We start from the raw sequence: 57116 nt of genomic DNA on the forward strand, positions 1-57116 counted from the left end.
TTAGAGAAAAACATTCATCCTGAAGAGTATTCAGGTGAGAAGTTAATTTCTAAAGGCTTTTTCGATGAAATCACCGTTCGTGATTTTCCCTTGCGTGGAAAACCTAGTTTTTTGAAAATAAGGCGGCGCAAGTGGCAAAACCTCAATAGCAAAAAGATTGTTTTCCGGGATTGGAATCTGGTTGCCGATGGTACCAAGATGACTAGCGAATTTGCATTTTTTTTTGAAAAGCTATTTGGATTCAAGCCCAATAAGCTGTAAAACGCTAGGTCATTTCTTTGGTGTTGACGGCAAACGTCTTGAGGAACAGTATGCTAGCCATCTGAGTGGATTTACCATTTGGGATCAGCTGGAGCATGCTGAGGACTGGCTTCTATTTCCTGAAAATATGGGCGAATATCTTTCCATAGATGAAACCAGCCTGTCCCAGGGAGAGTTTATATACCGTTCTAACCAATAAGGCTGCAAAAGGTAAAAAGGGCGCCCTTGTTGCCATTATTAAAGGAACCGAAAGCGAATCGGTAATCAAAATCCTATCTCAGATCAAGGTAGGCTTGCGCAGAAAAGTGAAAGAAGTTACTCTTGATCTTGCTCCAACAATGTCTCGTATAGTTAAACAGTGTTTTCCTCAGGCCAAACTGGTTTCTGATCGCTTTCACGTACAACAACTGGCTACAGAAGGCGTCCAGGAAATAAGGATAAGACACAGATGGGAGGCCATAGAACAGGAAAACAAGGAAATGGAACTTGCCAAAACTGCAAAAAAACGTTGGATACCGGAATTGCTGGAAAATGGTGATACAGTAAAACAATTGCTCGCAAGAAGTAGATACTTACTGTTCAAGCGAGAGGTTGGATATTATGGTGATATTGACCCCAGTAATGCACTATACTGCCCCCCCCCCCTCGGGGATTTGGCCTATCATAGCTGACGGCATGACAATTTTACCTTTTTTTTCTTAGACTTTCTCCTTTTAATTCAATTCTGTAAGAAGTGTGCACCATGCGGTCCAAAAATGCGTCTGCCAGAGTTGAATCTCCAAATATATCCCACCATTTTTCTACTGGTAGCTGGCTGGCAATTATGGTTGCTTTTTTTGCATGCCGATCTTCAATAATTTCCAGCATATCCATTCGTTGTTGTTGTTCAAAATGGGTTAACCCGAAGTCATCCAGAATTAGAAGATCTGCCTTTGATATTTTTTCAAATAACTTATGGACGCTTCCATCAATCCGGCTCATCTTTGTTTTTAAAAGCAACTTCTGTACATTGAAGTAAGCGACTCTATACCCTTGTGCACATGCCTGATGCCCCAGCGCGGAAACCAGGAACGATTTTCCGGTTCCTGTAGAACCGCATACCAGTATTGCCTCTCCCTTGGGGATGTAATCACCTGTGGTAAAGATTCCCACAGTAGCCTTGTCCAGTCCCCGCTTGGAATCCATGTTGAGTTCCTCGATTGATGCCTTATAACGGAAGTTTGCATTTAGCTGGAGCCGTTCAAAACGCTTTCCATCCCGATCATCAGCTTCCGCTTGGAGCAATACCTGCATGCCTTCGCTCAGAGTGAGCTCGTGTAGTTTTCTTGTTTCATTAAGGGCTGTCCAACTACGGGTCATACCATGCAGCCGTAGCTGCCTGAGTTGTGTTTCGATATTCATTTTCTAGAATTTAATTGTTGTTTGTGAATAATATTCCATACCACGGATATTGTGGTGATCTGGGAGTGACTGTTCCTGTTTCGGTTCATCCTGATTATCAGCCATGTTATTTTTTAGGATGCGTTCAACAAAGCGATATGAAAGGTTGCGAACATTCATTGCAAGCTCACAGGCTGCTCCAAATTTGTCGGATTCCACACCTTTCTGCAACCTGAGAAGCCCGTCACATGTGCGGTAGAGCTGTTCCGGATGTGTGTTTTGCTCGAATATCATCTGGAAAAGAAGATGAAGTTCTGCAGATTTCTCCTTTGCTCTGGCAATATAATATTTAGGACTCCTCTCCAGATAATGCTGGTGATGTGAGCTCAGATGATCTTTTTGCGTGGAGTAACCAGCTGGATTCAAATTCCGCACATGAACTGCAATCTGTTTGTTCCTGGCATATATCTTCACCATGCTCCTGGTATAGATTACCTGAACTTTTTGCCCTACATATGCAAAGGGAACGCTGTAATAGTGCTTGTCTTTGCCCAGGTAGATGTGGTTATTATGCGCCACTTTGGGTTCTGAATAATACTTCACCTCAAAGCATTCGACCGGCAGTGGAAGGAGCAGGTGTTTCTCCGCTGCAAGAAAACGCTCTTCCCTGCAGTAGGGTTTCTGCTGCATCCTTGTCTGGTTATGTGCCTTAACTTTTTCCCGAATGGCCTGGTTGAGTGATTCGATATCAAAGAACTGACGGTTCCGAAGTCTAGCGTAAACACGGTTGTATACCAGCTTGACCTGATTCTCTACCAATGCCTTATCTTTTGGCTTCCTCGATCTTGTCGGGATCACCGTAATCCCATAGTGATTGGCAAAATCATCCAGTGCACGGTTGATCTCCGGCTCAAATCTGTTGGCTTTTACAACTGCAGACTTCAGATTATCCGGTACCAATACCGCAGGCGCACCACCGAGTTCCCTAAGACAACATTCGAGCGCATGGAGAAAATCATCTACCCGCTGGCTCCGGACGGCCATTACAAAGCAGTAATCAGAGAATGGAAGTGATGCGACAAATATCTGACAGGGAACAACCTCCCCAGTCTCTCGATCAATATAATGCATTTGCTTACCAGCAAAATCAACGAATAGCTTATCTCCGGCAAGGTGTTCCAGTCGCATCCCGGGACGCCTGGCTACCAGTTGCTGCCTGAGATGGAAACAAAACTGGGGATAGCTGTACGCAGGCTTGCAGCCAGCCTGGTATTCTTCATAAAGAAGTAGACGGGTCATCCCAACCGATTCCAGTTCCTTCGCGTAATAGGTCAGGTTCGCACGAAGATATTCAAACCGTGGATCTTTATAGGCTGGACTTCCAACATGAAATTTGCCCATCATTAACGGATCATCCATTTCCAGAAGTTCCGAAATTGGAATCGCGCCAGCCTCTAACTTGGAAATATATACCTTAACTGTATTCTTGCTGACCCCAAGATTCCGGGCAATGCTTTTTATGGAATCACCTTGTTTGTGAAGCCGTAATAACTGTTTGATCTGACTCGTTTCTTTCGATTTTCCGGCCATCTTATGCTACTTTAGGTAAAGGATTATTACCTAAGTAAGCCAAATCAAATTAAAGAAGGGGGGTCAACATGCTCCATTAGAAACTGCATTAAACGCAGACCAAGAGGGGTCAATATGCTCCATTACAAAATCTTTAATACCCAAGGGTGGGGTCAGCATCCGGTTCTTCCCCACTTTTGGTGGTCAAGAGCGAGCTAATACGAGTCTTTTTTCAAGAAGCCCCAGAGAACATCTCCCATACATTTGCCGTTTTAATGTTTTAAGTTTGTTTACGTTTCCTTCTACTGGCCCATTGCTCCAGGCTAGGTCGAAAGAATTTTTTATGGATTTCAGATCCTGCTTTAGTCCATTTGCAAAGCCGCATAGTTCATTAATTGAAGATATTATCACTTTTGAAATCCATGAGTCTAAACCCTCACTGCTTCGATCCTTTAGCATCATTTGACGAAATTCTCTTATAAAGCCAAGGGATTGTTTTAATATAGCCGAGGAATCACAAAGATCATTTAAAATATGAGCTTCATTTTTTGAAAGCTTTTTTGCTTCTTTAAAAAACAGCTTGGAGGTGATAGATGGCCGCCAGGAACTCAGATCAGTTGGTAATACTTTTTTATCTCCTTTTTTTTTACCAATTGCCATTTCATACCTCGCCAGACCATCGGACAAGGTAGAATATGCACCTCTGTAACCAAGTGCTATTAACTCCTGATGTAATGCCTTAAGCTGGATTTCAGGTACTTCTGCCTTTCTTTTCTTTATGTATTCAAGATGGTTTTCAAGTCCAGTTGGCGAACTACACTTCTTTTTTGGTAACTCCTCAAGATACTTATACTTTCTTACCGTTATACGGCTCATCCTGAATCTTCTTGATATCTCCTTTATAGAAACGCCTTGCTCAAGCAGTAGTCTCACTTCTTTAAATTTCTTTTGTTGAGCGGTTGGGACGGAACTTTTTAGGGATCGCGGTTCGGTAGTCTTAGTTTCACGGTTAGCTTCCCTGACTTTTTTTAGCGCTAAATGTTCCCGATCCAGAATCTTTCGCATCGCCTCACCTAAATTTTTCAATAGATGCCACCGATCTGTAACCTGAATAGCGTCAGGGGCCCCTTTTGTAGATGCACTCTGGTAATTGCTATATCTATCCCTAGAGATAATTTTCACTTGCGTTCTCTTTTTTAGCCATTCGCTAACCGTATTTTCCTCACGATCACCGAGTAATCCGATTGGGCGATTCGTCGTTAGGTCCACAAGGATACTTCCATAACGCTCCCTCTTCTTTATAGCCCAATCGTCGATACCCAAGGCAATCACTCCATTATTGCAGGGAAGTTCTTTTTTCTCTATTATCCTTAATAAAGTGGTATCAGATGTTGGAATCGAAAGCTGACTACAAATACGTTCTGCGGATTTTCCACCAGATTCTATGGCTATATTTAATAATTTGTTATGCAGCCTGTCGGTTCTTCTTTGATAAGGCTTGAAATGGTCACCATATCGCTCTGTAAATACTTTCAACGGGCATTCTAATGTACTACAATAAAATTTTCGTGCTCGCAAGACGATTTGTGAACACTTTCCAAACGCAGGAAGGTCTGCAAACTTTCTAGTATAATAACTATGAACTTTCGATGAGGCTTCCTCGCAATTTGGACAAAATGACTTTCTATTCTTGCTTGAAATATAGATAATAAAGCTATCTGCTAGGCTATCTACTGAAACAACCTTAAATTGACTGGCATTGTTGAAGATTACTTTGCTGGCATTCATTAAGTTAATAACGACGGAAAGCCGGATATTTTATGTAATTACCACCAAAAGTGGGGAAGAACCAGCATCCGCCGTAATGTCAGTAAAAGCTTTAAATGGTTTTACCCTAAACCGAAATTGGAAAACATAACTGGGGGGTCAACATGCTCCAGAATATCCAGAGGTCAACTGGACACCTTCACAATTGCATCGAGCAGAACTATTATTTGGCCTGTATCCTGATCTGGAGCGGGCTTATAAACTGAGTCAAGGTTTGTCCAACATTTTCAGCACCTCTAAAGACAGAATCATCGCTTTTAAAAAGCTGGCTATTTGGTATAACGATGTCGAAGCCGCTGGATTCAAATCGTTTAACACGATTTCCAAAACAATCCAGAACAACTACGAAAGGATATTAAACTACTTTACAAATAGAAGTACAAATGCATCTGCTGAATCTTTCAACGCTAAAATAAAAGCATTCAGATCACAGTTCAGGAGGTGTGAGGAATGTGAAATTCTTTCTATTCAGATTATCTAAAATTTATGCCTAAGATTAATCCCCAACTTTTTTGCTTGGTCCGGAGTTGAGAAGTTTATTCTAATAACTCTGAAGATAGTTTAAAAGTTTTAGAAATTAGTACGGCCTGTTTATTGTAACTACGAAACATATCAATCCCGTGCTTTCTTTCAGTCTTAAAATAAGTTCAATTCACACCAGATAATTATTTCTTGTATTATTGATAACCTTTTGGATATTCGTCTGGTTTGCAAAAGTCTACGCAGCCTAAGAATATTTTGAAGATTCAAATCAGTCAGCAAAGTTGGCTATACAGACTTTAATTATTTATAATGGTCTGTTTACCTACGACCCTGCGTAGATTTGACCAGTAGAATAACTAACCTCATTTGCCGGAAGTTGAACCGTAAATCAAGGCAAGTTCCGCTGGTTGTCCCGTATGTCCAATTGGTGTTTCTTTACCAAATTCTTTAAGCTTTTCAGGTGTCGAGCGACCACACATCTGCAGTTGCCACACTTTCCATCATTTGAGAAGCGGCTGCAGCGGCCATTACCAAACTAAGGCCACTAAGCGCCTTTGGTTTACACCATTCTTTTTTTCCAAGGTATATCTCTATACCTACCTTAACTTTTTCTGTTTTTAGAATTTTAAAACAGTTCTACGAAGGCATAAAACAAAAAGCAGACCCAATCTATGGCCTGCTTTTTTGTATGATGTTTTTAATTAAACCCCTCTTCCGCTAATCAGGCGCCAAACAACAGCGATTACTGCAATCACCAATAGGGTGTGGATGATGTTACCAGTATAAAAGCCTCCAAAAAAACTGATTAACCAGATGACAACTAAAACAACTGCGATTAAATAAAGTAAATTTCCCATATATGATTTTTTTAAGGCTTAACAGCTTTTTATTCAAAATGTTTTTAATAATTGTGATTGCGCAAGTTTTAATGACTGGGTCTAATGCTGACTTTTATCCTGGTTTTTACCGTTATTATTCTTATCTATTTCTTGATCAAGCTTGGTGTTTTTTCCATCTGCAAAAGGAACTTCGTCCTGAGTATACCCTTTTTTATTTTGCTCATTAGTTTTGGCTTTCTCCGCATTTAAATTTTTATTTTCTTCCATGATCTTTTTTTTATATTCAACATTCCTAACGTATAATTGTTCGAAAATAGAGAGCCTTGGTAAGCAAGGCGTCGATATAATATTCGCAAATTATATCGATTAAAGTCTAGAGAAAGCATTCTATCCAATTTAAATATCCTAGATTTTATTAAGATCTCATCCTCTGATTTTTCATAATGCTTAATATGCATCTTTTTGAAAACTAACTATTCGTTTATGTTGTTTTAAATCTATAAGTCGCAAATATCTTAATCAATGGATCTCCAGCACTAGGAAGATCCGGTACCTGCGATTAAGCCTATTCTTTAACATTCATGAACATGCAAAAGACACCTTCAAAACAGCATAAAACTCCAGGTATAGAGGCTAAAATGAATCCAAGACCTGAGGTAATTAAATCAACTTATCGAGGCTCGGCCAATCTTGCAGGTAAAGTAGCGCTAATTACGGGCGGCGACAGTGGTATCGGGCGTTCGGTTGCTGTTCATTTTGCTCGGGAAGGTGCAGATGTTGCCATCGTATATCTTAACGAAGATGTCGATGCTAAATAAACTAAAGTCATGGTGGAGGCAGAAGGGAGGAAATGTCTGATGTTAAAAGGTGATGTTAAGAAGGTAGAATTTTGTAAAAAAGCAGTTAACCAGGTTATAAAAGCATTTGGAGGGATTAATATATTGGTCAATAATGCAGGGATGCAGGTTCCTCAAAAGGATCCAAAAAACATTGATCCAAAGCAGCTTGAGGAAACTTTTACAACAAATATATTCGCTAATTTCTATTTCGCACATGAGGTGTTAAAGCACTTCAATGCTGACGATTGTATTATCAATACAACCTCGGTCACTGCTTACCGCTCTTCTCCTAATCTTATCGATTACTCATCCACAAAGGGAGCCATAACGTCTTTTACACGGTCTCTTGCCACGAATCTCGCAAAAACAGGAATAAGGGTGAATGCTGTGGCACCAGGGCCGGTTTGGACCCCACTTATCGTTTCAACTTTTGATGAAAAAAAAATAAAATCATTTGGGTCTGAGACGGCTCTGGAGCGGGCAGGGCAACCTTCGGAATTGGGCCCTGCCTATGTGTTTTTAGCCAGCGAAGATGCCTCATTCATCACTGGGCAGGTTATCCACGTTAACGGAGGTGAGGTTGTAAATGGTTAGTAAATGCCTACGATATGAAAAAAATTAATCCTGTTCCACCCCAAATAACCGGAAGCTTCATTGATGTGGTCGAAGTGGTTACACTTAAATCTAAAGAGCAGGCTCGGATCTTTTTTGAGTTGGTATCGCAAAGGCTCTTATCCGTTAATGAATGGGGAAGGTACGCGGGTATCTCAGAATTCAAACTGCTGGATAAAAAGGGTAATAAAATCGATAGGCAAGCGGCTAAGGGAGATTACATCAGAATCGATGTACCTGGCCCCGGGACTAAATCAGGAAGGGGTTATGACTGGGTTAAAGTAGAATCAATTGTATTTCAGCACAGCGGTGATGAACAGCTGATTTCCCTTCAGGTTAGGCCCACGCATTTCCCATTAGGCGAAAGTGCGGTAACTGCTCATTTTTTAAGGCATGAGGCAACCTCAACCTTCATCGTAAGATGCTTAGGTAAACAGGTTTTTGCAGAAGAACATGGTCGAAATGAATTGCCAAATACAGTTGAAGGATCGATTGTAGATAGGGGACGCAATTTCCTTGTTGGCATTGCTGCAAAATTAGGCATGTCCTACCCGCAGTGGAAACGATTGGTTAAGGGATTACTGGCTGTTGATTAATAATTGTAAGCTATATACCATGATTTTTTGTTTATCTTTTTTGTGTCCTGCAACAATGGAAATATCATTCTGAAAGAAAACCTATGCTGATTTAAATGAACTTTTTTAGATAAATATTCTGTATCATGACTGAACAAAGCGTGCCTAAGGGCGAGTTTTATATTGGTACCAGTGGATTAGTCCTACCTGTAGGTAATAAAACCTATTATCCAGAGGCCTTCAAAGATAAAAGTAGATTATCTTTCTATGGCTCCCTCTTTTCCTCTATAGAAATAAATAGTTCATTCTATAAAATTCCACTTTCCCTTACGGTTAGAAAGTGGAAAGAGCAGGTACCCAGTGATTTCCGTTTTAGCTTTAAGCTGTTCAGGGACATTACACACGCAAAGCATCTAATTTACGACCCAAAACTCATTACCACTTTTATGAACGCCATCTCTCAAGTAGAAGAGAAAGCAGGTAGCTTGCTGGTTCAATTTCCCCCAAGCCTTAAAGTTCATGACATGGTTAACCTGGAGCGGTTATTAATTGACATACAATCCGAGCCTACCTCGAAAAAATGGACTGTTGCCCTGGAATTTAGAAACGCAGATTGGTATAAAGATGAGGTGTTCGAGCTGGCTAACAAGTATAAATCTTGTATGGTAATTCACGATAAGGGTAGCTTTGGCACTGAATATCATGATAATGGCACCAACGCTATCTACCTAAGGATGCATGGACCTGGAGGAAATTATTGGGAAAGCTATGATGAAGGATTACTATATGAATATGCAAGCTATGTCATTGAGTGGATGAATAAAGGTAAAACAGTGTTTGTATACTTCAATAACACGATGGGTAGTGCTATATTAAATTTGAATACCTTACGCAATGCGGTTTTGAACGGCTTAGTTTAATAATTAGGGCTATCTATCTTAAATATTGGGCGTGAAGAAGAATCGGCAACTTTAAATTAAGTAACATTGATTTCACCTAACAGTGGGAGCGGTTTGAAGAGTATATTTTTCTCTCTATTAGGATCTTTGTTTTTACGGTAATGGGGAATTATCTTTTGAGAAACCTCAAAATCTCTCATTATAATTAGCTTGCGGTTACATCAAGTTGTCGCCTGTCGAATATACTATCATCTTTATGGTTTTTGCAGTACGTCTAATTTACTTGAGCTTTTTGTAAAATGTCGTAATATTTTTTAGAAAATCCACTAATGGCAGAATCCTGAGATTTTAGTCCGCTTTGCAATACTGCATTTGCTTTAATTATATCCTTTTTTAGTAAATCCGAATACGCCTTGTCAAACTCAGCACCTTTAAGTGTACTCAAATTTTCTACCAATTTATTTACTTCAACACCATCCATCCGCAAACCAACGGGATTGCTCATTCCTGTATTACCAGCTTCACCACCACCGTTTTTTAATCTCGAAGTATCTCGAAGATTATCTGGTGCAGAATCCACACGTCCGTCAGGGCGCTGGGAACCATCTGGTAAAGTTGTAGGTAAATTAATTGATTTAGCTTTCGCAATAGTTCTTAGCTCTTCGCTAGCTTTACTTAAGGCTAAAGTAAGCTTTGTTGCCATAGACTTTGTTCTACCGCCTCCTTGCTTTGTTGCTATTTTAGCAACACGTAAATGTTCCATACATAATACAGAAGCCTGTCGTAAAAATAACTCATCATTATTCTGTACAATGATTGATATATTCTTTGGTCTTTCCGTATTTAGATTATTTGTATTTGAAGCGCATAACAAGTAGGACCCAATTGCCATTATGCTTATTTTAACAGAATTTCTCATAGCGAATTATTTGATTGTTCACACTGAATAACATCACCATAATGAGAAGGTTTTGAATTATAAATAATAAATAGCATATATAGGCTTGGTATTTTGCTTTTATGGTGACTGGAATTTCTTAATTTACGCTTACCGTTTATTGCTGGTTAGGGTTATGTGAAAACTATATAGATTAATAATTGTAGTTTAAATCAAACCAATTTCTTAATGGATCAATATATATTAATTTTAACGATGATCGGACTTGCATCCTTTAGTATATCCTGGATGCCCCGTATTGCAGCTTTTACAGGAATTTCATATTCTATATTTTATGTCTTTATTGGCTGGTTGGTTTACACGATCTTTCCCGGTGCATTGCCAGATCCTTCTCCTCAGCATCACTCTGAGGTGAGCCTGCACTTAACCGAATTGGTGATTATTATTTCTTTAATGGGTGCCGGAATAAAGATAGACCGTCCATTTTCCTTAAAAAAATGGTGCTCGCCGTTAAAATTAGTGTCAATTACCATGCTGTTGTGCATCGTAGCCTCTGTAATTATGGGCTATTATTTTTTAGGATTGGGCCTAGCATCGGCATTGCTTCTGGGTGGTGCCTTAGCTCCAACAGATCCCGTTTTAGCTTCAGATGTACAGGTTGGGCCACCTAATGAGACTATAAAATCAGAAACGCGGTTCGCATTGACGGGTGAAGCTGGTTTGAATGATGGCATGGCATTTCCCTTTATCTGGCTATCCATTGCAGTAAGTCAAATCTCTACAGGGAGTAATTTCTCATTTATCAACTGGTTAAGCTATGATTTGATTTACAAGATTTCTTTAGGAGTTTTGATTGGGTACTTCTCTGGTAGATTTGCCGGATACCTTGTGTTCAAGCTTCCCCGAAAGCATAAGTTCCTCTACACAAGGGATGGTCTTTTGGCGATATCCTTGACGCTTATAGTTTACGGTGCTGCTGAAATGTTGCATGGATACGGATTTATAGCAGTATTCGTTTGCGGTATTGCAGTCAGACATTATGAAAAGGGTAGTTCCTATCATTCAGAACTCCACTCTTTTACTGATCAAGTGGAAAGGATGTTAATTTGCATTTTGCTTGTTCTTTTTGGTGGTGCTTTGGCAAATGGTATTCTCAATTCTTTAAATTGGCAAATAGTGTTTTTTGTCCTCATTTTTGTATTTCTAATCCGGCCGATATCCGGGCTAATAACATTTAGTACTTCTTTGTTATCTTTCAGGGAAAAGCTTGGAATAAGCTTTTTTGGAATTAAGGGTGTCGGCTCTGTATTTTATTTGCTTTTTGCTTTCAGGAAGGCTCAGTTTGAATATCAGCAAGAATTATGGACTACAATATCATTTGCTATTTTGATTTCTATTGTACTTCATGGGCTAACAGCAACAACGGTAATGAAAAAATTAACCTCATAGAAAATTGACTAATAGTAGTTTTTTCAAAATATTGAATGCCTTGCATTTCTTAATCTACATTAAGAAATGAGGGGTATGTAACAACTAACTTTGATATATTAATGTAATACATAAAAAGATGTTAAATGTTATTAAACACAGACTGGATGTATGGCAGATTGAACCCTTGTATAGGGAACACATGGCCGATATAGAAAAAAGTATCTATAGCTCTACCATACAAAGGAGCTTATTTAAAATCCTTCGAATCAGGGTTTCACAGATCAATAAATGTGTATTTTGCATAGATTACCATAGCGAAGAGACATTGAAACACAGTGAAACTGCTCACCGTATGTATTTACTATCTGCCTGGCAAGAGAGTCCCCTTTTTACAGATATTGAAAAAAGCACTCTGCAACTGGCTGAAGAAACGACCCAAATATCTGCACACGGGTACTGGATGAAACCTACGAGAATTTAAAAAAGTGCTTTAGCGAAGCAGAGATCGCTGATCTGATCATTTTCATTAGTCACATTAATTTCCTCAACAGAGTTGGCATTACGACAAAAACTGTCGCCATCTAAAGTCCGTAATAATATTTTGATTTTAATAATTTCATGATGAATATATAAGGCAAATCTATTGCGGGAATCAGGGTTCCCGATAGTCAAATGACTAAACAAGCTACCGAACTACTAATCGAATATGGCACCGAATTACTCTATAATCACTCTATGCGGACCTTTCTCTTCGGTTTGCTGAATGCCGAACAAAAAAAAGTAAAGTATGACCCTGAGCTGTATTATGTTTGCTCAGCATTTCACGATTTAGGGCTAAGGCCACATTATAGTAGCCCGGATAAACGCTTTGAGGTTGATGGGGCAAATGCTGCCAGAGATTTCTTGAAAAGCCACGGACTCCCAGAGAAGTCCTTGCAGTTGGCATGGGATGCAATAGCTTTACATACCTCTCCGGGGATAGCAGAATACAAAGAGCCGGAGGTGGCCATGCTGAATTATGCAACAGCACTTGATGTTGTAGGGCGAGGTTATGATGACCTACCACCTGCAGATAGAACTGACATTTTAAAAGTATTCCCAAGAATGAACTTAAAAAACCAGATGATTCAGACCTTTTTCGATGGATTTGGTTATAAGCCGCGTACCACCATAGGAAATATGAATTCGGATATCTGCGTCTGCATGATACCACATTTCCAAAAGTGGAACCTGTGTGATGAAATCAAGGATTCTCCATGGGAAGAATAAAGAATTGTTCTTCTGAAAATTTCCAAAATTTATTATTTCTTAAATTCACGGGATATTTATTTATAGAAGAATTCAAAGATGCAAGAAATTATCACTACAAATTTTTGAGGTAAGGGTTACGCTCAGTGGGAATAGGGTAAGACTTTAAAAGATCGCATCAAATATCATTTTGAACAGCCTGGTGAACTTTTGGCTCAGGGAGCAGTGAAGAACTACTATTCAACAGAAAGATTTCTTAAAGAGTTTTTAAAGGAGAAAAAAATTCAAAGTCATTCAACTAGCTAAAGTAGATTTTAAATTTCTAACTGATTTTAGCATCTATTTAAAGCCAAAAAGGCCGGATAAGGGACAAAGGGCCTGCACCAACAATACAGTGATGAAACATATTGAAAGATTACAAAAACTGACAAGTCTTGTGCTCAAATTTGGTTGGATAAATCAAGGATCCCTTTGCATTCTATAGACACCATGAGGTAAAAAAGATCGGATTGCTCTTAGTGATGAACAAATGCGACAATTAAGATGTGCGGAATTAAAGATAGGCAGTGAGGTTGTCGTTTATTTACTTACTCTAGTGACGAAAGACTCTACTTTTTTTAGCATGCCAGACCGGTACGCCAATAAATTTAGTCGAGTTTCCTTTTTTTATTATCACAAATTTATATTTCCGATGTTCTTTAGTAAGGCTGATACTAGTGCAATCAGCCTTTTTGATTTTGATTAATTGTGCTCTTCAGCCAGATCTTCTAAAGTTGGGTAATCGGTATACCCTCTAAAATCTCCTGTATATAGCAATTCGACGTTCGGAAGCGCCAGTTCGGCATCTTTTTGAAAACGCTCTACCAAATCTGGATTTGCCACGAAGGGCATGCCGTAAGCTACAAGATCAGCATTTTGTGAATTTAACAGTTGTTCCCCATTGTGATGATCAAATCCTCCTCCGGCCATAAGTACGCCGTTGTAAAGCGGGCGGAAATATGTTGCTATATCTTTATAAGGTGCTGCATATGTACCCTCCACTGGCCCAGTAGGTCCCCAAACATGAAGGTAAGCAAGATTTAGTTTATTAAGCTCTTCAGCTAAATATCGGTAAGTCGGTTCAGTATCAGCGTTAGGTCTTAGCTTTCCAGAAATGGTAGCTGGACTAATTTTTAACCCTACCTTTCCCGGCCCCCAAACACTCACCGCCCCCGCCAATACCTCTAAAACAAATCTGCACCTGTTTTTTGCTGAACCTCCATATGCATCACTGCGCTGATTTGTCTCTGAACTTAAAAACTCTGGAATTAGATAGATATAGCCACCATGTATTTCGACCCCATCAAAACCGGCAAGCTTTGCATTTAGGCTAGCTTTTCGATAATCCTCAATAGTATTCCTGATATCCTCTAATGTCATTTCACGCGGAACAGGCGTATCCTTAAAGCTATCAATGGTAAACGTTTTCTCCTCAGGATTGATTGCTGATGGACCAATTGGCTGTTTACCATTAATGTGATCTGGATGAGACACTGCCCCTACGTGTGCAATCTGAAGAAATATTTTTCCTCCTTGCTGATGTACTGCATCAACTACTGGTTTCCACGCCTCAACTTGCTCGTCATTGTAAATTCCTGGTACATTGATGTATCCGATAGCATCCTCACTGATCCAACAGCCTTCGGTAATGATTAAACCAGCTGTCGCACGTTGTTTATAATAAGTAGCCATAACTTCATTTGCCAAAAGTCTGGAATTGGTGGCGCGACCCCTTGTCATTGGCGCCATGACTATTCGATTTTTTAACGTCAGGCTCCCCAAGGTGAATTCTGAAAATAGTTTATTATTCATTGTATTTCTTTATATTTTATTCTGGATTTTAACATCAAGAGATGTTAAAATTTATTTTATTCAACAAATGTTTCTATTAACTGGATATGTGAATCCTCAAGGATAGTCAACTTTAAGTCCGCTGGTTTGAATAGGAATATCGTATCCTGAGCCTCAAGAATGTTTTCTTCTACCTCAATCTTTCCATCAATCACATATACCATCACACCATTTCCAGACTGGTACAGATCGTAGCCCATTACTGTATATGCGTCGAACCTTCCTTTAGATAACCATGCTTCCTGCAATAATTTTAATGAATCTTTTTGCTCATCAGGTGAAATCTGGAGATCCCATTCATTTCTTTTATTCGAAGGCTTATTGGATTTAGTCTGCGTATTGGGAACCGTATTTTTTATTGCTGGTTGGAACCAAATCTGAAGGTTTCTAGCATGGCTTTCCTTTGAAGGGTTGCCCGAAGAATGTCTTATTCCGCTTCCACTGCTGATTACTTGAACATCATCTTGTTTAAGTTCTAGATCTGTATTCTTATCATCTTTTTGAAATTCACTACCCTCTAATACAATTGCGATCACCTCAAGATTTTGATGCGGATGCAGGCCAAGAAATCCCTCGGGACTTACAATATCATCGTTAAAGACAATCAAAGACCCAAAGTTTTCAGGTCGCCCAGTCCCAGGTCTACCGTTGCTAAATACTGATTGGATTTTGAAAGATTCGTTTCCAAAAACTCCTCGTTCGTTAGCTTTTACAATTAACGCTTTTTTTGTGCTCATGATTTATAAATTAAACTTTCTAGTTATACTAAGAGCGCTCAACTATAAACCAAATGGGATGGGAAACTGTTATTGAACTCTTATTTATAGTGTAAATTTATACCTATTTGATGAGCTGAAAATTGACAAATGATAAAAAAACAATTGACTTATATCAAGCAATAACTCGGTATTTAATAGATATAGACTAAGATTAATAATCATTTTAATGGAATTACTTTTACCCAGAAACAAGGTTTTCTGCCAAGTTTCTATAGTTATTTTTGAGAGTTGATAACCCTTATTAATATCCCTACTGAATTTATCGTTATTATTTTAGCAAGGTGCTAATCCCAAGCTCAAGAAGTAAAAGCCTCTTTTCGATTCCAAGTATTGCGAAAGCTTCTTTTAAAACCTCCCCACCTTCTGTATAATGAGACCATCCCTCGTAATGCAAAGGAATAATTTTAGATTTTTCAAATGCGATAGCCGTATCAATGGCGTCGTTTGAACCCATGGTAACGTTAAAAGGCCCTCTTGGCCTTGCTGCACCGGCGAAAATAAAAATATAATCAGGAGAAGCTTTCTCTGCAACTTCTTGAATGCCATGATAGAAGACAGTATCACCTGTAAGGTAGATGAAAGGAGCGTTATCGCCGTGTATGCCGATCAGAAATCCTATAACCTCGCCGGTTATCTTTTCACTTCCCGCAGGACCATGTCTGGCTGGGGTTGCGGTAATTTCGATTTCTTTGCCGCTTGGAGTCTTTATAACATACTTCTCCCATGGAGCCAGGCCTGCAGTTTTTCCGCCTAATCTTTTGGTGCCTGATTTTGTAGTCAGTGTGAGGACAGCCGATTCAAGAAATTTTTTGCCCAAATCGTCCAAATTATCATGATGCTGGTCATGGCTGAGTAGTACAACATCTATTTTTCCGGGATCTTCAATCGCTGGTCCCGTCAGTTTCGTTTCGGCAACTTTCTCACTTATTTTAAACGAGGTTCCTTTAGGATCCAGTGTTGGATCACTCATGAAACGTAGGCCCTCAATTTCAAGGATCACCGTTGGTCCACCCAGATAAATAGCATTGAATGAGTTTTTCATGATTTTTTGTGGGATTTAATTTTATTTAAAAAAAATCTGTTTAAAGATAAACCTGAGTAGAGATGATGTAACTTCCCTTGGAGCCGTTCTGACGGTCAGTGATTATAATAGGCCTGGTTTGATACTTAAAGGAAACTTTCGCATGATGGCCGTCCAAGAACAAATTACAACCAGCACTATAATATGTCAATGGAGCATTATTAAAACGCTCAAATTTTTGTAAACTAAATTCACCGAATACCTGAACTCTCATCTCACCAGGAGCCTGCGTTCTTTTTGGAAGCAGTATTCCAGCCTGAGAAAAGAAAATGTTACCTGTACCAATCAATGGTGCCAGATTACCAAAACCAGCCTGAGAAACTTCGCCAGTATAGTTAGCAGCTCTGCTTACATTTTCATTTATGATTGAGCCATTCCTTAAATATTTCGGACCAAAATTGTAATTGTAATAGGCCGTGTAAGAAGTGACTGCCCAGTTTTTTGATTTTGGACCGAATGGAATATCTGCGAAGATATCTGCTGAAAATAATCTGATATTGTGGTTAATCAGTGGTGCGCCTGCAATACCGCTTTGCTGCGTCGTTGTACCATTGTGCTGAAAATAATACCCAGCCCCGATGTTAAACACCTTTTTAGTGCCAACATATGTCCCAGTAGTATAGGGGAGCATATTGTTTTCCTTTTCGAGAAACTGCCAGCTAAAATAGCCTGTTGTAGACAGGTTTCCATCAGCATTATTATCTACTGCATATTGGTATTCACTGGAGCCATTAGGGAAATCAGCACTTGGATTTCTTACTGAAAAAGGTTTGTTAACTGCCCAGCGGTAACTCATTCTATCCAGATTTCCTTTTAAGTAAATGCCGAGCTGTCGTCCGAATTGATCCGAAGCGTCTACTAATGGCCAGTTATAAATAGGGACATCAACAGCAAGATAGTTAGCCGAACTGGCCGTACTCATTCTGCTAATACCCATCCAGTAATGTAATCCGGTTCCAATGTAGAGTGAAAAATTTTTCTGACTCCCAGTTTTGTAATCTTTATCTGGCAAAATAGTATACTCATTCCAAAGCTCGTGTAGATAAATCATCGGCTTTTTTCCCAATGTTCCACTGAAGTTATCTCCTCCATTTCCAGAATTACCGCCCCCTGCAGAACCTCCGCTCGAAAAGGATTGGTTATCAATACCGATGTCTGCCAAAATCAGATAGCGGGGACTTAATTGGCTATAGGTAAGCAAGCGGAACTGCCTTAAACTAAAATCAGTCCAGTTCTTTTTTTCGAACCCGCCGATCGAGGTACCAGGGTTTGCATTTGTATATCGAGCCCAGAAATTCCCCCAGGTCAGAATGCGGATATATTTTTTTCCCGCACTATCAAATTTTAAGGTCATACCATCCTTATATTCTGAAGAACCTCCCTGAGCAAGCAGTTCTATAGGAGCTGTTAAGATAAAAATAAACAGGAACATTTTTTTTGTATCTATCATGATGCATATGATTTAAACTTTTTTGATCAGCCTCTGAACACATGAGGTTTTATAAGCCTTTTTTGCCCTGTCTCCCTGATGATTAGGCTAGCGATTAACGCTGCACCCATTACCAAAAGCATGAAATTTCCGGCTTGCGTAAAATGGGTTTCGTGGTCGGTAACGGTTTCCAAAGTTTTACCGTATAATTTTCCAAATGTAGGCCCAAGGATAGCGGTAATGCCAAAGGTTAAAAAATTGATTCCTCCGGTTGCGCTTCCTTTAACGTGGTCGGGATTGGCTTCCTTTATAATCGAATAAGGCAGCATTGCAGCACCGGATGCGATTCCAAAAATTAACATAGAAATTACTGCAGGCATTAATGTGGGTACATAGATAAGCTGCGAAAAACTCATCATCATAATTAATATCCCAACGGAAATAACTGGCTTTCTTTTGCCTTTCAGATCGGAGATCCAACCCAGAAGCGGACATCCGACTACCCAACCCAACGGAACCATAGAGCAGACCAGTACGGCGGAGGAATAAGTGTAGTGGCGATCTTGTTGGAAAAAAGCCACCCCCCAGGTCATTGCGAAAATGGTTGTGGGCGCAAATAAAAGGCCTGAGATCAATCCACTCAGATAACTCTGAGTGTTGCTAAAAACAATTTTATAGGGAATAAATATATTTTTGAGTTCTCCTCGGTTTTCGGTATTTATCTGCTCTTTCGGTATTACAAAAAACATCATTAAACCAACTATTGCACATATAATACCCATCGCTAGCCAGAAAATACCAATACTTAGTCCTCCGTGAACGAGCTTGCCAACTGCAAACTGGCCAACAGATCCTCCAAGCATGCCCATGCACTGGGTAAATCCTATCGCTGTAGCAAGATATTTTGACGAAAATCCATGCGCCGCCAGATAAACGCAACCCGTAAATGCAAAAGCGGATCCTGCACCCTGGAGGAGTCGACCCAAATCCCCTAGAAATAAGCTGTGAGAGGCAAAAATCAAGCATCCAGCGGATAGTGTCAGCGTGCCTAAAGAAATTGGGTACCTCCCTCCAAATCTGTCCAGGCAGATTCCTGCAATTAAACTCGTTACCGAATAAGTATAATAATAAGTACCAAGCACGGTACTGACCATAAGGGTGCTGATCTTAAAATTATCTGAAAGTTGCGGAATCATGACCGCGGGAGATGACCTTGCCACATATTCTAAAAAGTAGAATACAAGCCCTAAGACCCAAGCAATAATAAACCCCCTTTTGGCTCCCTCCAGCATTGTGGATGATGTGTTGTTTTTCATCTTCTTTTGATAATATTTCTATTAATCTAAAATTTCTTTTAAATGTCTGTAATTGCTGCTTACAGTATCCAGTACCTCTTCAAATTTCCCTCCGAGCATCAGTTTGGTCATGGAAAGCGCCATACCTTCCATCATTTTGAGATCGATCTTGGGTGGCATTGCTAGCGCATTAGGATCAGTAAAAACGTTGATAAGCACTGGGCCCCTACATAAAAATGCTTCCCTAAGCAGAGACTCCAGGTCTTCGGGATCATGTATGCTCACTCCTTTTATACCCATTGCCTCCGCAACCATTGCAAAGTCTGGATTTGACATATCGGTTTGTGTGTCCATTAACCCCTGGACCTCCATTTCCAGTTTCACCATACCCAGCGAACGGTTATTAAAAACCACGATCATAATGGGCAGATCATATTGTTTAATGGTCGCCAGATCACCAAGCAACATTGATAAGCCCCCATCACCACAGAAGGCGATAACCTGACTATCAGGATAGCTCAGTGCTGCTCCAATTGCCTGAGGCATAGCATTTGCCATTGATCCATGAATGAAAGACCCGAGCATCTTCCTGTTTCCTTTGGCATGAACATACCTTGCTCCCCATACACAGCACATCCCGGTATCAACAGTGAAAATGGCATTTTCGTTAGCCAGTCGGTCCAGTTCGAAAGCAACCGCCTCTGGATGGATTTGATCATATTTTCCTTTGTCTGTTACGTATGAATTAAGGTGTTCTTTTACTTTTGTATAGATATGTAATTGCGCATCTAAAAATGAACTGTCTGTTTTCTTTTTGAGCAATGAAATCAAGGCAATTACAGTACTCTTAACATCCCCATAAATCCCCAAGTCCAGTTTGACTCTCCGTCCCAGATGCTCGGGTTTCACATCCACCTGAATCACGATTTTATCCTTTGGTAAAAAATTGGTATACGGAAAGTCTGTACCAAGCAAAAGAATTAAATCACTCTCATGCATACTGTGATAGGCGGAGGGTAATCCCAATAACCCGGTCATACCCACCTCGTATGGATTCTCTTTCTGAATGGCCATTTTACCTCTGAAAGAATAACCGACCGGCGCTTTTAGTTTCGCCGCAAGATTTATCACTTCTTCGTTCGCATCTGATGCGCCTATACCGCAAAAAATACAAATCTTGGGATATCTGTTTATCAATGCCGCCATTGAATGCAGTTCTTTTTGCATCGGAAGGATAGATGCTTGTGGGAAATAAAAGCCACGTTCAACAGGATTTTCTATTGCCTGCTGCGCCGCAACATCGCCAGGTAGCCCGATTACTGCGACCCCTCTGGCGTGCATTGCATGCTGAATTGCCGCCTGTGCCATTCTTGGCAACTGTGTCGGGGTCATTACAATCTGGTTGTACACGCTGCAGTCATCAAATAATTTGGTTGTATTGGTTTCTTGAAAGAAGCCCGTCCCGAATTCTGAAGTGGCACAGGTTGCCGTAATTGCTATTACAGGCAAACCTGACCGCTGCGCCTCATAAAGTCCGTTCAGTAAGTGCACATGACCTGGACCACTGCTCCCAGCGCAACAGCCAATTCCATTGAGCTCCGCCTCAGCTGAGGCGGCGAATGCTCCAGCTTCCTCATGTCGGACATGTATCCATGTTATAGCCGCATTTTTTCTAACGGCGTCATTAAGTTCATTTAAACTATCTCCAGTCACGGCATATATTCTTTTAACGCCAGCTTTGACTAACATCTCCACCAATTGTTCTGCTACCTTTTTTGACATTTTTTCTATGGTTTATGTGAATTATAAAAGTTTTGTTTCTATGTTCTATCAGCATGATTACGCCTACAGGTAAATTTTTACTAACTATTTTGTGGGCGGAACGAAATCACAAAAATTGTTTCCTTAATTATTAAGTTTAACAATGACCAGATAATGGTGCACAATCTTACTAAACTCAATTTAGCTGCCAATACATTTAGCCTTGATAATCTGTATGTTAGCATAATTGGGTGCTTTGCTTAGCTTTGTTATCTCGTGATCTGGCCACGTGCTAACGAAATCCCACGAAAGTCTTTTGGAATAGCTGCGAGCTTATAGGATGGTAATCCAGCAATTTCTGCATCTGTTCAAGAGAAGGGACATTAATTTTATTGTTATATCAATTCCCGCTGTGCCTTGGCGTTATTTCGTTCAACTGAAATTCTCAGCTTGTTTCTAACCAGTTGTTGTTAAGTTTATTAGGTGCTGGCATTGAAATTTCATTGATTAATAATTGGAAAACCATTTTTCAAGCTATAAAAAGTTTAAAAATATAACTATGAACAGGTTAAAAAATAAAGTGACTGTCATTACAGGAGGTAATAGCGGCATTGGCTATGGCATTGCGGAATCATTTAAGAACGAAGGGGCGGTTGGTACTGTTACTGGACGAAATCTCGACACTCTAAATCAGGCTACCCAACTTCTGGGCGGAAATTTTTTAGGTATTAAGGGAGATGTCACCAGTATAGCTGATTTAGCAAACATCTTCAGGAAAACCAATGAAAAGTATGGTAAAATTGACGCCCTGGTTGTCAATGCGGGAGGCGCTGTAGATGGTCATGCAATGGGTACTATAGATACTGTTACGGAAGAAAATTACGACGCCTGGATGAATCTTAATTTAAAGAGCGTTTACTTCACCGTTCAGAAAGCATTGCCCTACATGAATGACGGGGCTTCGATTATTCTCATCGGCTCAACTGCCGCCCACCTGGCCTCTCCGGGCATGGCGATTTATGGAGCAGCGAAAGCGGCTGTTATTTATCTAGCCAAAGGGTTGTCTCTGGATTTGTTGTCGAGAAAAATCCGCGTAAACGTGGTTTCGCCTGGTTCGATTGATACACCTGTTTTTGGGAAACTTGTGCCTGCAGAGGAGATAGAGCAGGTAAAAAAGTATTGGGCAGATATTACCCCAGTAGGAAGGCAAGGGTCGCCTGCTGATATTGGGAGTGCTGTCGTGTTTCTGGCATCTGAAGATTCAGCTTTCATTGTTGGTACCGAAATTTTATCTGATGGTGGTTTTACCAGTATGAGTCTGATGAAATGAGTGGGTAAAGATTCTGTTAATTAAAAAAAGCCACCTTCGAATAAAATTTCAGAGGTGGCTGATAAATTAATATAAGGTGATCACTTTTGGTTCTACGTATTCCTCAATACCGTATTTCCATGAGGTTCTGCCGATACCAGATTGTTAAATTCTCCAAATGGTGATCTAGTTTCTTTATTGACAACTGTGTTAACTGCTTTGTTGTATCTAATAATATGCTTTTAAGTTCTCACTATTGGAATTAGCGTACTGGGAGACTTTCCAAATTCTTTTTTAAATGCAAAGGAAAAATGAGAAAAATCTTCAAAACCTACTTCAAGATATACAACACTTGGTTTCTGGTGCTGTTGGGAAATCTGAAAATAGGCCTCTTCAAGGCGTTTCTTCTTAAGCCATTGCCCAGGCTGTACGCCGAAGGTTTTTTGAAAATCTCTTTTAAAGGAAGATAGGCTTCTACCGGTTAGGTAGGCAAACCTTTTCAAACTTACATTGAACCGAAAATTGCGGTTCATGTAAGTTTCGAGCTCAACCTTGTGTGGCATTCCGAAGTTGAAGAATATATTCGCCAGATCAGGTTCCGACTTCAGTAGGATGAGCAGTAGTTCTTCCCTTTTGATAGTTGCAAATGTTTCATCCAATTTCTGATCGCCAGAGTAGTAAGGCGCTAAGGATTGGATGTAATTCTTAATCAGCTTATTTTGTTCAATCGAAAGATAGGCATCCTGTTTGTTTGGAGCTTGAACTCGGTAGGCGTGCCGCTGAAAAAACTCTTGCAAAAATGGCTCATCAAAAGTGATGATAATTTTTTCAAAAGATCCATTGTCCTTTAACTTTGTATATCGTACCAAATGATTTTTTCTGGCCAGATAGCAATCTCCAGGGTTTATTTCGTAATTTTTGTGACCATCATAAGCTTTCATAGATCCCTTAAGTAGGTATAAAAAGTAATGCTCCTGAATTAATGATTCTGGAGATATTTCTGGGCCTAAATGGCAGGATTGTATATTGCTATCTTTCACTTAATGAATATAATGGTAAACAAAATTAGAAAAATAACCTATTTTAGACTATCTATACTTGCCAAGAGTGTTTCTTCCTTGCCTCGTGGATGCCAATTTAGTATTTCTTCAGCTTTTTTATACGATATTTCTACATAAAAATCTTTCGAAATGGGTTTTAAATCTGCAATTTTACTTGCCATTTCCGGACGTTCTTTTTTTGATAAGTTCAGCAATATCATAGATGGCAAATGAACCACTTGTTGTAGCCAAAAAGCGTTGTCCGTTTGCATCAGGATGTAACATTGCCTTAATATGAATGTCTGCAACATCTCTAACATCGACTGCTCCGAAAGTAAACAAAGGTGTTTCTTTAACTACACCTTCGATAATGGAGTTAAGCAAGTCTTGAACGACTGGATAAATACCTCCAATAACGGGACCGGTGATTCCCACTGGATTAATTACGGTAAGTTCTAAATCGCCACCTTCACTTTTCATAAAATCCCAAGCTGCTTTTTCAGCAATCACTTTTGATTTGATATATGGTTCGATAGGCGCATTTTCATCTGTCCAATCTTCTTCGGTGAAAATATGGTTTTTCGGGTCAATACTATAACCAACTGCCGCAAATGAAGATGTGAGCACAACACGTCTTACCCCTGCTTTTTTTGCCGCTTTCAAGACTCTCAAAGCACCATCACGAGCAGGAATAATGAGGTCATTCTCGTCTTTGGGCTGTATCGCAGGAACCGGGGAAGCAATATGTAAAACATAATCACAATCCTTAACAGCTTCGTCCCAACCTGTATCGCTTGTTAAATTAGCTTCAAAAAAAGTAAGGTCTTCAAAGTTTGTAATACCGCTTTCTCTTAAAGTGTTCAGAATTTCATCTTTTCGACTAAAAGAACGCAATGTGGTATTCACCTTATAGCCCTGTTGCAATAATTGTAAAACAGTATGAATCCCCACAAATCCGGTTCCACCTGTTACTAATACTAATGTTGATTTTTTCATTTTTGAATGTGTATTTATGTGAATAATAATTCTTTTGTTTGTGATACAAAATTAGGTCTTTAAACCTCTGTGTATTTTGTTGTGGAGTTCAAATTTAATTTGTTGTGAGGTTCAAAATATCTGTAAAACAAAGAACAATGCAACTAAGTGAAGGATCAATACAAAATACTTAAACTGTCTTTATCGAAGTTTTTTAGGTCATCTTCCTTTCTATCTCTTATTTTTTGTATCCATCTATAATCCTGCAAAAGCGCTTTTACTTCTGAAAATTCTGCATAATAATTATTTTGGTTGAATGTTAAAAATTCTGAATCTCACATTTTTATTATCACCGTAATTTTTATAGTCAATATTAATTCCTGAAATTAATAGCTTGTTAATTAGTGGTTTGTACTAATTCTATGATTTTTACACAATCAATATATCGCTAAATGACTCTTTGGTATTGAAATATCATTATCTGGGTGCCAAAATTTAAAGGATCTTTAAAATTCAAGATTACTGCCAATGGATAATTAAAGAAAACTCTTTTAGCGTTGGTTGGCATGATGAATTTCAATGCGATGAACTGAGACTCCTGAATTCCTTAATGCATTTTGTGCCATTCCGTATGTGTCGAAAGAAAATGTAGAGGAAATTTTATAAGAACGATTCGGTTCGGTAAGCTAAGATTCACACTTTTTAAGGATTATCTTCATTGGCTGTCTGATTGAATAAAGAATGGTAAGTTTTATCACAATGGGAGAAATTTTTTGGCTGTACTAGTCCGTAATTTTTTAAATTGACTGACGAATGGGGGCGTGCATTCAGTGCTTGAATGGTTCATGGTGACTACATTTTTTTTATAAATTATTGCTATTTCAATAATTCATTCCGGAAATGCGATATCAAGCTGTTAATCTCTAAGGGGTAAAATACAAGTAGTTGATAATCAAATGCTATTTGAGTGGAATGGTTTTTCTACGTGTTTTGTAAAATCAGTAGAGTAAACGTCTTCGATACTAAATGATAAAAAATTAGTGACATGTAAAACTAGGCTAGGCCAGCTTACTTTATAAAACTAATTCAACCAATACTAAAAGATTCTAACCTTGAAAAAAACTCTAATTCTCGCCCTCATTTTCAGCTGCCTGGTGATTAAATCTTATAGCCAGAATATTACCAATAACCTGACCACAAAACAGGCTGACGGTCTACGCGACAGCATTGGCGGACAAATGGCCGATCCAAAGAAATTTGATGGCTATCTCAGACTGGCGATGTATAATATACTAAAGCCTGGATCGGAGAAGTCCGATATGGACAGTGCAGCCGGTTATATTAATTTAGCCCAGAAAATTTTGCCACTCCGCAATCCGGAATATTCCGGATACCTAAATTTAGTGAAATCGCACTTATTCAGAGAAAAGGGTCAACGCCAGGATGGTAAAATATCTGCCGAAAAGGCGCTGTCTCAATTAAATGGTACAAACGATAAGTATCATCTTGCGCTTTCTTATTTTGAACTGGCGCAATATAGCGACGACTTGCAGGGTTTGGAAAGAAAAGCAAAAATAAAATTACTGGAGCGTGCGATTTTCTCGCTTGAAGGCACCAGATACCTGGAGTTGAAAGCCTTTATGTTAAAGGATTTGGCAGAGCTTTATAGTAGTGTTTTTCAATCCGAAAAAGCGATGCACTTAGTGCAATTATCACTTGATACTTATAAATCGATTGGTTACAAAAAATTACAAGGTGTATATACCCTTTTCGGAGCCCTTTACTACGAAGCTGGTAATTATCATAAAGCATTATCTAATCTGTTACTTGCTCAACGTACTGCTGAGCGTCTAAATGATCAATCAATGCAGATGTGTCAAATTTATAATATTATTGGAGTGACTTATGGGGTACTGTCTGAGAGAAAAAATGGAATACCATTTTTTAAAAAGGCGTTAAATATTGCCAAACTGAATCACGATGAAGGTGCTATTGCCCTACTTTTGATGAATATTGTTGATAGCTATAATAAATTGGCTGACTACCGAAATGCCCTTGTAATGATTAAACAGATCGAAAAAGAAAACCCTGCTTCTTTAAACAGTAAAGATCCCTTTCTTCTTCCATTATGTTATCTTCGCACATACAATAATTTAAAGGAATTTGATAAAGCTAAAAAATACGCTGAAATACTGCTTAAGTTAAAATTCTTTGGTATGGATGAGGTTACCACCACCAGTAATATTAGTCACGAACTGACAAGATATTATACCTTCACTCATAATTACAAACTTGCAGATTACTATTTAAAAAAAACAAAGTCAATTGCTCAAAGACTAAAAGATCCCTTCAAGATTAGAGAAACATATTACCAGTCCTTTAAATTGGATTCTGTTAAAGGGAATTACAAACAGGCAATCAATAATCTGCTATCCTTCAGAAAAATTAGCGATTCACTTTTTAATGAATCAAAAAGTAAACAAATCAAACAGCTTGAAATTCAATATGAAACTGAACAAAAGGAAAGTGAAATAAGGAATAAAGATCACAATATCGTTTTGCTTAAACAGAAAAACATGTTGCAACAAATGAGGCTGCAAAAGGCTAATTTGGTACGCAACGTAACTATAGCAGGTATAGCGGTTTTATTGATTATTGTTTTGCTGATGGTAAGACAGTTTAGACACAAACAACATATCAACGCAATCACCCTGGAGAACAATATTCTCATAACCCAAAAAAATGAACTTTTGGAGCGTTTGTTAAAGGAAAAAGAATGGCTTTTAAGGGAGGTTCACCATCGTGTCAAAAATAACCTTCATACCGTGATCTGCCTACTTGAATCTCAGGCTGCCTATCTCAAGGGAGATGCGCTTGAGGCAATTGAAAGTAGTGAACATCGTATCTATGCCATGTCCTTAATACACCAAAAACTCTATCAAACCGACGATATAAAAACTGTCGATATGTCTTCGTACCTGCCCGAACTTATTGGTTATCTCAAAGATAGTTTCGGAATGCAAAATAAGTTAACGTTCAGCCTTGATATTGACCATGTTAAACTTGGCATATCCCAGGCGATTCCAATTTCACTAATCGTAAATGAAGCGATAACGAATTCTTTCAAATATGCTTTTACAGACGATAGCAAGGGAACAATCAAAGTTATAATGAAACAGGACGAGAAAGAGATAAAATTAATAATTTCGGATAACGGGGTGGGTATAGACATGGCCATTGTCAATGATACCCTGCAATCACTCGGGCTTAGATTAATGAAAGGTCTTAGTGAAGATCTTGAGGCTGATATAAAATTTGAGAATTCGGGAGGAACTAAAATATCTATAACGTTTAAACCAGACCCGCTAATGTCCGCTTAATCCTGTGATGAGTTTATAAAGCTCATCAGAGTCACTTGCTTTTCTGAGTTTAGAAAAATCTGGTTTGTAAAGACAATACCTATTTGTTCAAGATTTAATACCGTAAAATTCTGATAAATGAATGCCTGCGTACTGCCCTAAATATCGCTATTTCATTAATAATGGGCTAAAAGACGAAATCTCAAGCCAAATTTTTGATTTAAATATTATTAATTAGTTGATTATTAGTCTTTTGATTTTGGTTCGAGTTTGGAGTATTGGTTTGTGAATGTAAAATCGCATTCTCAAACATAATAATCGGTATCAAATGAAAGTATTACATCTCATCTCTAGCCCTCGCGGGAATTCTTCCTTTAGTATAAAACTAGGAAACGCCATTATTGAAAAATTAAAATCAGTCAACGCCGTCGACGCTGTGGTTGTGAAAAATTTGACGGACAAACCATTTCCCCATCTTGAGGAAGTGCACCTGAACTCATTTTTCACGCCCGCCGAAGAAAGGACGGCTGATCAGCTTGTTGCAATTAAACATTCTGAGGATGCAATCTCTGAAATCAACGACGCAGACATTATTGTTATTGGTGTACCAATGTACAATTTCGGAATCCATTCAACCCTAAAAGCCTGGATCGACCATATCGCCCGAGCGGGCATTACCTTCGTTTACACAGCAGAAGGGCCGAAAGGTCTTATAAAAAACAAAAAAGTCTACTTAGCAATTGCCTCGGGAGGTATCTATTCCCAAGGAGCATATAAAAGTTTCGATTTTACGGAACCCTACTTAAGGGTCATTCTTGGATTTCTTGGAATAGAAGATATTACAACTCTGCGTGTGGAGGGACTTAATATCGATGGGGTAAAGGAATCTGCAATGGAAAAAGCGATAGCCGAAGTTGATCAGGTGATCAAATAAATTTAGTATTCCATTTTGCGCAGTTGAAAGAATAAAAGTTAAAGATTATGGAAAGAATTAGCGCTATACTATTGTTGTTGTTTTTGACTGTTTCGCTCAGCTTATTTGGACAGAGAAGCAGGCCATTTCCCGATGGGGGTATTATAACCACCAAGAATGAGGGTGTCAAACTTTCTGGAAAAACTGTCCGTTATGATCTTTATGTTAGAGACACAGTGGTTAATTATACTGGAAAAAGACGGAATGCTATAGCGATAAATGGTGGTATACCCGCTCCCACATTACAGTTCACAGAAGGGGATACAGCAGAAATTTACGTCCACAATGAACTCAAGACTGAAACATCCATCCACTGGCATGGATTACGCCTACCCAATCAGTATGACGGCGTACCTTATCTCACCACAAGCCCAATAGCTGCGGGAACAATCCATAAGTTTGTATTTCCATTAATTCAGAATGGTACTTACTGGTACCATAGCCACACCAAGTTACAGGAGCAAAGCGGTATGCATGGCGCTTTTATTATTCGCAAACGAGAGCCAGAACGGCAGAAGGAATTTACTGTATTGCTAAGTGATTGGACTGACATGAAACCAAAAGAGGTGCAGCGCAGCCTTCATAATCAAAGTGATTGGTTTGCCATTAAAAAAGGAAGTACCCAAAGTTATGCCGAGGCATTGAGATCTGGGCATTTCAGTACAAAAATTAATAACGAGTGGAAAAGAATAGCCGCTATGGATGTGAGCGATGTTTATTATGAGAAATTTCTGATTAACGGGAAACCTTTTCAGGTGATACCTGATTTAAAGCAAAATGATAAAATAAGATTAAGGATAATCAACGGAAGTGCTTCGACTTATTTCTGGCTGGCTTTTGCTGGCGGTAAAATAACAGTGGTCGCTAATGATGGGCAGGACGTGCGCCCCGTAGAAGTCGATAGGCTTATCATCGGTGTTTCAGAAACCTATGATATCGTAGTAACCATTCCGAAAAATATGAAATATGAATTTCTAGCAACCTCGGAAGATCGGACGTCCTCTACGTCATTATGGCTGGGCGAGGGTATGGAAATGCCAATGAAACGCCTCCCGCCATTGAATTATTTTAAAGGCATGGCCATGATGAACGGCATGATGGGTATGAACGGGAGTATGAAGGAGATGAAAATGAGTTATCAGTTGATGGATATGAATAAGGTGATGTATCCTGAAATATCGGCAGATAAGATGGCCAATATTAAAATGGTAGGAAGCCAGATGAGTGCTAATTCCTCCATGGCGGGAATGGACATGGGCAACCAGACATCCAAAACAGTAACCCTAAACTACACGATGTTAAAGGCGCTCAAAAATACTTCTCTGCCTGATTGGCCTACTAGAACAATGAATTTTGAACTCACGGGCAATATGAACCGTTACGTCTGGACGATAAATAATAAAGCTGTTTCCGAAACAGACAAAATTCTGATTAAGAAGGGAGAAAACATACGTATTGCATTGTTTAATAATACTATGATGAGGCATCCTATGCACTTACATGGGCATTTTTTTAGGGTTTTAAATGGTCAGAAAGAATTTGCTCCGCTAAAAACAGTATTGGATATTTTGCCAATGGAACGGGATACCATAGAATTTGCTGCATCCGAAAGTGGAGACTGGTTTTTCCATTGTCATATCCTCTATCACATGATGAGCGGTATGGGAAGAGTGTTCAGCTATGAAAATTCCCCACCAAATCCAGAGATTCCAAATCCTGAACAATCTTACAAAAAACTCAAAGCTGACGATAAAATGATCCATACCATGGCAAGAGTAGGGATAGAGAGCAGTGGTAGTGATGGCTCAGTGGTGCTGGCCAACACCAGGTACCGCTTTTCCACCGAATGGCGAGTTGGATTCAATAAAATAGACGGTTGGGAATCCGAGAGCCATTTTGGTAGGTATATCGGAAAAATGCAATGGTTTTTTCCTTATGTGGGTTGGGATTTCCGAAGGCGAACCGTAGACCCGGAAGAAAAAAATATCTTTGGGCAGTCCAGAGATCCAATGGATAATATCTTTGGACAGGAGAACTCAAAAAATTTCAGACAAGTTTTCCACGTCGGTTTTCAGTATACTCTTCCAATGCTGATTATAGCAGATGCCTCTATTGATCATACTGGAAATGTGAGGTTTCAGCTTATCCGGGAGGATATTCCGCTCTCCAAGAGATTGAGAATGAATTTTATGGTTAATACGGATAAAGAATATATGGCTGGACTGAGATTCGTTGTAACTAAGTATTTTTCCTTATCCACTCATTATGATAGTGATATGGGCTATGGCGCAGGCATAACACTAACATACTAAATATTGGAAAATGTAATGCAGTTAAAAAAAATATGGGCTTGAAAATGAAAGCAACCCAAATAATGAGCATCAGTTCTTTCTCGGTTCTGTTGTATTCGCTTACATTGAAAACACTTGCCAAAAACTTTTCAAATAATTTTTGGAAAGGTGCTGGTTGAAAAATATTGCTGTTTTAGCAATCAAGGAATGGTATTATAACTTTAGCATAAAAATTTTAGAGTTTCGGTCAGGGTATGAATAGCCTTTGGGAAGGGTAGATCCTATTGGTAGTTCAATAAATCCATTTCTAACATAAAATCTGTGAGATGCCACTGCGATCGATGGGGTGTCGAGGAAAACAAATTCCATACCCGTTTCTAATGCGAACTCTTTGAGCTTGTCGAAAAGTTTCTGTGCGATCCCCACTTCTGATCCCCTAAAATCCTTTGCCACGAACATCTTCCTGAGCACCCCATTGCGGTCATCTATTTTTTGAAAGCCAATCGTACCATAAATCTTAGCTTCAGCCGTAGCAATCCAAAATCCTCCAGAACTGTAGAACTTGTTCAGATCCAAAAGATCAGGTTGCTCTTCAGGTAGAAAGCCCAAGCCAAACTCTCCATTTTGTATGCCAAGAACAAAATCACGAATCTGGGTTTCTTCCCATTTTAAATATCTTCTAACTATGATTTTTTCCATCTGTTCGTTTAAGGCATTAATTTACCATTTGAAAATTAATATCGTCTTCCTGCTTAGTTCTAAGGGAAGCTATCTATAGCCGCTGGAATCAAGCATAATATTTATAAAGAAATTTCTCTAAAGATAATGGTTCCCGTCCAATCAGTGTAGCGAGGGTAGGATCACAAGCTTCCAGCTCCCCATTCTGAATCGCATCAGACCAATCTGCACTAAAGGTGGCAGCCTGCAATGGTAAGCCTATTTTAAGCATTGCCTGAATATAGTTTTCTCTATTGAAATTTAAGAATGGAACTTTTTCTCCGTGCAGATTCGAAAGTATTTTGGCAATATCCTCACCCGACCAGTTCCTGACATTTGAAAACGTTATTTCTTGATTATTATAAAGTTCTGAAATTGCAAGTGCGGCAAGCCCTTCACCAAGTTCGTCTCTTGATACAAAAGCTGTCCTACCATTTCCGGTTGGAATGGAAACACCATCAGCCAGCACATTGGAGCCTAAAAAAAAGGTAAGTGATTCCGCGTAAAGATTGTTGTTGACAATTGTGTAGTCAATTCCAGATTCTCTTATTAACTTCTTGGTCGCAATTTCCGCTTCGGTGACTTCTGGCAACAGGAAATGACTTTCAGGCTTTTGTTGAATACTGGTGTAAATTATTTTCTTAACACCACAGGCAACTGCCGCTTTGATTGCGTTAGACTGTTGTAAAATACGGTCGGAGAAAGCAGGCGCAGATATCAGTATCAATGTTTGAACGCCTTCGAAAGCGGTTAGCAACGACTCGAAATCCAGGTAGTTGCCTTTGCGAATATTGATGCCTCTCTTTATGAGGTCAGTTGAACGTTCTATTCTGTGTGTCATTCCCCAGATGTTGGATTTTGGGCTCAATTTTATCAGCGACTCTAGAGTAGCTTGACCAAGGCCGCCGGTAGCGCCAGTGACTAGTATCATAATTTTCTTATTTAATGTTTGTGTAAATATTACTGATCAATAAATATTTAGCCTAAACGGCTAAACCTGTTATATTTTAAAATTTTAGTGCCAATATTGATTTTTTTAAATCTCTATTTCGTCAAAAAATACTAAGCACTTTATATATCAATAGTCCGTGCAAAAACTCAACTCCATTATTTAATTAACCGCCATACCAACTCCTGTTAAGTCAAGGGTACATTTGGATTAGCTGATTGGAAAGTGTAAACTGTATTATCGCTCAATAATGTGACCTGTATAAATCCCAGAGTAAACTACTGGTCATTTATTGGCAGCTGAGAGGCGACCTCTGGGAACATACTTTTGATAACGCGGATCATATCCAAAGATTCCCGGAGCAAGAGTATCTTTCCATTATCAGCAACAAGTCTTCCCGCATAAGTCTGATAGTAGGGCAACTTTGTTGCCGTTACGCTGCCTATAACATCATATTCTGCGAACACTTGATTAGGTGTGTCGATGTATATGTTTACGTTTGCAAATTTAAATTCAGGGAATAAGTTCGGAATGCCCTTGAGAAACACATCAATGGCGTTTTTTCCCTTCCATTGCCAGGGCATTCCCAGGCTATTGAGAAAGGGTAGTTCGATAACCGCTTCTGGTGAAAATAATTCTAGCGCAATCTCAGGATTTCCGATATGCTCCATATAATCCAAAAGCAATTCTTTTGCGGTTTTCACTTCGTTTATCATATTAGCATGCGTTCATACTAAACTATTACATTGAAAAATCTGTGCCGAAGTTGGCGCAGGATTGAAAGTGCTGATGGATGAATTCTATTTTTCCCTTCAGCTAGCTTCTCTTTTTCTTAGTTGTATTTCTTATACGGCTAAGGGTTTCAGGAGTCATACCCAAGTATGAGGCAATCATATGTTGGGGAACCAGGGTTGCCAGCTTCGGTCTTCGCTTCAAAAAATCGAGATATTTTTCCTCTGCGGTAAAGCTTATTGCGGAGTGAATCCGGTTTTGGGAAACAATAAAGGATTTTTGTATCAGCACATTCACCAACTCTCCAAGTTTAGGGATTTCAGTGCATAGCATCTCAAAGTTGTCCTTTGTAATCTGTATAACTTCTGAATCCGTAACTGCGTCAATATAATAGTTGGATGGCTCCTGGAGCATGTAACTCTCCCGGTCGCCACTCCAATAATTCTCGGTGGCAAAGTATACAATATGTTCCTCGCCTTTTTCATCAACGCGGTAGTTGCGCAAGCAACCTTGCGTGACAAAGGCAACAAAATTACACAGTTCTCCTTCCTGCAACAGATATTGACCCTTCCTGAGCTTTCTTATTCTGGAAACCCTCTGGATGATTTTATAGTCGTCAAGAGATAAAGCGATCTTATCCTGCAGATAAATGTAAAACGAGTCGGACACATGGCAAAACTAGCCAAAATTTATATTTATCCAATTCAGAATATTACTTTCCAATATTTAGTGATCTTTCCCAGAAAGTACGATTTCTATCTTTTCTTTTTATAGGAGCCTAGTACCTTGTAAGCCGCAGGACTTCTATCTACGTTGAGTTCTTTCAGTTTTTTCTCATACTCCAAAGCATAGGGCTTTTTCATTTGAACTGTTAAGAAATGTTCGATATTATCGTTCCATGTTTCATTTACAAGAAATTCCCCAGGCTTACCAAGCTCCTGATAAACTTTGGCTTCCACGAAATTCGGTTCGTTGCTGATGGTGTCAAATAGATCGAGCAAAACCTTTCTAAACTTTTCTGAATTTTCGGGACTTGCTTTAAATTTGATATTTAAAACAAGCTGTTTAGAATCGGGCTTTTGCTCTTGTGCTTCGACTTTAAACTGGAGCATCGCTATCAAGAAGGATATAAAGAAAATTTCCTTCAAGTTTCCGGTATTAAAAATATGTTTCATTGTATTAAGTATTATTTATTCAAATCTAAATGGTTATTCAATAAAGAAAATTGATATTTCATAACAAATCAATTGATATTAATCAATTCGGGGGGTAAACTTGATCGTATTGACTAATTGCAATTTTCATGTTTTTTTCTCTACGCATCACTGATGCTTTTCCTGGGGCATGTATTTGGCCCTTCGGCACTTGATTTGCAAACGATAGTAACGTTTATATAAAAAAGGATAGGTGAGCTTCTCATCTGAACTTAATGGGGAAAGGTGAGTAAAGTTGATTAAAAAGTGCGCTCGTTTGCTTAACCTCAGTAAAAACTAAATAGCTATGAATGAGATAAAGTATGAATCCGAAAGGGCTGGTGAACAGGCTTTCAATTTTTATGAGGACGGTAATAAGGTGGGCGGGATGGATATTAGCGTGGATAACAAAACCCTCACCGTACATCGGACACATGTTACTGAAGGAAAGAAAGGGAAAGGATACGCTGGCGAACTCATAGATTGCATGATTGAATTTGCCAGAAAAAACGAGCTTAAAGTAAAACCGTTATGCCCTTTCGTAAACGCTCAGTTTAAAAAGGAACCGACACTTTATATAGATCTATGGAGCTCGGAGTAATCAATAATTCCGCTAATCCCCCAGCTTGTTTCAAGTTCATCCGTTTCTAAATGCTGCAGCGGTTAGTGATATTTCAATTATATGCAGTCAGTCAGCGAAATGCCGTGTCTAATAATAACTGGATATTAGATGCAATAGTCTGATAGACAGTATTTTATTTTTGGGTTCGTTGTTTGCTATTTCCGAATTATCAGTTCACAAAACTTCTTAAGTCCAATGATCAAAACAGTTGAGCATCACCCTTCGCCATTAGAAATTGGCAGTCGGGTTAAAGTAGCATCCAAATTTCCGATAGGGCACTACAGGGTACCCATGTATATAAGAGGAAAAGAAGGCCAGGTCGTAAGAAATCTGGGCAAATATATTAACCCTGAGCAGGAGGCTTTTGGAAAAAATGCCGGAAATAAGCTTTGGTACTATATGGTATCTTTTGATCAGGGCATGGTCTGGCCAGATTATGTTGGAGAACCAGCAGATAAACTGGAAATAGAAATTTTTGAAAATTGGTTGGAAAAAGTTTAAACAAAAGATATGGATAACCACCACAATCATCCCCATGACCACAGCCCTATACAAGAGGATGAACAACCGGGCTATTATGAAATTTTAGAAATCACCATCAGAGAACTCTTAATCGAAAAAGGGATAATCGGAAGTGAGGATGTAAGAAAGCAAATAGAGGTTTTGGATTCACGCTCGCCGGTGCTCGGTTCAAAACTTGTAGTAAAAGCATGGAAGGATCCGGAGTTTAAAAAAAGGCTTCTCGCAAATGGAAATACAGCAGCGGAAGAAATGGGTATAACTATATATGACGATACCGCATTCACCGTATTGGAAGATACACCATCAGTTCATCACATGATTGTTTGCACGCTTTGTTCGTGTTATCCACGTGCGGTACTTGGACTACCGCCTGACTGGTATAAAAGCAAGCAGTATAGGTCAAGAGCTATAAAAGAACCAAGAGCTGTTCTTGCAGAATTCGGCACCATAATTCCCGATGATATTCAGGTTATCATTAATGATTCAACAGCAAACCAGAGATACATGGTACTCCCACTACGGCCAGCTGGAACAGAAAACTTCAGCGATGAACAACTTGAAGCGATCGTTACCAGAGATACCATGATTGGGGTGTCTATTTGTTCAATTTAAATAATTCAAGTAAAAAATATGTCAACAGAGAATTTAGTAAAGCACTTGCCTAACGATTTTGGGGGAACAGGTTGCTCAGATGATAAAATTGAGATATATGAACGAGCACTTTTTCCTTGGGAAAAAAGATGCCATGCGCTTTTAGACGTTCTGGATTATCACAAAGTTGTCAATACAGAGGAAAAGCGCAGGGGAACTGAAAATCTGGGTTCCGAAATGGCTTCAAAACTTAGCTACTATGAAAAGTGGATCGTTTCTGCATCGAATTGCCTGCTTCAAAAAGGTATGATCTCGCCAGATGAGATTGCTGTAAAGTCAAAAGAAGTTGAAGCGCGTATTAATATGACGCTGTAATGGAATATTCGGCAGTCATGTTGATGATCATGTTGGGACTTCGGCATGGATTTGACCCTGACCACATCGCTATAATCGACGGAATAAGTGTGAGATATACCGTTTCCAAGCCTAAGCTGGCCAAATGGACAGGCACGCTCTTTGCTATCGGCCACGGGTTTATAGTGACCTTGGTGATGACCAGTATTGGCTATATCGGCCATTCGACCCGGTTGCCGGATGGCTTGTGGAAATTCATGGAATGGGTACCTGGAGCAGTTTTGATATTGGTTGGGTTGATGAATTTAAGGATGCTAACTCAAAAAACTGTATATAAGCCTCATGGGCTAAAATACTTTTTTATTCCTTCAAGTATAAAAAACAGCTCCAATCCCTTCGCCATTATCTTTATAGGAGCGCTGTTCGCCATGGTTTTTGATACCAACACCCAAGCTACTGCCTGGGCTTATGCTGCAACATCACAAATGACCATTTGGTATGCACTCATCCTCGGGATCGCATTTTCAATAGGCATGATTACCACAGATACACTTGACAGCAGAATATTATTTTCACTCATGCTCACCTCTCAAAGAGATTCATCTGTTCTGAATTACCGCAGAAAGCTTGGTTGGATAATCGTTTACATTTCACTAGTTGTTGGGAGCTACAAATTTTTATCACATGTATTCCCTGAAATTGAGCTTCAGGAATCAGTTTTGACTGGAATTGGGATAGCTTTTTTTGTTCTTATGAGCATTTTTTATGCCTACATCATATATGGTATTCATCGTGCCGGGAGGGAAAAACATGGCAATTAAAGATTTGACAATTGTTAAAACGCATTTATTTATGTGCAATGGAGGGAGCTGCAAGTCGAAAGGCTCAGAAGAATCCATTGTCGAAATTAGAAAGTTAATTGAGGAGGCCGGAATCGGTGAAACTATCCACACCACTAAAACCTTATGCAACGGAAGGTGTAATGACGGGCCAATCGTTATAGCGATGCCCAGAGGGTTCTGGTTTTCTAAACTGACCGTGCCAAGAGTGAAAGACTGGATCGATGGTTTTATTATACGGGGCGAAACTCCGACCGAAAATCTTCTATTCACTTACGGTTCACAGGAAATTAATAATGCCCAGGAAGGAGACTGATCTGGGTGGGAACATCATAAAGGCAGAAATAATTTTAGGGCTTTCATACTAAAAGTTCAATACGGGATGATCTGCGTTAGCATATAGTTTCAACTGTGTTACCCTAAGAAGCTATCCCGAGCGAAGGATTATTTCGCTATTCTCTGAAACGATTTTTGATATTTCACAACCTCTTATTTTTTTCGTTTAATCTCGTTATGCAGATAAGTTTGTGTTATGGTTATTTAACTGAAAATCAATGCTTTGTATATTGGTGTGCAATTGGTAAACAGTAGTTGGAACAGAAAAGATCCTGATTCACAAATTTATTTTTTTAATTTAACAAGCTAATGTAATTATGGAAACACAGAGAAAAAGGATAAACAGAAAAGTCCTAGTCATTATCATCATCGTTGTCTTTGTTGGAATTAGCCTGCAGTTTACCGGGCCCGAAATCGTTAACCCGCCAATTACCTCAGAGATCCAGGTTCCCGAAAATGTTTCCGCCATTTTACGCAAAGCATGTTACGATTGTCACTCGAATGAATCCAGGCCATCCTGGTTTGATAAAATCGCTCCGGTTTCCTGGCTTGTTTCATCAGACATTAAGCAAGCAAGGTCAAGGTTCAATTTTTCGCAGTGGAATGATCTTGCACCTGCAGACCAACAGGTGAAATTCTGGGAAATGATAAATATGGCTCAAAATAACAAAATGCCTCTGCCAAGTTATGTAACTTTTCATCCAGATGCAAAGTTGACCAAAACAGATATTGATGTGCTTAAAAAATATGGTCAGCAGTTCATATTATCTAAGCCAGGCGATACTGCGGGCGTAAAGGAAGCAGAAAAAGAACTTGCTATTTTTATGGCTCTAGGTAATAGACCACAGTTAGAGCCAGTATCCCTTAATGGCATCAAATATTCGGGGGATTATAAAAACTGGAAAGTGATGGTTGCTACAACCCGATTTGAAACACGCACGATGCGTGTCGTTTACGGGAATGATATTGCCATTAGAGCCATAGAAGAGGGTAACATAAATCCCTGGCCACAGGGTTCGACTATTGTAAAAGTTGTATGGAATATGATCGAAGATGCCGATGGTAATATAAGACCCGGAACTTTTAATAATACGCAATGGATGGTCAAAGATGATCAGAAATTTCAAGACACCAAGGGTTGGGGTTTTGCAAGATTTAATGGTACTAATTTATTGCCGTATGGTAAAAATGCAGCATTTGGAACAGAATGCTTTAACTGCCACAAATTAGTAAAGGAAACAGGCTATGTTTTCGATCTGCCCGTTAGTAAGAAAAATCAACTAGCCTCTACCAAATAACACTTGTCAACTCACCGCCAAAACAAGAAAAATATTATGAAATTGATAAACATATTTCTCGCCATTTCCTGCACTTTCTTTAGTTGTAGATCACCCAAAGATAAAAGGGTCATTTTTGACGCAGCGGGGCAGAAACCGATTACCTCTTTAATCAGCAAAAAGCTAAATACAGTGTCCATCTTATTTGGAAATGAACCTGCAGCAAAGGCATCAATAACGGGTACGGAAGGTAAGGGCGGAGAAATTTATACCCTGGTTACCTGGAACCAGGAGGGTAATAAATTCTGGTATCCTGGTCTAATCAACGGAAGTGTAAAAAGTATTGAGATTGTGGCGATTGGAAACTCAGGGGATAAAATCGACTTCAATTATAGGCTTAAGGAAGGAGAGGCTCCCTTGAATAAGACAAACTCTCCCTTCACATCGCAAGAACGAATTGATTATATTACAAAGTTGAAGCCTTCGGTATACCCATAACTTTTTTACGCCTGTTCTTGCAAGTAAGTTTTATCTTTAAACTGATAATATAGAAGTTTTTTTAGCTCATCCCCAAAAGACTAGCGTAAATCAAAAATAAATATGTTTGTTTTGATCTATGACAAACGCATCTCATAAACCTCGGGGACTATCCCGAAAAAATTAGTGAAGTTAATGTGAGTTGCTAATCCATATTGGTTGGTTTTAATTGGCCTTTTCTATAATTTTTATGATTTGTAAAGACAGGGTTTAGGCGAGCTTTTTCCATCCCTATTGCATGCATTGTTGCGCTTAGTTTCTTGTTTTTATTCAGTCAATCTCCTTTACAGCCAGCGTTTTTCCAGCCCCTTTCTCCCGGACTTACCTGCCCTATGGAAATCATTTTTTTGTTCCAGAGTGTGTCCTCTATTGTTATATCAATTTTCTTTCGGCAATAGGACGAAATATCAGTATTGAAAAAAATAGTTATTTGTTTTAAGTATTTGTTTTTCAGGTAGTTGTTGTGTGGCATAAAGTTTTCTAAACCATTAGTGTAGCGTTAAGCTAAAGACTACTGAATGCTCACAAAATCAATCCATCGTCCAGGTAAGGACATCAACAAAAATTAAACAATATTAATATGAAACTCAAATTAATTATCGCCCTATTGCTAGTGTTAGTTCTAGGTGGGGCAGAGGCACAAATTCCTGACATCAATATGGTGAGGTATGGTTCGGTTAAAATAGAAGATGTTAACGTATTTTATCGAGAGACCGGTTCTCCTGATAAACCTACGCTGCTTTTGTTGCACGGATTCCCAACTTCTTCCCACATGTTCCGTAACCTGATGATCGCATTACAGGACAAGTACCATCTTATTGCACCAGATTATCCAGGCTATGGAAGCAGTTCGGCTCCATCAGTAAAAGATTTCGAATATACTTTTGACCATCTTGCCACAATTGTAGACAAGTTCGCTCAGGCTAAAGGGCTTAACAAATATAGTCTTTACGTGATGGACTATGGTGCTCCTGTTGGATTCAGACTTGCAACAATGCATCCTGAGAAAGTTCAGGCGCTGATTATCCAGAACGGAAATGCGTATGATGAAGGTCTTGAAGATTTTTGGAAACCTTTCCGTGAATTATGGAAAGATCCGAAAAAACAAGAGAATATTGATGCAATGATGAAAATATTAACCATTGATGCAACCAAATGGCAGTATACAAATGGCGTAGGAGATACAACTAAAATAAGTCCTGAAAACTGGATTATTGACCAGGCAGGTATGGATCGTCCCGGCAATAAAGATATACAGCTGGCCCTATTTTATTCGTATGGAAGCAATCCGCCACTTTACCCTCAATGGCAGGCGTATTTTAGAAAACATCAACCACCTACTATCGTTATGTGGGGCAAAAATGACTATATTTTTCCTCCATCAGGCGCAACCCCGTATAAACGTGATCTTAAGAATATTGAAGTTCATATATTACCTACCGGGCACTTTGCACTCGAGGAATACGGGTTTGATATGGCAAAACATATAGACGAATTTTTATCTAAGAATAACATCAAATAATATTTAAACTAACCGAACAATGGAAATACGATATCCAGTTCCACCATTTAATCTAGCTTCGGCAACAGAAAAGGTCCAGTTGGCGGAGGATGCATGGAATAGCTGTGATCCTGTGCGAGTTTCGTTAGGCTATACCATAGACACCGAGTGGCGAAACCGTTGCCAGTTTCTTAACGGAAGAGCGCAGGTCGTGGAATTTTTAACGAAAAAATGGCAGGAAGAACTTTATTATAAGCTTCGAAAAGAGCTCTGGGCATTTAACGGTAATCGCATTGCAGTCAGGTTTGAGTATGAATGTCAGCGTAAAAGTGGAGAATGGTTCCGTGCATATGGAAATGAAAACTGGGAATATGATGAGAATGGCCTAATGCGAAGGCGATTTGCGAGTATTAATGACCTGCAGATACAGGAGCAGGAGCGACGACTTTAAAAAATTGTAGTGTGAGGGTTCGTCGGGAACCCGAATCTGCACTTATCGATGGGCGCTTTCCTGGCTATATTTCCAGGAAAGATGCTCCCGATATCTTAGATTTTTTTTTGAAGTTGAAACAACTTTATCATTTAGGATATGAACGATGTATTTAAATTCATTAACGATTCGCGGCAGGCTTTCATTAAATTTTTGGATGGTTTAACGATTGAACAGTTAAACCATATGCCAGAAGGTTATAATAATAATATCATATGGCACTTTGGACATGTTGTAGTTTCTACGAAGGCACTGTGTTATTTACGGACTGGGATTCTGAAACAGCCATCAGATATTTTGTTTTATGAGTTTTACAAGTCTGGCACCAGGCAGGCCTACCGGGTTAGGGGAAATGAATTTCAGAAATTAAAAAGCTTGGCTAATCGAAAGTATCAAAGGAATAAAGAGTGACTATGACTGGGTGTTATTTGAGCGGCTAATTCCCTTTTCGACATCTACCTATTCAACAGAAATACAAAATATAAATGAGTTGCTTATCAAACAATAGGTCATGATAACCTACATTTTGGTTATGCACTGGCACTTAAAAAATTAATATCAGCCTAAGTCAGTTATGAAAAACCTGAAAAGTCTGTTTCGGCCATATCTTTTAGGGAATCTTGAACTTGCAAATAAAATTGTAATGGCGCCGATGACCAGGGCCAGGGCATGCAATGAAGAATTGGTGCCCACAGACGAACATCTAGTCTATTATGCCCAGCGTTCTAGCGCAGGTCTAATTATAAGCGAAAGCGTACCTGTAAGCAAAAATGGGATCGGGGCAGTCCACATTCCTGGCATTTATACGCAGATTCAGGTCGATCAGTGGAAGAAAGTAACTGCTGCTGTGCATAGTAAGAAAGGTCATATTTTTGTTCAGCTCGTTCATTGTGGTTCGGTTTCTAACCGTTCTCTGCTTTCAGGAAAAAGGCCGTGTGGGCCTTCTGCTGTTAACCCAATGGAACAAGTTCATACCTTGAAGGGTGCCAAAAATACGGTTATACCCAAAGCATTTTCTAAAAAAGAAATAAAAAGCCTTGTTGCCGAATTTAAACATGCGGCCATCTCTGCAATGGAAGCAGATTTCGATGGCATAGAATTACATGCCCAGCTTTACACGCTTATACCACAATTTTTGAGTCCGCTAACTAACCTTCGCCATGACGAATATGGTGGAAATATCCCCAACCGGGCAAGGGTTTTATTCGAAATACTGGAGGCGGTAAGTGAGGTATGGCGGTATGATAGGATTGGTATAAAGTTTGCGCCAGCCGCATTTAACAAGGGACTGATAAATCCTGGTACTGAAACGCTGGATACATTTAAGTACCTTCTTAAAGAGCTTAGTAAAAAAGGTCTTGCCTATATTCACTTAGTTGGGCCCGCCCGCTCGCTGCTTGGGACGGCGCTTGAAAGCATAGAAAATGGCTACTTTGAATATTTCAGGAATCTTTATAAAGGAACATTGATTGCAAACAAGGCTTTTGGAGTTGATTCGGCAGAAGAAATTTTGGTGAGTAAAAACGCAGATCTGGTATCTTTCGGCGTTCCATTTATAGCAAATCCAGATCTTGTCGATAGGTTTCGCAACGGATGGGAACTCTCGACGGCGGAGAGCAGTTCATACTATTCTTTAGGGACAAGGGGATATACAGACTATCCTAATTATTTGTCCGGATTTGATAGCTGAGCCTTAATCTTTTTATCGATCCTACCTTGGAACCGCACCATCAAAACAGCGAGGGATAATATGCTTTTATTAACCCTTTTAGAAAAAAAATAACAAAAGTAGAGAGATAATTATTTAGCTAAAAAATTTACGTATGAAAGCTGAAGTATCAGATAAAAGTTTTTTAGAGTTTCTTCCGGTTAGCCTGTTCGGTGGGGTGATGGGTTTATGTGGACTGAGTTTCTGCTGGCGGCTAGCGGAAAAATCCTGGGGCATCCATCCTTATTTTAGTAATGCCGCTGGTGTGCTGGCTGTCCTTTGTTTTCTAATACTATTTGTTGCCTATGTGATCAAAATATTCAGGTATCCAAAATTGGTTATCGCTGAGGCAAACCACCCGGTTCAGATATGCTTTTTTGCAACGTTCATTGTGTGTCTACTCCTTATTCCAGGGATTACCCTACCTTATCTTCCCGTGTTTTCCAAAGTAATCTGGTCAGCAGGAGCATTAATGATTTTTATTTTTGCGCTACATGTGTTGCGTAAATGGTTAGACAATAAACAACAGCCTGAGAGCGCCATGCCGATCTGGATTCTTCCGGTCGTTGGCACCCTTGATGTTCCTGTGGTGGGATATCACATCGGGATACCTGGTGTAAAAGAAATCTGCCTGATGTTTTTTGGGATTGGTGTGCTATTTGGTATAATTTTGATTGTTGTAGTCATTTCCAGACTTTTTTTTCAGGCACCAATTCCTCCTGAACTTCAGGCCACCCTGCTTATTTTAACTGGTCCATTTGCTTTAGCATATACCGGTTACATAGAGATTCAGGGGAATCAGGATATTGCCTCAGCAACAATGTTTTACTTCAATATTTTTCTCTTTTTGTTGATTTCGGGCAAAATTATGTTGTTGCCTATTAGCTGCCCGTTCAAAGTTTCCTGGTGGTCGGTGAGCTTTCCCCTAACCGCAATTACGGTCACCTGTTTCCACTACGCCAATTTCAGCCATTACTACATTCATAAATTAATGGCCGGGGGTATGATCCTGTTGACCACCACAGTGATAATCTACCTGCTTTTTCAGACATTTTTTAAAATTTCGACCCGTACTTTTGTACCCCTAACGCCCAGTAAATCATGATTATGCATCTTCCTGAAGATATAAACAGAAGACATTTTCTTCATGCGCTGGGCATATTTAGCGCAACTTTTTTTTTCTCGTTTAAATTTAAAAATATGGAGACACTTAAAAATATTACCATACGCCAAAGCAACTTTACTGTTGAGGAAACCCTCAACCGTATTGCTTTTTTTCTTCAGAGTAAAGGCATCACAATTTATGCCCGAATAGATCAGCAAAATGAAATGGCAAAAATTGGTCAGAAAATAAGACCGATGGAATTTATTATGTTTGGCAAGCCTTCAGTTGGATTTAAAGCGGTTAGTATTAACCCAGTTATTGCCCTGGATCTTCCCCTTAAAATACTTGTTTATGAAAATGAAAATGGAAAAGTGCACATCGCCTACAATGAGCAGGGGTTTCTTTCTGAACGATACAAATTAGACCCGTCAGTTGCCTCACTTTTTGTTTTAGACGCTGTTGTGAGCAGTGCATTGGAGAACTGATGCCAGGATTATTATTTTTCAATGGGCGATAAGTGTTTCTGTTGATAGGAGAAATCGCTTATTTGTTCGCTATTTTCTGGTTAGATTTTTTTCTCCTTACTTGGATGGATCTATTGCTATTGCATCGGTAAACAAGGTAGAAAACAAGAGCGCAGAGAAGGTTGTACCTCAATAATTTAAAAGATACTTTTTGAATATTACAGTGAATCGGGCCGGAAAAAAGTATGTGCTTGCATTTGTATCACTTAATCGACCTAAATATCTAAAGCAAAATCGGTTCGCGAATACATCATATTTCAATAGATTATCGCAAAAACCTGATATTAAATGAATTGCATTTCGAAGATTTTATGTTAAGGTTCTGATATTCAGTCACTTAAATTGCGGCATATTTTCTGAATTATCTAATTGGAGGCAGCTTGGATATTTTCCAACTAAACTTATGACAACATTATCAACCAGGAGGGTGAAATCTAGGATGACACAAAAAATAATCGAAATGCACAACAAAGGTTACGAATATGATTTTCAGATAATTGATGGACCACGAATCGTCTGCCTGCAGGATAATGTGCCTTTCCAGCATGAAAGAGTACAGATTTGTGTAATCGATCAATGTTTTGATTCTGTTTCAAAGCAGTTTAAGTATATCCATACCATTGAAACGAGCTGCGGAAGAAAAGGATTGTTGCTTGATGGAAGGCTTTTCACAAGCCCACAGTCCAATAATTATTTTATGCCCGAATCTTGAATAACAAATTTGGTTATCGTTTAATAACCTGCTGACTAACTATATCTTAAACTATTAATTATTTTAAAATGGAGACGCAAAAAGAAAACGAAGTAATGGCAATTACACCTTTTCAGGATGATCCGCTATTATCGGTGGAGGTCAAGGAATTTTTAAAGGCATTAAATGATCCCGCAAATCAGCCGCTTGAGTCGATGGACCCAGTAGATGCACGCAAAGTACTGGAAGGTGCTCAATTATCTGTTGAGGTGGATATGTCGGGCATAGAAGAATCAGAGCACAGCATTGAAGCGGACGGCTTTAAAATATTGCTCAATATCGTGAGACCTGAGGGGGTTAGCGGGATACTTCCTGTTTTTATTTTTATTCATGGGGGTGGCTGGGTGCTTGGCGATTACCCGACGCATAAAAGAATGGTAAGGGATCTAGTAGTCATGTCAAAAGCATGCGGCGTATTTGTCAACTATACCAGAACTCCGGATGCGGCATTTCTAACAGCGATTAATGAAATTTATGCTGCTACAAAGTGGGTGGCTGAAAATGGCGAAAAAATTAATGTCGATGGAAAGAGGCTCGCAGTGGTAGGAAATAGTGTTGGCGGTAATATGACCGCGGTAACTGCATTGAAAGCCAAAGCAATGGGAGGTCCGGATATAAAACTGCTTATCATGATGTGGCCGATAGTTGATTGTGATTTTGAGACCGCTTCTTACCGCAGGTTTGGTCAGCAGCGCTTTCTTACTACTCCATTAATGAAATGGATGTATGATATGTATATCCCTGACCCAGAAAAAAGAAAGGATATCCTAGCTTCGCCACTAAGAGCCACTATTGCACAGTTAAAAGACCTTCCACCCACACTTATTCAGGTTGCTGAGTGCGACGTACTGCGTGATGAAGGGGAAGCATATGCCAGAAAACTGAATGAAGCGGGTGTAAAAGTTACTTGTGTCCGCTATAATGGTGTTATTCATGATTTCGGATTACTCAATCCATTGGCGAGCATTCCACAGACTAGATCTCTTTTCGTCCAAGGAGCTGCCGAAATAAAAAAATACCTCATGGAAGATAAACACATTTAAAATCCCAAATATTATGAAAAATAATTTTAGTCCTTTGCTGGGTAAATATTTACAGTACATATTTACCATATTATTGGCTTCAACCTTCAGCATCCCGGCATTGGGACAGGTGAACTGGGCGGTAGACGAACATCTAAGCCCTAAAGTCAAAGATTTCTTAAAATTATTAAACAACGGATCCCCCGGTCTGGAGACGCTCAGCCCTAAAGCGGCACGACAAGTTTTGGTGGATGCACAAAAGGCCTTCAAGATTGATATGTCAGGGGTTTCGATGAGCGAGAAGACCATAAAAAGCGATGGTTATACCATAAAGTTGAATATAGTGAGACCTGCAGGTGCCAAAGGCGTACTGCCTGTTTTTATATTCATCCATGGAGGGGGCTGGGTTTTAGGCGATTTTCCTACGCACATGAGAATGGTGCGTGATCTATCTGTATTATCAGGGTTTGAGGGGGTGTTTGTGAACTACACCAGAACGCCTGAAGCAGTATTCCCAACGCAGATTAATGAAATTTATGCAGCAATAAAATGGGTCGCAGCAAATGGAGCGCAAATTAATGCCGATGGTAAAAATATGGCCATTGTAGGAAACAGTGTTGGAGGAAATATGACCGCTGTAACATCTATAATGGCTAAAGAACGTAAAGGACCAAAGATAAAATTACAAATTATGATGTGGCCAATCGTTGACTGTGATTTCGAAACAGCCTCTTATAAACTTTATGGACAGGACAGATTCCTTACCGTTCCGACAATGAAGTGGATGTACGACATGTATATCCCCGATCCAAATAAAAGGTTTGATATACATGCATCCCCTTTGAGGGCAACAAAAGAACAGCTTAAAGGACTACCACCTGCACTTATTCAGGTCGCCGAAAATGATATTTTGCGTGATGAAGGCGAAGCTTACGGACGGGCACTTGAGCAGGCCGGGGTAAGTGTAACTACGGTCAGGTACAATGGAGTAATTCATGATTTTGGTCTCCTTAACGGTATTGGCTATATACCCCAGACCCGCTCTTTGTTTTTGCAGGCAGCCGCAGAATTGAAGAAACGTTTAAAATAGCCTATCCAATTAACCCGCCGGTTCATAGTTTTTTAGGTTTAATATGGGCCGGTACTCTCTAGTATGGCCTTGTGCGGGACGATGCCATACGGCTGAAGATAATATATGTTTTTGATTTAGTCCGTTGCAGAATTCCTCGCCATTGCCGATGAAAATGTGTTCTGCCACCGGGCGGGACACATTTCACGTTTATATTATAATTATTATGTCTGGTACAATATTTCATGAAGGCGAGCTATATGTTCAGCGAATTACCGGAGAGGATTTAACAGCCCAGCGCAATTGTAGCATGGTACAGGAAGTGCTCAACACAGGGATGGAAATGTATATCAAAGATATTTCTACATTTTTTGTATCCAGTAAAGATTCATCCGGAAATTTGTGGGCTTCAATAATTTCGGGTAAAAAAGCATTTTTGACCATTTCAAACCATACCAATCTGATCCTGGACACGAATATGCTTTTGTCTGATCCTGGAGATGTTTTCTGGAAAAATATAACCCTTGATACTAACATTGGCATGTTATTTATCGACCTGCAAACAAGAAGAAGGCTTAGAATCAATGGAAAAACCACTGTGGCCGGAAACATTATCAACATTGCCATTGAACAGTGTTTTCCTAATTGCCCAAAATATATTCAGCGCAGACAAATTCTGTCAAGTGCTTCAAATAATGCGGGGTTAGGTGAGTCGCTTATAGAATGGATTAAAAATGCAGACACCTGTTTTGTTGCGAGTGCGAGCAGCAAATCTGAAATGGATGTCTCCCACAGGGGTGGGCATTCTGGATTTATTCTTTTTGAGTCCGAAAATGTGCTTATAGTCCCAGATTATACTGGTAACAGCATGTTCAATACGCTCGGGAACTTTTTTGTCAATCCTGCAGCCGGAATGCTCTTTATTGATTTTTCCAACGGCAATACCCTTCAGTTGAGCGGAACTGCGGAACTTCATCTACAAAATGATGAAAATCCTTTTGTAGATAAAGCAACTCGCTATTGGAAATTTTACATCAGCCGAAAAATATTAAAAAACTCTGTTCCCGGGTTTTCGGCGAATTTCATAGACTTTTCACCTTTCAATCCCTGATCATCAATAAAAGAAAATATTATGAGCGTTAAATTTCACTACAATACACTTGCAACTGCCTTGGACGAGCTTAAGGGCAGGGGTTTCGTGCTTGATTTCAATCTGGAAGAAAATAGTTTTTTTACAGATTCGAATAAATTCCAGGTTGAGGATTTTCGGATCGTCGATATCTACAGATACGAAGGGGATACAGATCCGGCGGATGAGGTATCGCTTTATGCACTGGAATCTAAGCATGGATTACGAGGGTTTTTTCTGGCAAGTTACGGAGCGCTCACGGATGAATATTCTACCAGGGTTCTTCATTTACTCAAAGAGATCACATAGTGTTTATTCCAATGCTCTTGCCGACAATCTGAGGAAGTTTATCCTGCATTTTTATAATTTAATTTCTTATTTTGTTGAACAATTCAAAACAACATGAATTATCCAGAAATCGCTTTTACCAACGAGGTTAAAATTCTACAGGAAAAGTATGGGAGTCGGGCAGGATATGCCCGAATGGCTCAAATCAGGACAACAGATGGCTTGTCAAATGAAGAAATTGATTTTATTTCACAACAGGATTATTTCTATTTGTCAACCATTAGCGAAAGTGGTTATCCTTATATACAGTTCAGGGGTGGGCCAAAGGGTTTTCTCAAAGTACTGGATCCCTCTACACTTGGATTCATAGATTTTGAAGGAAATAAACAGTACATTTCTACAGGTAACCTGGCTACCAATAATAAGGCTGCATTGTTTTTTCTTGACCAGGCTGCCAGGGCGAGGCTGAAAATGTTCGCGGAAATCGAAGTGGTTTCCTTGACGGATAATCCCGTTCTGGAAGAACAGCTCAGATTGGAGGACTACCCCTACAAGCCAAAAAGTATCATGCTATTAAAGATTCAGGGCTTCGACTGGAACTGTCCCCAGCACATAACCCCCAGATATACCCAGCAGGAAATCCAGGAAGCATTTAAGGATCAGCTCAGTGAGTCTAAGAAATTAAAAGAGGAAAATGAAGCATTAAAAGCCCAGATAAGAACATTGAAGGCGTCTCGGTAGATGTTAAATCTGTGTCCATCTATTTTTATAATCAATAAAGTAAACTAACCCAGCATAGGGGCAATGCATTTTATGGATTAAGGCCTGCTTCCCGGCGGCCCCAGCAGGACATCACCAATTGCTTCGGACAGGTTCAAGAATTTTTTCATAGTTTCATGATCCTCAATGGGCGGCTGGTCTGATGTCGCTGGCCTTCCAACCGACCTGATCAGCTTTGCAAATCCACTGGGCGAGGCTACAGTCAGTGCTCGGTTTTTTTCATTGCTACCAGCTGACACTACGTGTGGAGTATTTGCAGGTATAAAAACACTTTCCCCTACTTTTACTTTAATGCTCAATCCTGGGATGTAAATGGTAAAATCTCCTTCAAGCACGTAAATTTCCTCTGAATACTTGCTGTGAAGGTGAACAGGTGTCTCAACCTCAGCGGCGAGTGTTCCCTCGATCAGATCATAGTGTCCATCTGACTTTTGCTCGTCCACAAGTATCTTTAACTCTGTGCCGAACAACCAATAATTCTGTTCCATATATTAAAATTTAGATTCACGCAATTCGTATAACTGCTCATTCACAAATTGATTTATGCCAAATGCCTTAGACTATTAAATGCTTCGCTGTGAGGAATCTGCTTTGGAAATCAATCAACGTATTGAAAAACTCTGGCGTGACGCTGCCCAGTGCCATACCCGAGGTTTCTGCGGAATTCCTCAGGCGTCATTTCTGTATGCTTTTTGAAGAATTTGGAGAAATAAGAATTGTCATTGAAATTCAGTTTATAACCAATTTCAGAGATTGATAATTCATGATTGACCATCAGTCTTTTAGCTTCCATGATGATTCGTTCGCTAATGATCTCCCGGGATGACTTTCCAAGCATTTCATTACACAGGGAATTTAAATGGTTTGTGGTCATAAAGAGCCGTTGCGCATATTCGCTTGGAAGCTTCATACTGAAAAGATTTTCTTCAATTAGATTCAGGAATTTTTTAATCTGCCCAGACTTATGTGTAGTGCATTCATCAGTTCGTTTTTGATTGCTTAGCCGGCTTAAATGAATAAAAAGCTGAAGCATCAAAACTTTGAGCATATCCGTTCCCATCCTTTTGTCTGCAGAAGATTCTGACAGAATGCTATCAAACAGGGACAATATATCGACAGTTGAGGCTTCTGGAATTTGAATTATCGAATTGTTAATCGATCCTTTCAAATAAGAAAACTGATCAAGGTAATCGGCTTTAAGCAAAAACGAATTAAAAAAGGGAACGGAAAAGTTGATAATGTAGCCCTCAGCATTTTCATCACACGCAAAGGTTTGTAGCTGTCCTGGAATCATAAAATATATCTGCTGGGGACTGATCTCAAAGCTGTTGAAATCTATGGACATAAGACCTGAGCCCCGGGTAAACAAAACCAAGTGATAAAATGAATGTCTGTGTGGACATAGTAGTTTTCTGTTCGAGCGGATATAGCTTGAGAAAGTACTGACATAAATATCAGCTTTAGAACACGGAGAAAGTGAGCAGGTATCGAAGAAGGGAAAATTTCTATCCATAATATGCATATGTAAATAACGCAACCTAACTTGAAGACTCGAGTTTGGCGATAATTATTTAATAGCTAATAATATGCCTTTGATTATTTGTCTGTAAATCATTGTTTTATGTTTTTTTTAAGATTTTCATCGATTTATATCTCGTTCATTCATAACAGAAAATTGAAATAGCAAGAATCCTTTAAGCGAGTAATGGACAGGGCGTCTTTTATAGGTCTTTAGTAAGAACAAAATTCTCCCTTAGAAGATGGGAAAAAAAGCCAAATCATCGGGAATAAAATCCATTTTTTCGGGCAGTTAAAACGCAAACTTTGTGTTGTTAAGTGCCTAACATAAAAACTGGGCGAATAATAACCTGACACGGGATAATACTGATACAGGTATAAAAATAATTTTACACTCACTAATAAATAAAAAATGGAAAATCTAGACATGACCAGGAGAAATTTCCTCGCCGCCACCGGAGTTCTAACAGCGGGAATTATAGCATTTCCCCATGAGTTGTTTGCACAAAAAACAAGCCCGGTTATTACCATCATAAACGCTGCGGGAAAATCCCCGGTTTCGGTAACCAAGTTAAGGGGGAATATCAGTGTGATTGAGGGCTCAGGAGGAAATATCGGCGTGTTTGCCGGGGAAAATGGTAAGTTAATGGTGGATGCTGGAATTGATGTTTCCAAAGATAAAATTAGAAAAGCAATGGCAGGTATTAGCTCCAAACCATTGAAATACCTGATTAATACACATTGGCATTTTGATCATGCAAGCGGCAATCCCTGGGTTCATCAGGATGGGGCGACCATTATCGCTCAGGAGAAAACAAAAACAAATCTAATGAAGACCATCCGGGTTGAAGATTGGGATTATACCTTTAAGCCTTTACCTGCAGGAGGAATTCCTACAGTACTTTTTAAAGATGAGCACCACTTGAAATTTAACAACGAAGATATCTTGATGCACTATTATGGTCCGGCCCATACTGATTGTGATATTTCCGTTTACTTTCCACATGCCGATGTTATCCATGTAGCAGATACTTTCTGGAACGGTTATTATCCCTTTATCGACTATTCAAGCGGGGGCTCCATCAAAGGAACAATTGCTGCCGCTGTGGTAAATGTAAAAAAAATTGGCCCTAAAACCATTGTCATCCCAGGTCATGGCCCGATAGGTAACAGGGCGCAGCTTTCTCAGTTTGCAGATATGCTGCAAGAAGTTCATCATAAAGTGGCTACGCAAAAAAAACAGGGAAAATCATTAAAAGAAGTGGTAGCAAGTAAGCCGACAAAGTCTTATGATGCCAAGTTTGGTAATTTTGTGATCAAAGGAGATACCTTTGCCTATCTGGTTTATAAAGGTGCTTGATATTGATGGATTTTAGAAAAGGCAACCAAAAAGAGGATTTGTATACAAATAACCTCTTTTTGTGTTGACACAATCCGATTCGCTAATCAGATATTTGTATTATAAAATTAAATAACAGAAAATGAAAAAGACAATCTTTATAACAGGTGCAAGTAGTGGTATCGGAAAAGAAACAGCAAAATTATTTCAAGCTAACGGCTGGAATGTAACTGCGACCTTTTAAATTTTCCAATAAAATGTTCTAATTCTGTAATATCAGGTTACACCTAACGAGGCCATCAATTTAATCACTTCCATTTCAAATTTTATTTTTGAAATAGAACATCAACAGACTAATTAAGTAAATTAAATGACTTGATGTTCAATTTATCAGCTCTCTCAGGCTAAGCTTTCCATTCCTTGATTGTAAAAAACACTTCGGGCTCTCTTTTCACACCCAGGTTCACAAGTGCTTTTTCAAATGGGATACGGTATTCTCTGGCCATTTGTTTTTCCATAAATTCTGGAACCGTAGAATTCCATGTTTCATAAACAAGGATGGAATTGGGATCTTCCATAGCTTCGGCTATTGATGCATCAACGAACTTTTCCTCTGATGCGATAACATTGAACAAGTCAATTAGAATGTCCTTGAATTCTTCTCTATTCTTATCCGTTGTGGTAAACTTGATAGATAATGCTAACTTTTTCATAGTATCTTATTGTTAAATATTAAATTAATTGTGATTATTTTTTTCTCTGCTCAGATATAGCTTCGCAGATTCGCTCATCATTACGATCGCACCCCCAAGCATAATCACATCTTTGAGAACAAGCCTGCCTCTTCCAGAAAGGTAAGGAAAACCCCATTCGCTGTCTCCTAGTTTTGGAACCCAGCTTTCCGGCGTTGTAATGAGAAATGACAGTGTTCCAATTGCGAGTATGACTACAAGAAAGCTTCCGATCATACTGAGCATTGGTGCCCATTGATGGAGTGCTACCAATATTCCTATCGTAATGAGCAGTGCGCCAAGCGCATAAGCAAACCCATATGTATTATTCGCCTGATGCCACTGGTGTATTCTTGCCACATATTCACCTTCCTTGTTGGAGTTCTTTTTATATTCTCCGGGATTGTTGTACAGAAAGGACATCAGCGGACTATTGGCGACAAAGGGCACAATTCCATCTGCTTCATAGGTAAAAAATTTTAGTCCTCCTATCCAGATAAGTACAACCACAATTCCAATCCTTGTAACTTTTCTTCCCAGAACATCAAGTCCTGCAATTTTTTCAATTATTGACGATTTCATTTTATTTTTTATAAGAAAATTTCTAATGCAATTTTGAAGACTTTAGGCGAACGCCTGATCTTCGGTGCTGATTAAGCTGCTACTTCTTTTTTCATTTCCGTTGCGTGTTCAATTTCCCAATCTCCTTCAATCATCCTCACCACATAACATCTGTCTGCCTGAGCTAAAAGTTCTTTTTTCTGCTCCTCACTAAGATCGCCTTCAATGCTAATAGCGGTAGCAATTTTTGTAGAAAGCCTGCCATCCTCGCCACGTTTTGTTTCCTGAGTGAGTTCAGCATCAACATTACCGATCTCCCAGCCATTTTTACGGGCAATGAACCTTACTGTTGCCGCCTTACACATCGCAATACCACTTAAAAGAAGCTCTGGGGGTGAAAAGCCAAGATCAGTTCCTTTACTATTTAAGGGCTCATCGCCCACAATTGCATGTTTACCGTTTGTTATCAGTGACTGATAACCTGTAGGGAAATTTGTGATATTTAATTTAGTTGCCATAACTATAAAATTTATGATGTCTTGATTGACGATACAAATTTGCAACAGATTTAAAGACTACAGTTAGGCACGTTTTCCCGATCTCTTAACAGAATTTCCCGAGCGATATTTTGTTAAAAAACGATTCTCTGCTTACTGCCGTTTAGGGACATCGGCTGCGGATTCACGCACATAAGGTATTAGCTTTCTGGCATTACTATAGGACCAAACATCGACACCCGATAGCTTTCCTTTCCATTTTTCTTCGACCTTGCTGCTGGTTTTTCTGGCGATCACATCGAAATAATCCTCCATCATCAAATGAATATTTGCCATTCCTGTTTTGGCGACAACTGAAGCAAAATCTGTTTTCTGTATTGCATCTGAAAGCCCTGAATAGAGGTCGTCTACATATTCCATATTCTGATCGATTTCTTCCCTTGTCCCCAGCTTGGAATAGTGGCCGGGAACGAGCACATCAAAATCAAGCTTTAGCACAAACCTCTGGATATCTATATAACCATCCAAATCCTGGCAGTATGCCAGTTGCTCAAATGGTATCCATCCAGGGAAAACGATATCGACCATCATAACGATCTTTTCTTTTGGTAAAAAGACAATTACGTCCTCACCACTGTGTGCCGCACTTCCGGAAGTTAATAGCACGATTTTTCTGCCTCCGATGTTCAGCTCCATTTTTTTGCTGAATGTTTTAGTTGGAAGCGGAACCGGTTTTCCGCCAACATAAGCGCCGAATGGGATCATGCCTTCCGATAGGTTGTGCCGTCTAAGGTCTTTGGCAGTACCTTCAGAGGTAATGATTACCGGATTGCCTGGGTATAGTGCTGCTCCTCCAATATGATCGGGATGCGGATGGGTGTAGATGACATGAGTAACGTTCATATCTGTTATTTCTTTTAGACTTTTCAAAAGGTTTCCCCCAAGAGAAGGAGGGGCATCAACTGCCACCACACCTGTTGATGTCAGAATAAACATCACCTGATATATCCCGTCAGTCGCATAATAAACCTTGTCTTTGATCTCTTTGATCAGATAGCCTTTTGATGGGTCAATCGCGACAGTTGAGCCATCAACTAAGGGCAGGCTCTGCGGGTGGTTCGAACGGATCTCAATTTGGGCATCTGCTGAAAAAATACAGCCGGTCACTAAAATCGTGATCATCAAGAGGATTTTTAGAGTCGATATTTTTTTCATTTCATTTAGTTTTAAGCTGTGATTTTAATTTCGAGCTTATCAAAGTTAATCTGACTCGCATTCAGCAAATTGTATTTTTCATGTCCATGATGGTACTATTGCACGATTTTTGGCAGTTTGCGCTCGGTCTGGATTGGGAAAAAGCTGGACTGGAAAGAGAAACTAAATAATACTGGAGAAGTTTTTTGCACCTATGTAGCGTTCGGAAGTAAAGCCCTCTGCATAGTTAACATTGATAGCCCTGCCAAAGATTTTGTTCGTTGCCTCAATCTGCCCCATAAGAGCTAATATTCCATTTGCCTGGTGATCATCAGCGGTTAGGAACTGTGAACGAAAAAGCTTGATTGTCTCCATTTTTTTTTCAAATACCGATGATATATCGATTACCACATCAGGTTTAAGAAAATAATCTTGGATATAATGGTAAACCGCGGAAGGGCGCCATGGTTCCTGCAGGTATTCTTCATTTGCTACATCACTGAGCTTTTTGAGCCCGGATAGAAAACTTGCCTGGGATACAAGTTCGGCTGCGTTTTTGTGATCTGGGTGACGATCGCTTATTGCATTGGCTAGGATAATTTTCGGCTTGTATTCCCTAATTATCTGGATAACTTTCAATCTGTTGCTAAAACTGTTTTCAATCCGACCATCGCCAAGATCCAGATTCCTTCTGGCAAAAAGGCCCATATGTTCTGCCGCCAGAAGAGCTTCCTGCTGACGCGTCTCAGTGTCACCGAATGTACCCATTTCTCCCCGGGTGAGGTCAACTACAACTACTTTCCCGCCATCTAGGATGGAGGAAATCAACACACCTCCAGCGGCACATTCCACATCATCGGGGTGCGCCCCAAAAGCCAATATATCCACTTTCATATTAGATGGTCTAAATCAAGCTTACTGATGTGGAGCGCATTTCCATTTCCATAGGTCATATCCACACCTTCAATAAGACATTGCCTCGCAACAAACAGGATATTCCTTATTCCGCTTTTCAACACCCTGTCAACAGTGAGGTGGAATCCAGAGCCTTCGAGTTCGAGTTTGCCGATTTCATCAAATATGGCCCAGGCAGGCATTTGCTGTAAAAATGTGTCAACAAAGTTATCGGCATGGCTGAATGCCTTCTTATCAAGAAAGAAATTCCCGATAATTAGCGTATCATGTCGTGGCTCAGTG

The 57116-nt window shown here is 39.4% G+C and carries 62 protein-coding genes and 2 pseudogenes (1 of these 64 running past the window's edge); 36 read left to right on the forward strand and 28 right to left on the reverse strand.

Features of this window, described 5'->3' with window-relative positions; genetic code table 11:
* Both ACFOUY_RS07570 and ACFOUY_RS07575 read left to right on the forward strand, forming a co-directional pair.
* A partial coding sequence (locus tag ACFOUY_RS07570) for an ISAon1 family transposase N-terminal region protein (RefSeq protein WP_378959885.1) occupies positions 1-261 on the forward strand: 261 nt, incomplete at its 5' end.
* A gap of 149 nt (positions 262-410) precedes the next feature.
* Positions 411-932 (forward strand): transposase, encoded by a 522-nt coding sequence (locus tag ACFOUY_RS07575; protein WP_378959886.1) that lies wholly within the window; start codon positions 411-413, stop codon positions 930-932.
* A gap of 13 nt (positions 933-945) precedes the next feature.
* On the opposite strand, the gene istB is transcribed toward ACFOUY_RS07575, so the two are convergent.
* From istB to ACFOUY_RS07590, 3 genes are all read right to left on the reverse strand, one after another.
* Complete coding sequence (istB, locus tag ACFOUY_RS07580; RefSeq protein ID WP_378959887.1) at positions 946-1662, reverse strand: IS21-like element helper ATPase IstB; 717 nt, start codon at positions 1660-1662, stop codon at positions 946-948.
* A gap of 3 nt (positions 1663-1665) precedes the next feature.
* Positions 1666-3231 (reverse strand): IS21 family transposase, encoded by a 1566-nt coding sequence (gene istA, locus ACFOUY_RS07585; protein ID WP_378959888.1) that lies wholly within the window; start codon positions 3229-3231, stop codon positions 1666-1668.
* A 183-nt stretch (positions 3232-3414) separates the two neighbouring features.
* Positions 3415-4998, reverse strand: coding sequence for an ISL3 family transposase (locus ACFOUY_RS07590; protein ID WP_378959889.1), 1584 nt, complete (start codon positions 4996-4998; stop codon positions 3415-3417).
* Between the two features lie 184 nt (positions 4999-5182).
* On the opposite strand from ACFOUY_RS07590, the gene ACFOUY_RS07595 reads away from it, so the two are divergent.
* Complete coding sequence (locus tag ACFOUY_RS07595) at positions 5183-5518, forward strand: transposase (protein ID WP_378959890.1); 336 nt, start codon at positions 5183-5185, stop codon at positions 5516-5518.
* 703 nt (positions 5519-6221) lie between these two features.
* Here the strand turns inward: ACFOUY_RS07595 and ACFOUY_RS07600 are convergent.
* Positions 6222-6377 carry a lmo0937 family membrane protein gene (locus ACFOUY_RS07600; protein WP_378959891.1) on the reverse strand — a complete coding sequence of 52 codons (156 nt, stop codon included), beginning with the start codon at positions 6375-6377 and terminating at the stop codon, positions 6222-6224.
* An 81-nt stretch (positions 6378-6458) separates the two neighbouring features.
* Positions 6459-6626: a hypothetical protein gene (locus tag ACFOUY_RS07605; RefSeq protein ID WP_378959892.1), complete on the reverse strand. Its 168-nt coding sequence runs from the start codon at positions 6624-6626 to the stop codon at positions 6459-6461.
* 371 nt (positions 6627-6997) lie between these two features.
* Between ACFOUY_RS07605 and ACFOUY_RS07610 the strand changes: the two are divergent.
* The 3 genes and pseudogenes from ACFOUY_RS07610 (at position 6998) to ACFOUY_RS07620 (ending at position 9305) form a co-directional block, all read left to right on the forward strand.
* Positions 6998-7792, forward strand: a pseudogene (locus ACFOUY_RS07610) (SDR family oxidoreductase).
* A 14-nt stretch (positions 7793-7806) separates the two neighbouring features.
* Complete coding sequence (locus ACFOUY_RS07615; protein WP_378959893.1) at positions 7807-8406, forward strand: hypothetical protein; 600 nt, start codon at positions 7807-7809, stop codon at positions 8404-8406.
* Positions 8407-8531: 125 nt separating this feature from the next.
* Positions 8532-9305, forward strand: a complete 774-nt coding sequence (locus ACFOUY_RS07620) for a DUF72 domain-containing protein (RefSeq protein WP_378959894.1) — start codon at positions 8532-8534, stop codon at positions 9303-9305.
* A gap of 253 nt (positions 9306-9558) precedes the next feature.
* On the opposite strand, the gene ACFOUY_RS07625 is transcribed toward ACFOUY_RS07620, so the two are convergent.
* Complete coding sequence (locus tag ACFOUY_RS07625) at positions 9559-10203, reverse strand: hypothetical protein (RefSeq protein WP_378959895.1); 645 nt, start codon at positions 10201-10203, stop codon at positions 9559-9561.
* 207 nt (positions 10204-10410) lie between these two features.
* Here ACFOUY_RS07625 and ACFOUY_RS07630 point away from each other — a divergent pair, with 207 nt between their 5' ends.
* From ACFOUY_RS07630 to ACFOUY_RS07645, 4 genes are all read left to right on the forward strand, one after another.
* A complete protein-coding gene (locus ACFOUY_RS07630; RefSeq protein WP_378959896.1) occupies positions 10411-11631 on the forward strand; it encodes a cation:proton antiporter in 1221 nt (406 codons plus the stop codon).
* A 181-nt stretch (positions 11632-11812) separates the two neighbouring features.
* Positions 11813-12094: a carboxymuconolactone decarboxylase family protein gene (locus ACFOUY_RS07635; protein WP_378959897.1), complete on the forward strand. Its 282-nt coding sequence runs from the start codon at positions 11813-11815 to the stop codon at positions 12092-12094.
* A 191-nt stretch (positions 12095-12285) separates the two neighbouring features.
* Positions 12286-12882 (forward strand): HD domain-containing protein, encoded by a 597-nt coding sequence (locus ACFOUY_RS07640; RefSeq protein WP_378959898.1) that lies wholly within the window; start codon positions 12286-12288, stop codon positions 12880-12882.
* 316 nt (positions 12883-13198) lie between these two features.
* Positions 13199-13345 (forward strand): hypothetical protein, encoded by a 147-nt coding sequence (locus ACFOUY_RS07645; RefSeq protein WP_378959964.1) that lies wholly within the window; start codon positions 13199-13201, stop codon positions 13343-13345.
* Positions 13346-13602: 257 nt separating this feature from the next.
* Here the strand turns inward: ACFOUY_RS07645 and ACFOUY_RS07650 are convergent, their stop codons facing one another.
* From ACFOUY_RS07650 to ACFOUY_RS07675, 6 genes are all read right to left on the reverse strand, one after another.
* Positions 13603-14712, reverse strand: a complete 1110-nt coding sequence (locus ACFOUY_RS07650; RefSeq protein WP_378959899.1) for an alkene reductase — start codon at positions 14710-14712, stop codon at positions 13603-13605.
* 56 nt (positions 14713-14768) lie between these two features.
* The gene (locus tag ACFOUY_RS07655; RefSeq protein ID WP_378959900.1) at positions 14769-15488 is read right to left on the reverse strand and encodes a pirin family protein; all 720 of its coding nucleotides are present in this window, start codon (positions 15486-15488) and stop codon (positions 14769-14771) included.
* A 310-nt stretch (positions 15489-15798) separates the two neighbouring features.
* Entirely contained in the window at positions 15799-16572 is a 774-nt protein-coding gene (locus ACFOUY_RS07660) for an MBL fold metallo-hydrolase (protein WP_378959901.1), read from the reverse strand.
* 40 nt (positions 16573-16612) lie between these two features.
* Positions 16613-18061, reverse strand: a complete 1449-nt coding sequence (locus ACFOUY_RS07665; RefSeq protein WP_378959902.1) for a hypothetical protein — start codon at positions 18059-18061, stop codon at positions 16613-16615.
* 26 nt (positions 18062-18087) lie between these two features.
* Positions 18088-19356, reverse strand: a complete 1269-nt coding sequence (locus ACFOUY_RS07670) for an MFS transporter (RefSeq protein WP_378959903.1) — start codon at positions 19354-19356, stop codon at positions 18088-18090.
* A gap of 21 nt (positions 19357-19377) precedes the next feature.
* Complete coding sequence (locus ACFOUY_RS07675; RefSeq protein WP_378959904.1) at positions 19378-21117, reverse strand: thiamine pyrophosphate-dependent enzyme; 1740 nt, start codon at positions 21115-21117, stop codon at positions 19378-19380.
* Between the two features lie 538 nt (positions 21118-21655).
* Between ACFOUY_RS07675 and ACFOUY_RS07680 the strand changes: the two genes are divergently transcribed.
* The gene (locus ACFOUY_RS07680) at positions 21656-22426 is read left to right on the forward strand and encodes an SDR family oxidoreductase (RefSeq protein WP_378959905.1); all 771 of its coding nucleotides are present in this window, start codon (positions 21656-21658) and stop codon (positions 22424-22426) included.
* Between the two features lie 221 nt (positions 22427-22647).
* Here the strand turns inward: ACFOUY_RS07680 and ACFOUY_RS07685 are convergent, their stop codons facing one another.
* Genes ACFOUY_RS07685 through ACFOUY_RS07695 form a run of 3 tightly spaced genes read right to left on the reverse strand, consistent with a single transcriptional unit; the run spans position 22648 to position 24441 of the window.
* Complete coding sequence (locus tag ACFOUY_RS07685; RefSeq protein WP_378959906.1) at positions 22648-23445, reverse strand: helix-turn-helix domain-containing protein; 798 nt, start codon at positions 23443-23445, stop codon at positions 22648-22650.
* A 38-nt stretch (positions 23446-23483) separates the two neighbouring features.
* Positions 23484-23627: a hypothetical protein gene (locus ACFOUY_RS07690; RefSeq protein WP_378959907.1), complete on the reverse strand. Its 144-nt coding sequence runs from the start codon at positions 23625-23627 to the stop codon at positions 23484-23486.
* Complete coding sequence (locus ACFOUY_RS07695; protein ID WP_378959908.1) at positions 23617-24441, reverse strand: SDR family oxidoreductase; 825 nt, start codon at positions 24439-24441, stop codon at positions 23617-23619. Before ACFOUY_RS07695 ends, ACFOUY_RS07690 begins: the two co-directional genes overlap by 11 nt.
* A gap of 1091 nt (positions 24442-25532) precedes the next feature.
* Here ACFOUY_RS07695 and ACFOUY_RS07700 point away from each other — a divergent pair.
* The 3 genes from ACFOUY_RS07700 to ACFOUY_RS07710 all read left to right on the forward strand — a co-directional run bounded on the left by ACFOUY_RS07700 (position 25533) and on the right by ACFOUY_RS07710 (position 31064).
* Positions 25533-27800, forward strand: coding sequence for a tetratricopeptide repeat-containing sensor histidine kinase (locus tag ACFOUY_RS07700; RefSeq protein ID WP_378959909.1), 2268 nt, complete (start codon positions 25533-25535; stop codon positions 27798-27800).
* Positions 27801-28107: 307 nt separating this feature from the next.
* A complete protein-coding gene (locus ACFOUY_RS07705; RefSeq protein WP_378959910.1) occupies positions 28108-28713 on the forward strand; it encodes an FMN-dependent NADH-azoreductase in 606 nt (201 codons plus the stop codon).
* 47 nt (positions 28714-28760) lie between these two features.
* On the forward strand, positions 28761-31064 hold the full coding sequence (locus ACFOUY_RS07710; protein ID WP_378959911.1) for a multicopper oxidase domain-containing protein: 2304 nt from the start codon (positions 28761-28763) through the stop codon (positions 31062-31064).
* A gap of 192 nt (positions 31065-31256) precedes the next feature.
* Here ACFOUY_RS07710 and ACFOUY_RS07715 read toward each other — a convergent pair whose 3' ends face one another.
* From ACFOUY_RS07715 to ACFOUY_RS07735, 5 genes are all read right to left on the reverse strand, one after another.
* Positions 31257-31742 (reverse strand): GNAT family N-acetyltransferase, encoded by a 486-nt coding sequence (locus ACFOUY_RS07715; protein WP_378959913.1) that lies wholly within the window; start codon positions 31740-31742, stop codon positions 31257-31259.
* Positions 31743-31830: 88 nt separating this feature from the next.
* A complete protein-coding gene (locus ACFOUY_RS07720; protein WP_378959915.1) occupies positions 31831-32691 on the reverse strand; it encodes an NmrA family NAD(P)-binding protein in 861 nt (286 codons plus the stop codon).
* Between the two features lie 296 nt (positions 32692-32987).
* The gene (locus tag ACFOUY_RS07725; RefSeq protein WP_378959916.1) at positions 32988-33425 is read right to left on the reverse strand and encodes a nuclear transport factor 2 family protein; all 438 of its coding nucleotides are present in this window, start codon (positions 33423-33425) and stop codon (positions 32988-32990) included.
* A 100-nt stretch (positions 33426-33525) separates the two neighbouring features.
* The gene (locus tag ACFOUY_RS07730; RefSeq protein ID WP_378959917.1) at positions 33526-34110 is read right to left on the reverse strand and encodes a Crp/Fnr family transcriptional regulator; all 585 of its coding nucleotides are present in this window, start codon (positions 34108-34110) and stop codon (positions 33526-33528) included.
* Between the two features lie 86 nt (positions 34111-34196).
* On the reverse strand, positions 34197-34616 hold the full coding sequence (locus tag ACFOUY_RS07735; RefSeq protein ID WP_378959918.1) for a putative quinol monooxygenase: 420 nt from the start codon (positions 34614-34616) through the stop codon (positions 34197-34199).
* Positions 34617-34941: 325 nt separating this feature from the next.
* On the opposite strand from ACFOUY_RS07735, the gene ACFOUY_RS07740 reads away from it, so the two are divergent.
* The 20 genes from ACFOUY_RS07740 to ACFOUY_RS07835 all read left to right on the forward strand — a co-directional run bounded on the left by ACFOUY_RS07740 (position 34942) and on the right by ACFOUY_RS07835 (position 50040).
* A complete protein-coding gene (locus tag ACFOUY_RS07740; protein WP_378959919.1) occupies positions 34942-35235 on the forward strand; it encodes a GNAT family N-acetyltransferase in 294 nt (97 codons plus the stop codon).
* A gap of 216 nt (positions 35236-35451) precedes the next feature.
* Entirely contained in the window at positions 35452-35757 is a 306-nt protein-coding gene (locus tag ACFOUY_RS07745) for an SH3-like domain-containing protein (RefSeq protein WP_378959920.1), read from the forward strand.
* Between the two features lie 9 nt (positions 35758-35766).
* Positions 35767-36390, forward strand: coding sequence for a nitrile hydratase subunit alpha (locus ACFOUY_RS07750; RefSeq protein WP_378959921.1), 624 nt, complete (start codon positions 35767-35769; stop codon positions 36388-36390).
* 18 nt (positions 36391-36408) lie between these two features.
* Positions 36409-36744: a hypothetical protein gene (locus ACFOUY_RS07755; RefSeq protein ID WP_378959922.1), complete on the forward strand. Its 336-nt coding sequence runs from the start codon at positions 36409-36411 to the stop codon at positions 36742-36744.
* A complete protein-coding gene (locus ACFOUY_RS07760; protein ID WP_378959923.1) occupies positions 36744-37544 on the forward strand; it encodes a HoxN/HupN/NixA family nickel/cobalt transporter in 801 nt (266 codons plus the stop codon). Before ACFOUY_RS07755 ends, ACFOUY_RS07760 begins: the two co-directional genes overlap by 1 nt.
* A complete protein-coding gene (locus ACFOUY_RS07765; RefSeq protein ID WP_378959924.1) occupies positions 37489-37878 on the forward strand; it encodes a (2Fe-2S) ferredoxin domain-containing protein in 390 nt (129 codons plus the stop codon). The genes ACFOUY_RS07760 and ACFOUY_RS07765 overlap by 56 nt, the downstream gene beginning before the upstream one ends.
* Before the next feature lie 337 nt (positions 37879-38215).
* Positions 38216-39196, forward strand: a complete 981-nt coding sequence (locus tag ACFOUY_RS07770) for a heme-binding domain-containing protein (RefSeq protein WP_378959925.1) — start codon at positions 38216-38218, stop codon at positions 39194-39196.
* Positions 39197-39367: 171 nt separating this feature from the next.
* Positions 39368-39673, forward strand: a complete 306-nt coding sequence (locus ACFOUY_RS07775; RefSeq protein WP_378959926.1) for a hypothetical protein — start codon at positions 39368-39370, stop codon at positions 39671-39673.
* A 652-nt stretch (positions 39674-40325) separates the two neighbouring features.
* Positions 40326-41234 (forward strand): alpha/beta fold hydrolase, encoded by a 909-nt coding sequence (locus ACFOUY_RS07780; RefSeq protein WP_378959965.1) that lies wholly within the window; start codon positions 40326-40328, stop codon positions 41232-41234.
* 19 nt (positions 41235-41253) lie between these two features.
* Complete coding sequence (locus tag ACFOUY_RS07785) at positions 41254-41664, forward strand: DUF1348 family protein (RefSeq protein WP_378959928.1); 411 nt, start codon at positions 41254-41256, stop codon at positions 41662-41664.
* A gap of 138 nt (positions 41665-41802) precedes the next feature.
* Positions 41803-42114, forward strand: a complete 312-nt coding sequence (locus tag ACFOUY_RS07790) for a DinB family protein (RefSeq protein WP_378959929.1) — start codon at positions 41803-41805, stop codon at positions 42112-42114.
* 163 nt (positions 42115-42277) lie between these two features.
* Entirely contained in the window at positions 42278-43393 is a 1116-nt protein-coding gene (locus ACFOUY_RS07795) for an alkene reductase (RefSeq protein ID WP_378959930.1), read from the forward strand.
* Positions 43394-43526: 133 nt separating this feature from the next.
* On the forward strand, positions 43527-44516 hold the full coding sequence (locus ACFOUY_RS07800) for an SLAC1 anion channel family protein (protein WP_378959931.1): 990 nt from the start codon (positions 43527-43529) through the stop codon (positions 44514-44516).
* A gap of 95 nt (positions 44517-44611) precedes the next feature.
* A complete protein-coding gene (locus tag ACFOUY_RS07805) occupies positions 44612-45001 on the forward strand; it encodes a DUF302 domain-containing protein (RefSeq protein WP_378959932.1) in 390 nt (129 codons plus the stop codon).
* A 442-nt stretch (positions 45002-45443) separates the two neighbouring features.
* Entirely contained in the window at positions 45444-45752 is a 309-nt protein-coding gene (locus ACFOUY_RS07810; protein WP_378959933.1) for a hypothetical protein, read from the forward strand.
* Between the two features lie 68 nt (positions 45753-45820).
* Complete coding sequence (locus ACFOUY_RS07815) at positions 45821-46834, forward strand: alpha/beta hydrolase (protein ID WP_378959934.1); 1014 nt, start codon at positions 45821-45823, stop codon at positions 46832-46834.
* A gap of 109 nt (positions 46835-46943) precedes the next feature.
* Positions 46944-47903 (forward strand): alpha/beta hydrolase, encoded by a 960-nt coding sequence (locus ACFOUY_RS07820; RefSeq protein ID WP_378959966.1) that lies wholly within the window; start codon positions 46944-46946, stop codon positions 47901-47903.
* Between the two features lie 205 nt (positions 47904-48108).
* Positions 48109-48993, forward strand: a complete 885-nt coding sequence (locus tag ACFOUY_RS07825) for a pyridoxamine 5'-phosphate oxidase family protein (RefSeq protein WP_378959935.1) — start codon at positions 48109-48111, stop codon at positions 48991-48993.
* 21 nt (positions 48994-49014) lie between these two features.
* Positions 49015-49320 carry a hypothetical protein gene (locus ACFOUY_RS07830; RefSeq protein ID WP_378959936.1) on the forward strand — a complete coding sequence of 102 codons (306 nt, stop codon included), beginning with the start codon at positions 49015-49017 and terminating at the stop codon, positions 49318-49320.
* 93 nt (positions 49321-49413) lie between these two features.
* A complete protein-coding gene (locus ACFOUY_RS07835; protein WP_378959937.1) occupies positions 49414-50040 on the forward strand; it encodes a pyridoxamine 5'-phosphate oxidase family protein in 627 nt (208 codons plus the stop codon).
* A gap of 77 nt (positions 50041-50117) precedes the next feature.
* Here the strand turns inward: ACFOUY_RS07835 and ACFOUY_RS07840 are convergent, their stop codons facing one another.
* A complete protein-coding gene (locus ACFOUY_RS07840) occupies positions 50118-50567 on the reverse strand; it encodes a cupin domain-containing protein (protein WP_378959938.1) in 450 nt (149 codons plus the stop codon).
* A gap of 110 nt (positions 50568-50677) precedes the next feature.
* Positions 50678-51592 carry an AraC family transcriptional regulator gene (locus ACFOUY_RS07845; RefSeq protein ID WP_378959939.1) on the reverse strand — a complete coding sequence of 305 codons (915 nt, stop codon included), beginning with the start codon at positions 51590-51592 and terminating at the stop codon, positions 50678-50680.
* Between the two features lie 417 nt (positions 51593-52009).
* Here ACFOUY_RS07845 and ACFOUY_RS07850 point away from each other — a divergent pair, with 417 nt between their 5' ends.
* Both ACFOUY_RS07850 and ACFOUY_RS07855 read left to right on the forward strand, forming a co-directional pair.
* Positions 52010-52957, forward strand: a complete 948-nt coding sequence (locus tag ACFOUY_RS07850; RefSeq protein ID WP_378959940.1) for an MBL fold metallo-hydrolase — start codon at positions 52010-52012, stop codon at positions 52955-52957.
* 121 nt (positions 52958-53078) lie between these two features.
* A pseudogene (locus ACFOUY_RS07855) lies at positions 53079-53174 on the forward strand (SDR family NAD(P)-dependent oxidoreductase); the annotation flags it as partial.
* Between the two features lie 166 nt (positions 53175-53340).
* On the opposite strand, the gene ACFOUY_RS07860 reads toward ACFOUY_RS07855, so the two are convergent.
* The 6 genes from ACFOUY_RS07860 to ACFOUY_RS07885 all read right to left on the reverse strand — a co-directional run.
* Entirely contained in the window at positions 53341-53649 is a 309-nt protein-coding gene (locus ACFOUY_RS07860) for a putative quinol monooxygenase (RefSeq protein ID WP_378959941.1), read from the reverse strand.
* Between the two features lie 24 nt (positions 53650-53673).
* Positions 53674-54249, reverse strand: coding sequence for a DUF417 family protein (locus tag ACFOUY_RS07865; RefSeq protein WP_378959942.1), 576 nt, complete (start codon positions 54247-54249; stop codon positions 53674-53676).
* 71 nt (positions 54250-54320) lie between these two features.
* Positions 54321-54746, reverse strand: coding sequence for an OsmC family protein (locus ACFOUY_RS07870; RefSeq protein ID WP_378959943.1), 426 nt, complete (start codon positions 54744-54746; stop codon positions 54321-54323).
* Positions 54747-54878: 132 nt separating this feature from the next.
* The gene (locus ACFOUY_RS07875; protein ID WP_378959944.1) at positions 54879-55940 is read right to left on the reverse strand and encodes an MBL fold metallo-hydrolase; all 1062 of its coding nucleotides are present in this window, start codon (positions 55938-55940) and stop codon (positions 54879-54881) included.
* A gap of 162 nt (positions 55941-56102) precedes the next feature.
* On the reverse strand, positions 56103-56813 hold the full coding sequence (bshB1, locus tag ACFOUY_RS07880) for a bacillithiol biosynthesis deacetylase BshB1 (RefSeq protein WP_378959945.1): 711 nt from the start codon (positions 56811-56813) through the stop codon (positions 56103-56105).
* Positions 56810-57116: the 3' portion of a nucleoside-triphosphatase gene (locus ACFOUY_RS07885; protein WP_378959946.1), read on the reverse strand. The gene runs 299 nt beyond the window's last position; only the last 307 of its 606 coding nucleotides appear in the window; the start codon falls outside the window, past its right edge; it ends in the stop codon at positions 56810-56812. The genes bshB1 and ACFOUY_RS07885 overlap by 4 nt, the downstream gene beginning before the upstream one ends.

Origin of the sequence: Pedobacter jamesrossensis (genome assembly GCF_042650905.1) — a bacterium.
In the GTDB taxonomy this organism is placed as follows: Bacteria; Bacteroidota; Bacteroidia; order Sphingobacteriales; family Sphingobacteriaceae; genus Pedobacter; species Pedobacter jamesrossensis.

Bases quoted from the DNA above. Each gene is read 5' to 3' on its own strand.
- ACFOUY_RS07640 (WP_378959898.1), top strand. From the start codon at position 12,286: ATGACTAAACAAGCTACCGAACTACTAATCGAATATGGCACCGAATTA.
- ACFOUY_RS07800 (WP_378959931.1), top strand. From the start codon at position 43,527: ATGAAAGCTGAAGTATCAGATAAAAGTTTTTTAGAGTTTCTTCCGGTT.
- ACFOUY_RS07755 (WP_378959922.1), top strand. From the start codon at position 36,409: ATGTCAACAGAGAATTTAGTAAAGCACTTGCCTAACGATTTTGGGGGA.
- ACFOUY_RS07870 (WP_378959943.1), bottom strand. From the start codon at position 54,746: ATGGCAACTAAATTAAATATCACAAATTTCCCTACAGGTTATCAGTCA.
- ACFOUY_RS07830 (WP_378959936.1), top strand. From the start codon at position 49,015: ATGAGCGTTAAATTTCACTACAATACACTTGCAACTGCCTTGGACGAG.
- ACFOUY_RS07770 (WP_378959925.1), top strand. From the start codon at position 38,216: ATGGAAACACAGAGAAAAAGGATAAACAGAAAAGTCCTAGTCATTATC.
- ACFOUY_RS07720 (WP_378959915.1), bottom strand. From the start codon at position 32,691: ATGATACTAGTCACTGGCGCTACCGGCGGCCTTGGTCAAGCTACTCTA.
- ACFOUY_RS07725 (WP_378959916.1), bottom strand. From the start codon at position 33,425: ATGATAAACGAAGTGAAAACCGCAAAAGAATTGCTTTTGGATTATATG.
- ACFOUY_RS07745 (WP_378959920.1), top strand. From the start codon at position 35,452: ATGATCAAAACAGTTGAGCATCACCCTTCGCCATTAGAAATTGGCAGT.
- ACFOUY_RS07760 (WP_378959923.1), top strand. From the start codon at position 36,744: ATGGAATATTCGGCAGTCATGTTGATGATCATGTTGGGACTTCGGCAT.
- ACFOUY_RS07715 (WP_378959913.1), bottom strand. From the start codon at position 31,742: ATGGAAAAAATCATAGTTAGAAGATATTTAAAATGGGAAGAAACCCAG.
- ACFOUY_RS07590 (WP_378959889.1), bottom strand. From the start codon at position 4,998: ATGAATGCCAGCAAAGTAATCTTCAACAATGCCAGTCAATTTAAGGTT.
- istA (WP_378959888.1), bottom strand. From the start codon at position 3,231: ATGGCCGGAAAATCGAAAGAAACGAGTCAGATCAAACAGTTATTACGG.
- ACFOUY_RS07635 (WP_378959897.1), top strand. From the start codon at position 11,813: ATGGCCGATATAGAAAAAAGTATCTATAGCTCTACCATACAAAGGAGC.
- ACFOUY_RS07670 (WP_378959903.1), bottom strand. From the start codon at position 19,356: ATGAAAAACAACACATCATCCACAATGCTGGAGGGAGCCAAAAGGGGG.
- ACFOUY_RS07815 (WP_378959934.1), top strand. From the start codon at position 45,821: ATGGAGACGCAAAAAGAAAACGAAGTAATGGCAATTACACCTTTTCAG.
- ACFOUY_RS07850 (WP_378959940.1), top strand. From the start codon at position 52,010: ATGGAAAATCTAGACATGACCAGGAGAAATTTCCTCGCCGCCACCGGA.
- ACFOUY_RS07605 (WP_378959892.1), bottom strand. From the start codon at position 6,626: ATGGAAGAAAATAAAAATTTAAATGCGGAGAAAGCCAAAACTAATGAG.
- istB (WP_378959887.1), bottom strand. From the start codon at position 1,662: ATGAATATCGAAACACAACTCAGGCAGCTACGGCTGCATGGTATGACC.
- ACFOUY_RS07695 (WP_378959908.1), bottom strand. From the start codon at position 24,441: ATGAAAAAATCAACATTAGTATTAGTAACAGGTGGAACCGGATTTGTG.
- ACFOUY_RS07840 (WP_378959938.1), bottom strand. From the start codon at position 50,567: ATGGAACAGAATTATTGGTTGTTCGGCACAGAGTTAAAGATACTTGTG.
- ACFOUY_RS07660 (WP_378959901.1), bottom strand. From the start codon at position 16,572: ATGAAAAACTCATTCAATGCTATTTATCTGGGTGGACCAACGGTGATC.
- ACFOUY_RS07615 (WP_378959893.1), top strand. From the start codon at position 7,807: ATGAAAAAAATTAATCCTGTTCCACCCCAAATAACCGGAAGCTTCATT.
- ACFOUY_RS07655 (WP_378959900.1), bottom strand. From the start codon at position 15,488: ATGAGCACAAAAAAAGCGTTAATTGTAAAAGCTAACGAACGAGGAGTT.
- ACFOUY_RS07805 (WP_378959932.1), top strand. From the start codon at position 44,612: ATGGAGACACTTAAAAATATTACCATACGCCAAAGCAACTTTACTGTT.
- ACFOUY_RS07740 (WP_378959919.1), top strand. From the start codon at position 34,942: ATGAATGAGATAAAGTATGAATCCGAAAGGGCTGGTGAACAGGCTTTC.
- ACFOUY_RS07705 (WP_378959910.1), top strand. From the start codon at position 28,108: ATGAAAGTATTACATCTCATCTCTAGCCCTCGCGGGAATTCTTCCTTT.
- ACFOUY_RS07810 (WP_378959933.1), top strand. From the start codon at position 45,444: ATGACAACATTATCAACCAGGAGGGTGAAATCTAGGATGACACAAAAA.
- ACFOUY_RS07750 (WP_378959921.1), top strand. From the start codon at position 35,767: ATGGATAACCACCACAATCATCCCCATGACCACAGCCCTATACAAGAG.
- ACFOUY_RS07735 (WP_378959918.1), bottom strand. From the start codon at position 34,616: ATGAAACATATTTTTAATACCGGAAACTTGAAGGAAATTTTCTTTATA.
- ACFOUY_RS07845 (WP_378959939.1), bottom strand. From the start codon at position 51,592: ATGGATAGAAATTTTCCCTTCTTCGATACCTGCTCACTTTCTCCGTGT.
- ACFOUY_RS07710 (WP_378959911.1), top strand. From the start codon at position 28,761: ATGGAAAGAATTAGCGCTATACTATTGTTGTTGTTTTTGACTGTTTCG.
- ACFOUY_RS07620 (WP_378959894.1), top strand. From the start codon at position 8,532: ATGACTGAACAAAGCGTGCCTAAGGGCGAGTTTTATATTGGTACCAGT.
- ACFOUY_RS07785 (WP_378959928.1), top strand. From the start codon at position 41,254: ATGGAAATACGATATCCAGTTCCACCATTTAATCTAGCTTCGGCAACA.
- ACFOUY_RS07690 (WP_378959907.1), bottom strand. From the start codon at position 23,627: ATGGCAAGTAAAATTGCAGATTTAAAACCCATTTCGAAAGATTTTTAT.
- ACFOUY_RS07665 (WP_378959902.1), bottom strand. From the start codon at position 18,061: ATGATAGATACAAAAAAAATGTTCCTGTTTATTTTTATCTTAACAGCT.
- ACFOUY_RS07575 (WP_378959886.1), top strand. From the start codon at position 411: ATGAAACCAGCCTGTCCCAGGGAGAGTTTATATACCGTTCTAACCAAT.
- ACFOUY_RS07860 (WP_378959941.1), bottom strand. From the start codon at position 53,649: ATGAAAAAGTTAGCATTATCTATCAAGTTTACCACAACGGATAAGAAT.
- ACFOUY_RS07875 (WP_378959944.1), bottom strand. From the start codon at position 55,940: ATGAAAAAAATATCGACTCTAAAAATCCTCTTGATGATCACGATTTTA.
- ACFOUY_RS07765 (WP_378959924.1), top strand. From the start codon at position 37,489: ATGCCTACATCATATATGGTATTCATCGTGCCGGGAGGGAAAAACATG.
- ACFOUY_RS07600 (WP_378959891.1), bottom strand. From the start codon at position 6,377: ATGGGAAATTTACTTTATTTAATCGCAGTTGTTTTAGTTGTCATCTGG.
- ACFOUY_RS07680 (WP_378959905.1), top strand. From the start codon at position 21,656: ATGAACAGGTTAAAAAATAAAGTGACTGTCATTACAGGAGGTAATAGC.
- ACFOUY_RS07835 (WP_378959937.1), top strand. From the start codon at position 49,414: ATGAATTATCCAGAAATCGCTTTTACCAACGAGGTTAAAATTCTACAG.
- ACFOUY_RS07865 (WP_378959942.1), bottom strand. From the start codon at position 54,249: ATGAAATCGTCAATAATTGAAAAAATTGCAGGACTTGATGTTCTGGGA.
- ACFOUY_RS07790 (WP_378959929.1), top strand. From the start codon at position 41,803: ATGAACGATGTATTTAAATTCATTAACGATTCGCGGCAGGCTTTCATT.
- ACFOUY_RS07630 (WP_378959896.1), top strand. From the start codon at position 10,411: ATGGATCAATATATATTAATTTTAACGATGATCGGACTTGCATCCTTT.
- bshB1 (WP_378959945.1), bottom strand. From the start codon at position 56,813: ATGAAAGTGGATATATTGGCTTTTGGGGCGCACCCCGATGATGTGGAA.
- ACFOUY_RS07650 (WP_378959899.1), bottom strand. From the start codon at position 14,712: ATGAATAATAAACTATTTTCAGAATTCACCTTGGGGAGCCTGACGTTA.
- ACFOUY_RS07625 (WP_378959895.1), bottom strand. From the start codon at position 10,203: ATGAGAAATTCTGTTAAAATAAGCATAATGGCAATTGGGTCCTACTTG.
- ACFOUY_RS07675 (WP_378959904.1), bottom strand. From the start codon at position 21,117: ATGTCAAAAAAGGTAGCAGAACAATTGGTGGAGATGTTAGTCAAAGCT.
- ACFOUY_RS07825 (WP_378959935.1), top strand. From the start codon at position 48,109: ATGTCTGGTACAATATTTCATGAAGGCGAGCTATATGTTCAGCGAATT.
- ACFOUY_RS07795 (WP_378959930.1), top strand. From the start codon at position 42,278: ATGAAAAACCTGAAAAGTCTGTTTCGGCCATATCTTTTAGGGAATCTT.